Source organism: Geotalea toluenoxydans JCM 15764, from assembly GCF_001311985.1.
In the GTDB taxonomy this organism is placed as follows: domain Bacteria; phylum Desulfobacterota; class Desulfuromonadia; order Geobacterales; family Geobacteraceae; genus Geotalea; species Geotalea toluenoxydans.
The window spans coordinates 1-54,838 of sequence record NZ_BBCJ01000002.1; the positions used below are offsets into that span (position 1 = coordinate 1).

Annotated in this window: 61 protein-coding genes and 12 pseudogenes (1 of these 73 cut by a window edge); 50 read left to right on the top strand and 23 right to left on the bottom strand. The window is 55.4% G+C overall.

Annotated features, from left to right (window positions below):
- Positions 1–94 precede the first annotated feature (94 nt).
- From JCM15764_RS25800 to uppP, 6 genes and pseudogenes are all read right to left on the bottom strand, one after another.
- On the bottom strand, positions 95–427 hold the full coding sequence (locus JCM15764_RS25800) for a DUF898 family protein (RefSeq protein ID WP_439645246.1): 333 nt from the start codon (positions 425–427) through the stop codon (positions 95–97).
- Positions 312–1,143, bottom strand: a pseudogene (locus JCM15764_RS27620) (YjgN family protein). The gene JCM15764_RS25800 and the pseudogene JCM15764_RS27620 overlap by 116 nt, the downstream one beginning before the upstream one ends.
- 53 nt (positions 1,144–1,196) lie before the next feature.
- Positions 1,197–1,388 carry a zinc ribbon domain-containing protein gene (locus JCM15764_RS21085; RefSeq protein ID WP_243688119.1) on the bottom strand — a complete coding sequence of 64 codons (192 nt, stop codon included), beginning with the start codon at positions 1,386–1,388 and terminating at the stop codon, positions 1,197–1,199.
- A 23-nt stretch (positions 1,389–1,411) separates the two neighbouring features.
- The gene (locus tag JCM15764_RS01165; RefSeq protein ID WP_012645672.1) at positions 1,412–1,609 is read right to left on the bottom strand and encodes a hypothetical protein; all 198 of its coding nucleotides are present in this window, start codon (positions 1,607–1,609) and stop codon (positions 1,412–1,414) included.
- A gap of 48 nt (positions 1,610–1,657) precedes the next feature.
- Entirely contained in the window at positions 1,658–2,344 is a 687-nt protein-coding gene (gene radC, locus JCM15764_RS01170) for a RadC family protein (RefSeq protein ID WP_054691744.1), read from the bottom strand.
- An 8-nt stretch (positions 2,345–2,352) separates the two neighbouring features.
- Complete coding sequence (gene uppP / locus JCM15764_RS01175) at positions 2,353–3,165, bottom strand: undecaprenyl-diphosphatase UppP (RefSeq protein WP_054691746.1); 813 nt, start codon at positions 3,163–3,165, stop codon at positions 2,353–2,355.
- A gap of 243 nt (positions 3,166–3,408) precedes the next feature.
- On the opposite strand from uppP, the gene JCM15764_RS01180 reads away from it, so the two are divergent.
- Together JCM15764_RS01180 and JCM15764_RS01185 are read left to right on the top strand one after the other, a co-directional pair.
- Positions 3,409–4,026 carry a DUF47 domain-containing protein gene (locus JCM15764_RS01180; RefSeq protein WP_054691748.1) on the top strand — a complete coding sequence of 206 codons (618 nt, stop codon included), beginning with the start codon at positions 3,409–3,411 and terminating at the stop codon, positions 4,024–4,026.
- Entirely contained in the window at positions 4,019–5,020 is a 1,002-nt protein-coding gene (locus JCM15764_RS01185; RefSeq protein ID WP_054691750.1) for an inorganic phosphate transporter, read from the top strand. The genes JCM15764_RS01180 and JCM15764_RS01185 overlap by 8 nt, the downstream gene beginning before the upstream one ends.
- 61 nt (positions 5,021–5,081) lie before the next feature.
- On the opposite strand, the gene JCM15764_RS01190 is transcribed toward JCM15764_RS01185, so the two are convergent.
- Complete coding sequence (locus JCM15764_RS01190) at positions 5,082–5,561, bottom strand: DUF2062 domain-containing protein (RefSeq protein ID WP_243688120.1); 480 nt, start codon at positions 5,559–5,561, stop codon at positions 5,082–5,084.
- Positions 5,562–5,715: 154 nt separating this feature from the next.
- Here JCM15764_RS01190 and proB point away from each other — a divergent pair, with 154 nt between their 5' ends.
- From proB to JCM15764_RS01245, 12 genes and pseudogenes are all read left to right on the top strand, one after another.
- Entirely contained in the window at positions 5,716–6,837 is a 1,122-nt protein-coding gene (gene proB / locus JCM15764_RS01195; RefSeq protein WP_054691752.1) for a glutamate 5-kinase, read from the top strand.
- A 207-nt stretch (positions 6,838–7,044) separates the two neighbouring features.
- Positions 7,045–8,301 (top strand): glutamate-5-semialdehyde dehydrogenase, encoded by a 1,257-nt coding sequence (locus JCM15764_RS01200; protein ID WP_054692104.1) that lies wholly within the window; start codon positions 7,045–7,047, stop codon positions 8,299–8,301.
- Positions 8,302–8,339: 38 nt separating this feature from the next.
- On the top strand, positions 8,340–8,990 hold the full coding sequence (nadD, locus tag JCM15764_RS01205) for a nicotinate-nucleotide adenylyltransferase (protein ID WP_012645703.1): 651 nt from the start codon (positions 8,340–8,342) through the stop codon (positions 8,988–8,990).
- A complete protein-coding gene (rsfS, locus tag JCM15764_RS01210) occupies positions 8,980–9,366 on the top strand; it encodes a ribosome silencing factor (protein WP_054691754.1) in 387 nt (128 codons plus the stop codon). The genes nadD and rsfS overlap by 11 nt, the downstream gene beginning before the upstream one ends.
- A pseudogene (locus JCM15764_RS01215) lies at positions 9,363–9,823 on the top strand (23S rRNA (pseudouridine(1915)-N(3))-methyltransferase RlmH). Before rsfS ends, JCM15764_RS01215 begins: the two are co-directional and overlap by 4 nt.
- 107 nt (positions 9,824–9,930) lie before the next feature.
- Positions 9,931–11,470: pseudogene (gpmI, locus tag JCM15764_RS01220) on the top strand (2,3-bisphosphoglycerate-independent phosphoglycerate mutase).
- Between the two features lie 158 nt (positions 11,471–11,628).
- Positions 11,629–12,015 carry a flavodoxin family protein gene (locus JCM15764_RS21090; protein ID WP_243688121.1) on the top strand — a complete coding sequence of 129 codons (387 nt, stop codon included), beginning with the start codon at positions 11,629–11,631 and terminating at the stop codon, positions 12,013–12,015.
- A complete protein-coding gene (locus JCM15764_RS21095; protein WP_243688122.1) occupies positions 11,979–12,263 on the top strand; it encodes a hypothetical protein in 285 nt (94 codons plus the stop codon). The genes JCM15764_RS21090 and JCM15764_RS21095 overlap by 37 nt, the downstream gene beginning before the upstream one ends.
- A gap of 54 nt (positions 12,264–12,317) precedes the next feature.
- Positions 12,318–12,970, top strand: a pseudogene (locus tag JCM15764_RS01230) (lactate utilization protein).
- Positions 12,971–13,053: 83 nt separating this feature from the next.
- Positions 13,054–13,695 carry a ComF family protein gene (locus JCM15764_RS01235; RefSeq protein WP_243688123.1) on the top strand — a complete coding sequence of 214 codons (642 nt, stop codon included), beginning with the start codon at positions 13,054–13,056 and terminating at the stop codon, positions 13,693–13,695.
- A gap of 88 nt (positions 13,696–13,783) precedes the next feature.
- Positions 13,784–14,053, top strand: a complete 270-nt coding sequence (locus JCM15764_RS21100) for a cytochrome c3 family protein (protein WP_012645710.1) — start codon at positions 13,784–13,786, stop codon at positions 14,051–14,053.
- 321 nt (positions 14,054–14,374) lie between these two features.
- Entirely contained in the window at positions 14,375–14,674 is a 300-nt protein-coding gene (locus JCM15764_RS01245) for a hypothetical protein (RefSeq protein ID WP_243688124.1), read from the top strand.
- Here JCM15764_RS01245 and JCM15764_RS01250 read toward each other — a convergent pair.
- Positions 14,664–17,171, bottom strand: a complete 2,508-nt coding sequence (locus JCM15764_RS01250) for a helicase C-terminal domain-containing protein (RefSeq protein ID WP_054692111.1) — start codon at positions 17,169–17,171, stop codon at positions 14,664–14,666. The genes JCM15764_RS01245 and JCM15764_RS01250 overlap by 11 nt on opposite strands.
- 104 nt (positions 17,172–17,275) lie before the next feature.
- Positions 17,276–17,548 carry a cytochrome c7 gene (locus JCM15764_RS01255; RefSeq protein WP_054691758.1) on the bottom strand — a complete coding sequence of 91 codons (273 nt, stop codon included), beginning with the start codon at positions 17,546–17,548 and terminating at the stop codon, positions 17,276–17,278.
- Positions 17,549–17,725: 177 nt separating this feature from the next.
- Between JCM15764_RS01255 and JCM15764_RS01260 the strand changes: the two genes are divergently transcribed.
- Both JCM15764_RS01260 and mnmL read left to right on the top strand, forming a co-directional pair.
- Positions 17,726–18,655: a helix-turn-helix transcriptional regulator gene (locus JCM15764_RS01260; protein ID WP_054691760.1), complete on the top strand. Its 930-nt coding sequence runs from the start codon at positions 17,726–17,728 to the stop codon at positions 18,653–18,655.
- Between the two features lie 13 nt (positions 18,656–18,668).
- Positions 18,669–19,585: pseudogene (gene mnmL / locus JCM15764_RS01265) on the top strand (tRNA modification radical SAM protein MnmL/YtqA).
- A gap of 54 nt (positions 19,586–19,639) precedes the next feature.
- On the opposite strand, the gene JCM15764_RS01270 reads toward mnmL, so the two are convergent.
- Entirely contained in the window at positions 19,640–20,884 is a 1,245-nt protein-coding gene (locus tag JCM15764_RS01270; protein ID WP_054692114.1) for a BamA/TamA family outer membrane protein, read from the bottom strand.
- Positions 20,885–21,215: 331 nt separating this feature from the next.
- Between JCM15764_RS01270 and flhA the strand changes: the two genes are divergently transcribed.
- The 20 genes and pseudogenes from flhA (at position 21,216) to JCM15764_RS01355 (ending at position 36,264) form a co-directional block, all read left to right on the top strand.
- Positions 21,216–23,297 carry a flagellar biosynthesis protein FlhA gene (gene flhA / locus JCM15764_RS01275; protein WP_054691762.1) on the top strand — a complete coding sequence of 694 codons (2,082 nt, stop codon included), beginning with the start codon at positions 21,216–21,218 and terminating at the stop codon, positions 23,295–23,297.
- 19 nt (positions 23,298–23,316) lie between these two features.
- Entirely contained in the window at positions 23,317–23,949 is a 633-nt protein-coding gene (locus tag JCM15764_RS27625) for a flagellar biosynthesis protein FlhF (protein WP_369412215.1), read from the top strand.
- On the top strand, positions 23,886–24,653 hold the full coding sequence (locus tag JCM15764_RS27630) for a flagellar biosynthesis protein FlhF (RefSeq protein ID WP_369412216.1): 768 nt from the start codon (positions 23,886–23,888) through the stop codon (positions 24,651–24,653). The genes JCM15764_RS27625 and JCM15764_RS27630 overlap by 64 nt, the downstream gene beginning before the upstream one ends.
- Positions 24,650–25,570, top strand: coding sequence for a MinD/ParA family protein (locus tag JCM15764_RS01285; protein WP_054691764.1), 921 nt, complete (start codon positions 24,650–24,652; stop codon positions 25,568–25,570). Before JCM15764_RS27630 ends, JCM15764_RS01285 begins: the two co-directional genes overlap by 4 nt.
- Positions 25,567–26,321 (top strand): annotated as a pseudogene (locus tag JCM15764_RS01290) (FliA/WhiG family RNA polymerase sigma factor). Before JCM15764_RS01285 ends, JCM15764_RS01290 begins: the two are co-directional and overlap by 4 nt.
- A gap of 53 nt (positions 26,322–26,374) precedes the next feature.
- A complete protein-coding gene (flgF, locus tag JCM15764_RS01295; protein WP_054691766.1) occupies positions 26,375–27,109 on the top strand; it encodes a flagellar basal-body rod protein FlgF in 735 nt (244 codons plus the stop codon).
- 145 nt (positions 27,110–27,254) lie between these two features.
- Positions 27,255–28,041, top strand: a pseudogene (flgG, locus tag JCM15764_RS01300) (flagellar basal-body rod protein FlgG).
- Between the two features lie 69 nt (positions 28,042–28,110).
- On the top strand, positions 28,111–28,818 hold the full coding sequence (gene flgA, locus JCM15764_RS01305; RefSeq protein WP_054691768.1) for a flagellar basal body P-ring formation chaperone FlgA: 708 nt from the start codon (positions 28,111–28,113) through the stop codon (positions 28,816–28,818).
- A gap of 35 nt (positions 28,819–28,853) precedes the next feature.
- Complete coding sequence (locus JCM15764_RS01310) at positions 28,854–29,513, top strand: flagellar basal body L-ring protein FlgH (RefSeq protein ID WP_054692118.1); 660 nt, start codon at positions 28,854–28,856, stop codon at positions 29,511–29,513.
- A 61-nt stretch (positions 29,514–29,574) separates the two neighbouring features.
- Positions 29,575–30,667, top strand: a pseudogene (locus tag JCM15764_RS01315) (flagellar basal body P-ring protein FlgI).
- 38 nt (positions 30,668–30,705) lie between these two features.
- Positions 30,706–31,050, top strand: coding sequence for a rod-binding protein (locus JCM15764_RS01320; RefSeq protein WP_243688125.1), 345 nt, complete (start codon positions 30,706–30,708; stop codon positions 31,048–31,050).
- Positions 31,051–31,086: 36 nt separating this feature from the next.
- A complete protein-coding gene (flgM, locus tag JCM15764_RS01325) occupies positions 31,087–31,368 on the top strand; it encodes a flagellar biosynthesis anti-sigma factor FlgM (RefSeq protein ID WP_054691770.1) in 282 nt (93 codons plus the stop codon).
- 2 nt (positions 31,369–31,370) lie between these two features.
- Positions 31,371–31,868 carry a flagellar protein FlgN gene (locus tag JCM15764_RS01330; protein WP_054691772.1) on the top strand — a complete coding sequence of 166 codons (498 nt, stop codon included), beginning with the start codon at positions 31,371–31,373 and terminating at the stop codon, positions 31,866–31,868.
- Positions 31,869–33,065 (top strand): flagellar hook-associated protein FlgK, encoded by a 1,197-nt coding sequence (gene flgK, locus JCM15764_RS01335; RefSeq protein ID WP_243688126.1) that lies wholly within the window; start codon positions 31,869–31,871, stop codon positions 33,063–33,065.
- A 41-nt stretch (positions 33,066–33,106) separates the two neighbouring features.
- The gene (locus JCM15764_RS21105; protein WP_243688127.1) at positions 33,107–33,307 is read left to right on the top strand and encodes a flagellar basal body rod C-terminal domain-containing protein; all 201 of its coding nucleotides are present in this window, start codon (positions 33,107–33,109) and stop codon (positions 33,305–33,307) included.
- A gap of 25 nt (positions 33,308–33,332) precedes the next feature.
- Positions 33,333–34,064, top strand: coding sequence for a flagellar hook-associated protein FlgL (gene flgL / locus JCM15764_RS01340; protein ID WP_243688128.1), 732 nt, complete (start codon positions 33,333–33,335; stop codon positions 34,062–34,064).
- Positions 34,061–34,252, top strand: a complete 192-nt coding sequence (locus tag JCM15764_RS21110) for a flagellin (protein WP_243688129.1) — start codon at positions 34,061–34,063, stop codon at positions 34,250–34,252. Before flgL ends, JCM15764_RS21110 begins: the two co-directional genes overlap by 4 nt.
- Positions 34,253–34,431: 179 nt before the next feature.
- Positions 34,432–34,689 (top strand): flagellar FlbD family protein, encoded by a 258-nt coding sequence (locus JCM15764_RS01345; protein WP_054691774.1) that lies wholly within the window; start codon positions 34,432–34,434, stop codon positions 34,687–34,689.
- 27 nt (positions 34,690–34,716) lie between these two features.
- Positions 34,717–35,487 (top strand): flagellar motor protein, encoded by a 771-nt coding sequence (locus JCM15764_RS01350; RefSeq protein WP_054691775.1) that lies wholly within the window; start codon positions 34,717–34,719, stop codon positions 35,485–35,487.
- Positions 35,488–36,264, top strand: a complete 777-nt coding sequence (locus tag JCM15764_RS01355) for a flagellar motor protein MotB (RefSeq protein WP_054691777.1) — start codon at positions 35,488–35,490, stop codon at positions 36,262–36,264.
- A gap of 124 nt (positions 36,265–36,388) precedes the next feature.
- Here the strand turns inward: JCM15764_RS01355 and JCM15764_RS01360 are convergent, their stop codons facing one another.
- Positions 36,389–37,195: a PilZ-like domain-containing protein gene (locus JCM15764_RS01360; RefSeq protein WP_054691779.1), complete on the bottom strand. Its 807-nt coding sequence runs from the start codon at positions 37,193–37,195 to the stop codon at positions 36,389–36,391.
- Between the two features lie 236 nt (positions 37,196–37,431).
- Between JCM15764_RS01360 and JCM15764_RS21115 the strand changes: the two genes are divergently transcribed.
- From JCM15764_RS21115 to JCM15764_RS01420, 14 genes and pseudogenes are all read left to right on the top strand, one after another.
- Entirely contained in the window at positions 37,432–38,094 is a 663-nt protein-coding gene (locus JCM15764_RS21115) for a glycosyltransferase family protein (protein WP_243688130.1), read from the top strand.
- A complete protein-coding gene (locus tag JCM15764_RS21120) occupies positions 38,007–39,281 on the top strand; it encodes a tetratricopeptide repeat protein (RefSeq protein ID WP_243688131.1) in 1,275 nt (424 codons plus the stop codon). Before JCM15764_RS21115 ends, JCM15764_RS21120 begins: the two co-directional genes overlap by 88 nt.
- Before the next feature lie 14 nt (positions 39,282–39,295).
- The gene (locus JCM15764_RS01370) at positions 39,296–40,180 is read left to right on the top strand and encodes a glycosyltransferase family 9 protein (RefSeq protein ID WP_243688132.1); all 885 of its coding nucleotides are present in this window, start codon (positions 39,296–39,298) and stop codon (positions 40,178–40,180) included.
- Positions 40,177–40,554: a tetratricopeptide repeat protein gene (locus JCM15764_RS01375; protein ID WP_054691783.1), complete on the top strand. Its 378-nt coding sequence runs from the start codon at positions 40,177–40,179 to the stop codon at positions 40,552–40,554. Before JCM15764_RS01370 ends, JCM15764_RS01375 begins: the two co-directional genes overlap by 4 nt.
- Positions 40,500–40,979, top strand: coding sequence for a tetratricopeptide repeat protein (locus JCM15764_RS01380; RefSeq protein ID WP_054691785.1), 480 nt, complete (start codon positions 40,500–40,502; stop codon positions 40,977–40,979). Before JCM15764_RS01375 ends, JCM15764_RS01380 begins: the two co-directional genes overlap by 55 nt.
- A complete protein-coding gene (locus JCM15764_RS01385) occupies positions 40,951–42,558 on the top strand; it encodes an exostosin domain-containing protein (protein ID WP_054691790.1) in 1,608 nt (535 codons plus the stop codon). Before JCM15764_RS01380 ends, JCM15764_RS01385 begins: the two co-directional genes overlap by 29 nt.
- A 182-nt stretch (positions 42,559–42,740) precedes the next feature.
- A complete protein-coding gene (locus JCM15764_RS01390) occupies positions 42,741–43,556 on the top strand; it encodes a flagellin N-terminal helical domain-containing protein (protein ID WP_054691793.1) in 816 nt (271 codons plus the stop codon).
- A 185-nt stretch (positions 43,557–43,741) separates the two neighbouring features.
- Entirely contained in the window at positions 43,742–43,960 is a 219-nt protein-coding gene (locus JCM15764_RS01395; protein ID WP_054691796.1) for a hypothetical protein, read from the top strand.
- The gene (locus tag JCM15764_RS01400) at positions 43,957–44,295 is read left to right on the top strand and encodes a hypothetical protein (protein WP_054691799.1); all 339 of its coding nucleotides are present in this window, start codon (positions 43,957–43,959) and stop codon (positions 44,293–44,295) included. Before JCM15764_RS01395 ends, JCM15764_RS01400 begins: the two co-directional genes overlap by 4 nt.
- 24 nt (positions 44,296–44,319) lie before the next feature.
- Entirely contained in the window at positions 44,320–44,709 is a 390-nt protein-coding gene (locus JCM15764_RS01405) for a flagellar biosynthesis repressor FlbT (RefSeq protein ID WP_054691802.1), read from the top strand.
- Positions 44,699–44,773 (top strand): annotated as a pseudogene (locus JCM15764_RS25805) (flagellar biosynthesis regulator FlaF); the annotation flags it as partial. The gene JCM15764_RS01405 and the pseudogene JCM15764_RS25805, both read left to right, overlap by 11 nt.
- A 32-nt stretch (positions 44,774–44,805) precedes the next feature.
- Entirely contained in the window at positions 44,806–45,084 is a 279-nt protein-coding gene (flaF, locus tag JCM15764_RS01410; RefSeq protein ID WP_279384195.1) for a flagellar biosynthesis regulator FlaF, read from the top strand.
- A gap of 75 nt (positions 45,085–45,159) precedes the next feature.
- Positions 45,160–45,669 carry a hypothetical protein gene (locus tag JCM15764_RS01415; RefSeq protein WP_054691805.1) on the top strand — a complete coding sequence of 170 codons (510 nt, stop codon included), beginning with the start codon at positions 45,160–45,162 and terminating at the stop codon, positions 45,667–45,669.
- 2 nt (positions 45,670–45,671) lie between these two features.
- Positions 45,672–45,944 (top strand): hypothetical protein, encoded by a 273-nt coding sequence (locus JCM15764_RS01420; protein ID WP_054691808.1) that lies wholly within the window; start codon positions 45,672–45,674, stop codon positions 45,942–45,944.
- Here the strand turns inward: JCM15764_RS01420 and JCM15764_RS01425 are convergent.
- From JCM15764_RS01425 to JCM15764_RS27645, 12 genes and pseudogenes are all read right to left on the bottom strand, one after another.
- Positions 45,935–46,309 carry an O-linked N-acetylglucosamine transferase family protein gene (locus tag JCM15764_RS01425; RefSeq protein ID WP_369412217.1) on the bottom strand — a complete coding sequence of 125 codons (375 nt, stop codon included), beginning with the start codon at positions 46,307–46,309 and terminating at the stop codon, positions 45,935–45,937. The two genes, JCM15764_RS01420 and JCM15764_RS01425, sit on opposite strands and share 10 nt — an antisense overlap.
- Positions 46,273–47,589 carry an O-linked N-acetylglucosamine transferase, SPINDLY family protein gene (locus tag JCM15764_RS01430; RefSeq protein WP_054691813.1) on the bottom strand — a complete coding sequence of 439 codons (1,317 nt, stop codon included), beginning with the start codon at positions 47,587–47,589 and terminating at the stop codon, positions 46,273–46,275. Before JCM15764_RS01430 ends, JCM15764_RS01425 begins: the two co-directional genes overlap by 37 nt.
- Positions 47,528–47,800, bottom strand: a pseudogene (locus JCM15764_RS27635) (tetratricopeptide repeat protein); the annotation flags it as partial. The pseudogene JCM15764_RS27635 and the gene JCM15764_RS01430, both read right to left, overlap by 62 nt.
- The gene (locus tag JCM15764_RS01435) at positions 47,797–49,512 is read right to left on the bottom strand and encodes a class I SAM-dependent methyltransferase (protein WP_054691816.1); all 1,716 of its coding nucleotides are present in this window, start codon (positions 49,510–49,512) and stop codon (positions 47,797–47,799) included. The pseudogene JCM15764_RS27635 and the gene JCM15764_RS01435, both read right to left, overlap by 4 nt.
- Before the next feature lie 35 nt (positions 49,513–49,547).
- Positions 49,548–49,850: a tetratricopeptide repeat protein gene (locus JCM15764_RS01440; RefSeq protein WP_054691819.1), complete on the bottom strand. Its 303-nt coding sequence runs from the start codon at positions 49,848–49,850 to the stop codon at positions 49,548–49,550.
- Positions 49,847–50,470 carry a class I SAM-dependent methyltransferase gene (locus JCM15764_RS01445; protein ID WP_054691825.1) on the bottom strand — a complete coding sequence of 208 codons (624 nt, stop codon included), beginning with the start codon at positions 50,468–50,470 and terminating at the stop codon, positions 49,847–49,849. Before JCM15764_RS01445 ends, JCM15764_RS01440 begins: the two co-directional genes overlap by 4 nt.
- Positions 50,409–51,425: a tetratricopeptide repeat protein gene (locus JCM15764_RS01450; protein ID WP_243688133.1), complete on the bottom strand. Its 1,017-nt coding sequence runs from the start codon at positions 51,423–51,425 to the stop codon at positions 50,409–50,411. Before JCM15764_RS01450 ends, JCM15764_RS01445 begins: the two co-directional genes overlap by 62 nt.
- Positions 51,371–51,643, bottom strand: a complete 273-nt coding sequence (locus JCM15764_RS01455) for a glycosyltransferase (RefSeq protein ID WP_054691833.1) — start codon at positions 51,641–51,643, stop codon at positions 51,371–51,373. Before JCM15764_RS01455 ends, JCM15764_RS01450 begins: the two co-directional genes overlap by 55 nt.
- Positions 51,640–53,796, bottom strand: a complete 2,157-nt coding sequence (locus tag JCM15764_RS01460; protein ID WP_054691835.1) for a glycosyltransferase — start codon at positions 53,794–53,796, stop codon at positions 51,640–51,642. Before JCM15764_RS01460 ends, JCM15764_RS01455 begins: the two co-directional genes overlap by 4 nt.
- A 34-nt stretch (positions 53,797–53,830) precedes the next feature.
- Positions 53,831–54,316, bottom strand: a complete 486-nt coding sequence (locus JCM15764_RS01465) for a hypothetical protein (RefSeq protein WP_054691837.1) — start codon at positions 54,314–54,316, stop codon at positions 53,831–53,833.
- A 42-nt stretch (positions 54,317–54,358) separates the two neighbouring features.
- Positions 54,359–54,583 (bottom strand): annotated as a pseudogene (locus JCM15764_RS27640) (glycosyltransferase family 2 protein); the annotation flags it as partial.
- A gap of 245 nt (positions 54,584–54,828) precedes the next feature.
- Positions 54,829–54,838: pseudogene (locus JCM15764_RS27645) on the bottom strand (tetratricopeptide repeat protein); its annotated part runs 341 nt beyond the window's last position; the annotation flags it as partial.

Below are 54,838 nucleotides of genomic sequence, written 5' to 3' on the forward strand. Positions count from 1 at the left end.
CCCTTGGCAGTCTCAGGTCGGCCTGATCCCCGTGTCAGGGTGACCGAGCGGCGACCCGAGTGCTTGCCGTCGTAATAATATCCCTGAATTACCGTCATAGGCCGATATCGATGCCGAACATGTCGCCGATCTCTTCTCCTGCCGCGCCCACATTGGCATTTCCCCAGCCGAGGAACGATTCCATGTCATCCTTGAGATGGAGGGAAAGGTTTTCGAAGCGATAGCGGGTTATCCTGATGGATGCCCAGGGAATGAGGAGCCCCAGGGAGAGGAAAATGGCGGCGGCGCTGGAAAGGTAGAGCCAGGCCATGTCACGGACCCTGAGGGTACTGGAAAAACGGCTGTTCCTGATGCGAGTTCCCTGCCAGGTAAGGTTGGCGAGGGCCGTCTGCACGTAAATGGTGAAGAAGAGGTAAATAAGGTTGATGCCGATCATGACGGCAAAAAAATGGCAATGAAGCCTTCTGGGTGGTCTTTTTGCCGACGCTGCCATCGAGGAACAGGGGCGACAGGTCCCGGAACACGGTGGATAAGAGGAAGCTGCAGGCGACGAAAACGGAGATGATGAGGGTGGCCAGGCCGGCAGCCTTGATGAAGATCAGGTAAAAATCCTTGACGGTGGCGTCGAAACTGCAGCGGTTTCGACCGTAGCCGCTGTTTTCGACGAAGAATTTTTTCTGGCGATAGACCATGTACGGGATGATCGCCCCTAAGGTGAAGGGGATGAGAAACGGCAGTCCGGCAAAGATCAGGTACGCCTCACGGTAGTTGGGCTGGAAAGTGAAGCGGATATTGCGGTGGGAAGAGTAGCGCATGTTGAAGATGCGGGAGCGGACGATCAGCCACGCATTGCCAGAAAGAAAAACGTGCCGAGGGTGCCGGCAAGTAAGGGATTTACGTTTGTTCCCACCGAATAAAGGACGAATAAGACCGCTGCCAGAAGCCATCCCTTGAAAAGGGCCATGGGGTCGGCCAGGTATTCGAAGACGGTGTCGTTGAGCAGGGTGTTGCCGTAGAAATAGCGGCGTTTACGCACCTTTGCCCAGGCCGTGTAGATGCCAGGGTGACGATCTTGAGCAGCGTGTTGACGATCCAGATGCCGAAATAGTCGCGGGCATTGCCGGTGAAGGAAAAACGGAGCATCCTGGGGCGGGGCTGCGCAGACTTGTCCTGATCGGCAGCTTGAGCCGACGGATTTATGGGGGGTGGCGAAGGCTGGACTTCAGGAGGCGGAGGGGATGTGGATGTTCCCTTGTCGATGGAGTCATGCAGGGGGAAGGGTTGCCGGCACTTGGGCAGGTGGCCCTTGTCACCCCTGCCGGTATGGCCGAGTCTTCCATCTCACGCCTGAACCCGCAATGGGGGCAGGTGATGCTGATACGCGGCATGGTTTTTCCTTTCCCCGTGGGAATTAATCGGGCTGTTCATGGGCTTTGCGCCCATGTACTTTCTCGAAGGCGCGGCAAAAGGGGCAGATTTTTTCCTCCACCCTGGTTACCAGCCAGAATGCCATTCCTTGCTGCTTGCGTTGGGCTGAGCGGCAGGCGGGACAGGTTTCGCACAGCCTGGCCATGGCACGGTCAAGCGCGGTAATTTTCACGTTGCCCATGAATCCTCCAGACAAAAGAGTTCTGCGCCGCCCACTTCAAATAATCTGCTATAAGAACCCTCGATCGACGAAGCTGAGAAAGGCTCCGTCACCGATGATGATATGATCGAGGACCTTGATGCCCAGGAGGTCGCCTGCTTCCTTCAGCCGGCGGGTGATTTCCATGTCTTCGCGACTGGGGGTCGGGTCGCCGGTGGGGTGATTGTGCACGAGGATAACCGCCGCTGCCGATTCCCGCACTGCTTGATTGAAGACTTCCCTTGGATGAACGATGCTTTGGTTGAGGGAGCCTTCGGAGATTTGGACCCTTTTCAGAATGCGATTTTTGCCGTCGAGAAGCAGGGCAAGAAAGTATTCCTTGCGTTGGTTGCGAAATTCCGGATGAAAATGCTCGAAGACCTGGGTGGGGGAGGTGAATCGCTCCAGGGTTTCGAATCGGCGGGCGCCGAAACGATTGCCTAATTCCAGTGCGGCCTTGACGCAGGCAGCCTTGGCAGGACCGACCCCCTTTATGCTGCAGATTTCACTGGCTGTTGCATGGGCCAGATTACGCAGATCGCTGAACTCGACAAGCATCTGCCTCCCCATGTCAAGGGCACTCTGACCACTGGAGGAATCGCCGGTGCCGATGATCAGCGCCAGCAGTTCTGCATCTGACAGAGCTGCAGCTCCACGTTTCAGAAGCTTTTCCCTGGGCCGCTCATCCTCGGGCCACTGCTTGATTCCCCCAGCCATGATACCTCTCAGCCAAAGTTGATGAAAACCAGCGCCAGGCAGCCAATAGCGATCCTGTACCAGACAAAGGGATATAGAGAGCTGCGCTGCACCATTTTCAGGAGAAAAGCGACACTTATGTAGCCGAAAACGGCAGAGGTGGCGATGCCGATGAGAAGTGGCGCCACGTCGGATGGAGGGATGCCGGTCTTGAGCAGACCACTGAGCTCGAACAGGGCTGCACCAGCCACAATAGGCAGCGATAGCAGGAAAGAAAAACGGGCCGCGGTTTCCCTGTTGAAGCCGAGCAGGAGAGCAGCAGTAATGGTAATGCCTGACCTGGAAACACCCGGGATAAGCGCCAGGCACTGGGCCAGGCCGATGATGATCGCCGATTTGAGAGTGATGGCCTCGATCTTCCATTTTTTACTGCCGCTGGTGTCGGCAAAGGCGAGCAACAGGGCAAAAACGATAAGAAATAAGGCGATCAACGACGGACTTTTCCTGAAAAGTTCCTCGATGGGGGTCTCCAACAATTTGCCGACGATGGCTGCCGGAAAGGTGCCGGCGATGATATAGAACGGAAGCCGTCTCGATGTGGGTTGATGCTTCCAGTCGGTCATTCCGGTGAAAAAATCGCTGACAAGTTCAATTAGATCCCGCCAGAAATAGAGGCAGAGGGCGATGAATGTCCCCAGGTGGAGAGCTACGTCGAAGGTAATTCCCGATTCTGGCCATTTAAGAAAGGTGGGAATAAGGATCAGGTGGGCTGAACTGCTGATTGGCAGGACTTCCGTGAGTCCCTGGACGATACCGAGAGTTGTAGCTTGAAACAAATCCATTTGTTGCGTTCTCCTCTTAATTTTTGAAACGATAAGTGATGCGGCGGCCAAAAGCAAGGGAGAAATGGCCCTGTAGGGAGAAGAAAAGCCGAAATCACGGTGGAACGGGAATGAAAAATTCGTATACAGTTCCTGTAACAAATTTGTAACATTTAAGTGGGCACTGCTGGAAATTTATGTTATTTACTACGGGTTTTACAAATATCAGGTTCAGGATGTTCTGGGCCGCCCGGAGGTAACGGAATGTTTGGACTGATTCCTAAAGACGAAAAGTTTTTTAACATGTTCAAAGAAATGACCAGCAATATCATCGAGGGCGCTGAATTGTTGAAGGATATGCTGGACAATTTCAATGATCCTGCCACAAGCCAGCGGCGCATAAAGGACGTGGAGCATAAGGGTGACTCCCTGACCCACGACATCATCAAGAAGCTCAACAAAAGCTTTGTCACCCCATTCGACCGGGAAGACATTTACGCCCTTTCGGCGGCCCTGGACGACATCCTCGACCTTATCGACGCTTCGGCCCAGCGGGTGGTCATGTACAACGTGGAGAAACCTACCCCCGAAGCCAAGGAGCTTGCCTTTCTTATTCTCAAGTCCTGCCAGACTATAGATAAGACCGTGGCCCTCCTTGGCGGTAAGCTGGAGCCGATCAGCGAGTACTGCGTCGAAGTGAATGCGCTTGAAAACGAGGCGGATCGGGTCTGTCGCGAAGCCATCAGCCGCCTTTTCGACGAGGAGAAAGATCCCATCCAGCTCATCAAGTGGAAAGAGATTTATGAGACCTTGGAGAGAGCTACCGATAAATGCGAAGATGCCGCCAATATTCTCGAAAGCGTGGTGGTAAAAAATGCCTGATGCAACGCTGGTAATGCTTTTTCTGGTCATAGCCGTGGCGCTGTTGTTCGATTACATCAACGGCTTTCACGATACCGCTAATGCCATCGCCACCTGCGTCTCCACCCGTGCCCTGTCCGTGCGCAGTGCCATCATCATGGCAGCCGGTCTGAATTTCGCCGGGGCCATGATCTCCACCAAGGTGGCAGCCACGATCGGCAAAGGCATTGTCGATGCCAATAATGTAACCCAGATGGTAGTCGTCGCCGGAGTCACAGGCGCCATTATCTGGGACCTCATCACCTGGTATTACGGCCTGCCTTCCTCCTCTTCCCATGCCATCATCGGCGGAATAATGGGCTCGGTAATCGCCCACGCGGGTGCTGCCGCACTTCACTGGGCGGGTCTTAAAAAAATCATCCTTGCCCTGCTCGTTTCACCGGTTCTCGGTACAATCATCGGTTTTCTTTTCATGGTCATAATGATGTGGGCCTTCAGGAACAAGGCCCCGTACGGGCTGAATCGTTCGTTTCGCAGGCTGCAGATCGTCTCGGCAGCCTTCATGGCCTTTTCCCACGGCACTGCCGATGCGCAGAAATCCATGGGGGTCATTACCATGGCCCTGCTGAGCTATGGAACCATTGCCACCTTTGCTGTTCCCACGTGGGTGAAAGTTGCCTGTGCTGTGGCCATGGCCCTGGGTACGGCGGCTGGCGGCTGGCGGATAATCAAGACGGTCGGGCGGGATTTCGTCAAGTTGCAGCCGGTGCACGGTTTTTGTGTTGAAACCGCTTCGGCCGGGGTTATTCTCGGTGCTTCGGCACTGGGCATGCCCACCAGCACCACCCATGTCATAACTTCATCGATACTTGGCGTGGGGCTCTCAAAGAGGATGTCGGCAGTCAACTGGGGGATTGCTTCAAGAATACTGGTTGCCTGGGTCCTGACAATTCCCGCTTCGGCAGCGGTTGCATTTGTAACCTACATGGTGCTGTCACCGTTTCTGGGGAAATAGAAGGATAGAAGGAGTTTGATAAAGCTGATCGAGGGCTGGGGAGAGTGACCCCGGTCCTTTTTTATTCCATGTCCTCGCCGGTTTCTTCCATCTCTTTGGTTAATTCTGCCAGAGTCTCATCTTTCTGCCTGAAGCGTACGACAAGATAATAGCAGATGAAATAGGCCGCCACGGCGGCAATGAATCCGAGGATCGAGGTGCCGAGCAGGAGAGATGTCCCATGTTTTTCCAGGTGCTGCCACTGCAGCTTCGATTTGAAACTTCTCGGGGGGAAGGCCGCGGAGCATCCTGCCAAGCTTATAGCTGACGCCCAGGATGGGGATGACGGTGATGGGGGTGTTGACCCAGCGCCGGTGATGCAGGTGAGTTTGTTGAGGCGGAAGATGAAGGCTGCGGCAATAGCCATCGGCGTATGTAGGCCGAAAAAGGGAGTGAAGCTGATGAATACACCGACGGCAAAACCTGCCGAGATATGGCCCGGATGGCTGTCCAGTGAAAGGATGGCCTTGATTTTTTTCTTCCATTTTTCCTTGTTCAGCAAACGGTGCTCCTTGTCCGGCAGGCGACCAGTCTAAAATCCCACCGGCGGTTTGTCAACGTGAAACTGGCCCGATTCGCTCATGACTGTTTGCCATAGCCTGGTAAACATGCTATTAAAGATATCTTTAGGTTGCAAAGATTCCGGGTTAATTCAATTGCGAAAAGAGATTCTGAAAAAGGTAAAGCGCGTTGTCATAAAGATCGGCAGTGGTGTCATCACTTCTGTGGACAATGGTCTTGACGGTGACCGCATCAAGGGACTGGCGGCCGAAATGGCCCGTTTTCGGCAGCAGGGGGTTGAGGTCGTTCTTGTTTCATCGGGCGCTGTTGCGGCCGGAAGGCTGGCGCTTGGATTGTCTGGCCGGCCGCGGACCATCCCCCAGAAACAGGCGGCGGCGGCAATCGGCCAGTCGAAACTGATGCGAGCCTACGAAGAGGAGTTTGCCCGCCACGGGATCAAGGTGGCCCAACTGCTTCTGACCCGTGACGACTTGGCCAGCAGACCCCGATTTCTCAATGCCCGGGCGACCATCGATACCCTGCTCGAATGCGGCATCATTCCCATCATCAACGAGAACGATACGGTGGTGGTGGAGGAAATAAAGTTCGGCGACAACGACAACCTGTCAGCCCTGGTGACCAACCTTGTCGAGGCCCAGCTTCTGGTGATCCTCACCGATATAGATGGTTTTTATACCGCAGACCCCCGCACCAACCCAGAGGCCAGACTGATCCACCTGGTCCGGTCCATTACCAGGGAGACGGAACGCGCTGCCGGCGGAAGCGGCTCATCCGTAGGCACCGGCGGCATGGCGACAAAAATAGCCGCTGCCAAGAAGGTGGGGAAATCGGGCGTTCCCACCATTATGGTCAATGGTAAGAAAAGCGGTAATCTTGAACTGGTGCTGGCCGGTACAGAGGTGGGGACGCTGTTTTTGCCGGCAGGTGTTAGCCTTAATCGGCGCAAACATTGGATAGCCTATACCCAGAGGCCGGCGGGCCGGGTCGTTGTCGATAACGGCGCCTTCAGGGTCCTTTCCCGGCATGGCAGGAGCTTGCTGCCGTCGGGAGTGGTCCAGGTCGAGGGGAAATTCGACCGTGGCGCCTGCGTCAGGATCTGCACCCCGGACGGCACAGAATTCGCCCGTGGCATTACCGACTATTCCAGCCGCGAAATGGAGCTGATAGCCGGACATAAGAGCGGCGATATCGAGCAGATACTGGGATATAGGTATGGGGATGATGTAATCCACCGCGACAACTTAGTGGTACTGTGAAATGCGGCTTTTCCGCAATCACGGCGTTGCCTTTCGGTATCCCTTGTGACTCAGCCTTAAGGCTTCGCCCTCCGGGGCAGCAGGGCTGTCAACTTTCGCCTTGCGAAAGTTTGCGGCGGATTTTCAGGTCCTCCGCGCGATCCCTCAGGCGCCTTGTGCTTATCGGAAAATCCGCATTCCTGAAGCAGCAGAGATAGGGGAAGAATGATGACTATTGCCGAAAAAATACGAAAAATAGCTGCTGATGCGCGGGCTGCTTCTTTGGCCATGGCCCGGCTGTCTTCCGCTGCCAAGAACGAGCTTTTGCTCAGGATGGCAGAGGCTTTAGAGAACAACGCACCGCGTATTACGGCGGAAAACGCCAAGGACCTGGAAGCGGGACAGCAAAAAGGTCTTTCAGCCGCCATGCTTGACCGGCTCATGCTGGATGAGTCACGCATCAAGGCCATGGCAGATGGTCTGCGAGAAGTCGCTGCTCTCCCCGACCCGGTGGGAGAGGTGACACACATGTGGAAGCGTCCCAATGAGATCACCGTCGGCAAGATGCGCATTCCTTTGGGTGTCATCGGCATTATCTACGAGTCACGCCCCAATGTGACCTCCGATGCTGCCGCCCTCTGTCTTAAGGCGGGCAATGCCGTCGTTCTCCGCGGCGGATCTGAGGCGATCCATTCAAACCTGGCCATCGCCGGCCTGCTCCAGGACGAGATGCGGAAGCTGGGTATCCCGGTTGCGGCCCTGTCGCTGATTCCTTTCCCGGAGCGGGAAGGGGTGACGGAGATGCTCAAGCAGGAGGAGTTCATCGATGTCATCATTCCCCGGGGAGGGGAGAGCCTGATCAGGTTCGTCGTCGAGCACTCCAAGATCCCGGTCATCAAGCATTATAAGGGGGTCTGCCATATCTTCGTCGATGCCACGGCCGATTTCGGCATGGCGGAGAAGATCATCATCAACTCAAAAACCCAGCGACCGGGAGTGTGCAACGCCCTGGAGACCCTGCTCATCCATAAGGATGTCGCCGAGACCTTCGTGCCCCGCATCCATGAAGCACTCTCCACCTTGAAGGTGGAACTGCGCGGCGACGAAGCGTTCCGCCAGTTTGCCCCCGGAGTGAAAGCAGCCACCGAAGAGGACTGGTATGCCGAGTACCTGGAGCTGATCCTGGCGGCCAGGGTAGTGGATGATCTGGATGAAGCCATCGCCCACATCAATAAGTACGGTTCGCTGCATACGGAAGCTATCATTACCAGCGATTATGCCAATTCCCAGCGGTTTCTGCGAGAGGTTAACTCAAGCGTGGTGCTGGTCAATGCCTCCACCCGCTTTTCCGACGGCAATCAGCTTGGTCTCGGCGCCGAGATCGGCATCTCCACCACCAAACTCCATTCTTTCGGCCCCATGGGGTTGGAAGACCTGACGACGACCAAGTTCATCGTTTACGGCGAAGGACAGATAAGGCAGTGATTGGTGAATGGTGAATGGCTGAGAGGTGCTGGAGGGCTATGAGGATCGGTATTCTTGGGGGTACCTTTAACCCCATACATAATGCACATCTGCGCATTGCTGAAGAGGTGCGGGACAGGCTCGACCTGGAGCGGGTGATGTTTGTGCCGGCCGCCTCTCCACCCCACAAGCTCCTGGCTGGCGAGTTATCCTTCGAGGTACGGTATGAAATGGTGCGGCTGGCCATTGCCGACAACCCTTTTTTTACCATTTCCGATATCGAGGGGAAGAGGGGGGGAACTTCTTACTCCATTCACACTTTGCAGGAATTGCATCTGGCATACCCTGCCGACGAATTCTTCTTCATTATCGGCAGCGACTCCTTTCTCGATATCGGCTCCTGGAAGGAGTACGCGGCTATCTTCAACCTGTGCAACATCGTCGTCGTATCCCGTCCCGGTGCGGTTGCCGATCCGCTTGACAAGGCCCTGCCCGTTGCCATAGCTGATCGGTTCTGCTACCATGCGGCGGAAAAACGCCTGACGCACAGCTCCGGCCATTCGGTCTACTCCATTGCCGGAACTCTGCTGGATATTTCCTCCAGCGAGATCCGCACCCTGACACGGCAGGGGCGGTCAATCAGGTATCTGCTGCCCGCGACCGTGGAGCAATACATAAAGGAACAGAGGATTTATAACGATGGTCGATAAAAACGTGCTCGATTCCAGGGAACGCGCCATCCAGTGCGCTGCCCTGGCTTTGGACAAAAAAGCCCTGGATGTTAGAATTTACGAGATAAGCAGGCACTCCAGCATTGCCGATTACCTGGTCCTGGCAAACGGCCGCTCGGACAAACAGACCCAGGCCATTGCCGATTCGGTCCGGCAGGGGTTGAAGAAATTCGGCAAGGCGCTGGATATTGAAGGGATGCAGGAGGGGCGCTGGGTCATCATCGATTACGGCGATGTGATTGTGCACGTCTTCCAGGAAGAGGTTCGCCGCCATTACAACCTGGATGAGATGTGGAACAACTGCCCGCTGGTGGAGATACCGGAACAATACCTGTGGGAAGATAAGGAAAAATGAGGCTCAAGGTCCTCTGGGTCGGCAAAACCCAGGAGGAATGGGTGAGGCGCGGCATTGACGAATATGCCGGCCGCATTGGCAGATATATGCCATTGATCTCGCCGAAGCCAGGGATGAGAAGGGGGCAGCTGCCGAGGCAATGCGCGAGCGTGAGGGGGAGCGGCTTTTGAAGCTGTTGCCGAAAAATGCCCGGCTGGTGCTCCTTGATGAACGGGGTGAGCAGATGAGCTCCCCGGAATTGGCCCGCTTCCTGGCCACCAACCGGGACGGCGGCACCCAGGAACTGGTCTTCGCCATCGGCGGCGCCTACGGCTTCAGTGAGTCCTTCCGCGCCAGGGCGTTCAAGACCGTCGCCCTGTCCCGCATGACCTTCACCCACCAGATGGTACGTATTTTTCTGCTGGAGCAGCTCTATCGGGGGTTTACAATTATCAACGGCGAGCCCTATCACCATTAAAACCGAATCCGCAGATGACGCCAATTGTGGGGATTTATTGCATCTGCGTACACTGTGTCATCGGTGGATGTCATTTGTTTTTCAATTCTGTTTCCAAGGAGATGCCAATGCCGAAACAGCCGCTCATGCTGATGATTCTGGATGGATGGGGGATCAATCCACAGCGGGAGAATAACGCCATTGCCCAGGCGCGGACCCCCAACATGGACCGGCTCTGCGCCGAGTATCCCTGTACCGAAATGGGAACATCGGGCATGTCGGTTGGCCTTCCCGAGGGGCAGATGGGCAATTCGGAGGTGGGGCATCTCAATATCGGTGCCGGGCGCATCGTTTATCAGGACTTGACCCGCATCTCCAAGTCCATAGAAGATGGAGATTTCTTCACCAATCCGGTGCTTTTGGACTGCATAGCCAAAACCAAGGCTGCCGGCGGCAGGTTGCATCTGGCCGGGCTCCTTTCCGATGGCGGAGTCCATTCCCATAACACCCATCTTTATGCCCTGCTCAGGCTGGCAAAGCAGCAGGGATTGGATGAGGTCTTCATCCATTGTCTGCTGGACGGCCGGGATACACCTCCCCAGAGCGGGGCAGATTACCTGGCTCAGCTGGAGGCGGAAATCGCAAGGATCGGTTGCGGCCGTATCGCCACGGTTATCGGCCGCTTTTATGCCATGGATCGGGATAACCGTTGGGAACGGGTGGAAAAGGCCTACCGGGCCATTGTCTGCGGCGATGGTGAGGTATTCTCCTCGGCTGCAGCAGCCATCGACAAGAGTTATGAAACGGCGTCACCGACGAATTTGTCCTTCCTTCCGTTATTACTGCGGGGGGTGCTGCCATTGGCAAAATCAACGATGGCGATGGGTTTATCTTCTTCAACTACCGTTCGGACCGTGCCCGGGAGATTACCCGCAGCCTGACCGACACCGCCTTCGCCGGTTTCCAGCGCCCCTGCTGGGCAAATCTCGCCTCCTATGTCTGCATGACCACCTATGATGAGACCTTCGGCCTGCCGGTAGCCTTCGGCCCGGAGGAACTGAAAAATATCCTTGGCGAGGTGCTGGGCCGGGCGGGGCTCCGTCAGCTGCGCATTGCCGAGACGGAGAAATATGCCCACGTTACCTTTTTCTTCAACGGCGGCAGCGAGGTTCCCTTTCCCGGCGAAGACCGGGCGCTGATTCCCTCGCCGAAAGAGGTGGCTACTTACGACCAGAAGCCGGAAATGAGTGTCTATCCCGTTACCGAAGAACTCCTGCGGCGGCTTGATCAGGATATATACGATGTCATAATTCTCAATTTCGCCAATGCCGACATGGTGGGGCATACCGGCATCATGAGCGCCGCCATCAAAGCCATCGAAGCGGTTGACGAATGTGTTGGCACGCTGGTTGACAAAGTACAAAGCCTTGGCGGCCGGGTCATCATTACTGCCGATCACGCAATGCCGAAATCATGACCGATGAGGCCGGCGGTCCCCATACGGCCCATACCTGCGATGTGGTCCCTTTTATTCTGGTTGACGATACGCGGAAGTCGGTGAAGCTGCAACCGGCGATCCTGGCCGACATTGCACCGACCATGCTGGAGATCCTGGGGTTGGAGAAACCGAAGGAAATGACCGGCAAAAGCCTTATAATGAACGCGTAAAAGTAACCTTGTTAGCGCTGATCTCCTGCTATAGCTGTAAATAGTTCCCTTTCCTTGAGGGTGAAGGCAAGGATCAGGAAAAACTATAAGTAAGGGCTTAGGTTGAAATAAAAACGCCGAAATCCGTGTAGCCTGTGGATGCGTCTTAAGGAGGTAGTATGAATTTCATTGCCATTAACGGCAGTCCCCACGCTCAGCGCGGCAATACGGGTCTACTCCTGGATAAGGTGGTGGAAGGGGTACAGAACGCCGGCGGCACCGTGGAGATGGTTTATCTTTCGAAAATCAAGGTAAATCCCTGTGTGGGTTGCGATGCGTGCCACAAGACGGGCAGCTGTCCCATCCCCGACGACTTCGAGGAGCTGAAGAAGAAGCTCCTGGCCTGCGATGGTTTCATCCTTGCCAGCCCCAATTACATCATGAGTGTTTCGGCCCAAATGAAGCATTGTTCGACCGCTGTTGCGGCATCATTCATTGCCAGGCCATGGACGGCAAGTATGGCGTGGTGGTGGAGACATCCGGCGGGGGTGGCGATGAGCAGGTGATCGACTATATGCAGCGGGTGGTTGGCATGCTCGGGGCATGGTCTGTCGGCGGCGTCGGGTCATCCATTGCCGGTGAGCGCCTTTTTCCCGATCAGGATCGGTTGTTTGCCAAGGCAACGGCACTGGGGGGGGAACTGTATCGCGCCACACTGGAAAAAAGGGAGTATCCCGATCAGGCAGGGGCCAAGCTTGCCCTCAGTGCTACATGCGGGGCTGGTGGATTTGATGAAGGATTTCTGGCGCTATGAATATGATTACTGGGCCAAACTGGGAAAATAGTGAAAGTTGAAAGGTGGTCGCATATGAGTCAAAGCAAGGAATTGATGGACTGGACATATGAGCAGAAATGCAAAAAGGCCGTGGCCGCCCTGGAAAAGAATGGTTTCACGGCGATCTACTGCCAAAGCGGAAAGGATGTCCATGACTATATCGTGAAAGAAGCGGCCGATGCGGCAAATATCGGCTTCGGCGGCTCCATGTCCGTGGCGGAACTGGAGGTTGCCGATCAACTCAGGGACCAGGGGAAGGAGATATTGAACCATGGCCAGCCCGGTCTGTCCATGGAAGAAAAGGTGGCCACCATGAGACGCAGCTCACCTGCGATCTGTTCCTTACCGGGACCAATGCCCTGACCCTTTCCGGCATTCTCGTCAATATAGATGCTTCGGGCAATCGGGTCGGTTCCATGTTCTTCGGACCGAAAAAAGTGATCGTCGTTGCCGGGCGCAACAAGCTGGTGGATGGCGACATCGATGCCGCCGTCAAGAGAATCAAGGACTGGGCCAGTCCCCCCAATGCCAGGCGCCTCAATTATAATACTCCCTGCTCGAAGACCGGCTTCTGCTCCGATTGCAATTCCCCGGACCGCATCTGCCGCATTACCACGGTCATCGACAGAAAGCCGCGCCTTACCGACGTGAGGGTGCTGGTGGTCAACGAGGACCTGGGTCTTTAGACATTGTCGTTCAGGTCTCTGCTGGACATCATCTTCCACCCCTTTGCCACCTGTGCAGGGTGTACATCCCGGATGCGGGGGATGTGCACCTCTGCACAAGTTGCCTCAAACAGCTGCATCCCATCGCCTCACCGCTTTGCCCCATATGCGGCGTTCCTTTTGCCACCGAAGACGGCATTGACCACCGTTGCGGCGCCTGTTCTGTTCGTCGTCCGGCCTATGTGGCGGCGCGCGCCGCCTTTGTCTTCGACGGACCCATCCAGGAGCTCATCCACCGCTTCAAATATGCACATAAGACACACCTTTCCCGGCCGCTGGCGCTGATGACGGCTCGCCACCTTGCCGACTTTGCAGGCCAGACGGCAGCAGATCTTGTCATACCTGTTCCATTGCACAAAAAGAGGCTGCGCTGGCGCAGCTATAATCAGGCGATACTTCTGGCAGCCGTGCTGGCCAAGGAGTGGCGGATTCCGCTCTCCCGCAATGCCCTGCAACGGACACGCTGGACTGAGCCGCAGATCAATCTTGCCGCAGACGAGCGTCAGCAGAACGTCAAGGGTGCCTTTGCCGTTGCCGAACCTGAACGGGTTGCCGACCGGCGGATCATATTGATTGATGACGTTTTCACTACCGGCAGTACTGTCGAAGAATGTGCGAAAACGCTAAAAAAGGCGGGTGCAGCGGAGATATTTATCATAACCGTTGCCAGGGCATTATCCAATTGACAAATGGGTACAAATTTATTGACATGAATTAATCGGAAGGGTATAAGAGCCTTGTTTGTCTATTTTAATTTCGTTGGAGGATCAAAGTATGAAGAAAGTATTAGCTGTTGTATTGATGGTTGCTTTTTCTGCATCGGCTGCTTTTGCAGCCGACACCGTTGTCATGAAAGCAAAAAATGGTAACGTAACCTTCGATCACAAAAAGCATAGCGCTTCCGGTGATTGCAAATCCTGCCATGGTGAGGGGACTCCAGCCAAGTTGACATTGGGCAAGGATGCTGCTCACAAGCTGTGCAAGGGTTGCCATGAGACCAAGAAAGCTGGTCCGACCAAGTGTGGTGAGTGCCACAAGAAGTAAATCGGGCAGTGCCGTTAAGAAAGGGGCCTCCATTTTGGGGGCCTTTTTTGTTCGCTGGGGCTATAGAAGTTATGGGGAAACTACTTTTACTTGTAAAACACTATTTTATTTGTTATGGTTCTTGCGTGGGCTGCAACTGAAAAGGCTTGATGACTGCGGAGATACTATGGCAAATGGATTTGATTACACAAGATTGAAACGTCTGATCACCATCTACTATGTGGTGCAGGGATTTCTCCTGGCGCTTTTGGCTGGAATCGCTTTCTGGCTGCAGGCACATGTGCCGCAGCAGATATTCATCAACAGTCTTATCAGGCCGTGGTGGCGCAGGTTGTTCTTTTCTACCCGGTCTACAAATTTGCTGCCTATGAAGCTACTCGCGAGGTTTCTTCCTGCAGTACGTCCCTTTCTTCCCAGGAGGTACTGGGGCTGCGGCGGAAAAGAGTGACCGGCGACATCGTCAAGGCAGGGATCTTCATCTTCTTCCTGGTATTCATCCTCAGGGCGCCGCAGCTTCCAGGCGCGCAGTTCTCCATCCTCTTCGTCTTCATCCTCATGACGCTCTGCTATTTCCAGTGCTACAACTATGTCGCCAAGCGGCAGATGAAGGCTAACCCCTGAAAAATTCCGACATTGCGGCAAAGACTTCTTCCCCTTTTCCCTTGACCATTCTTACATCGGGAAGGGAGCGAAGAAAGGACTTGCCGTAATTTTTGGACAGAACACGGCAGTCCAGGATTAGCACTGCGCCACGGTCTTCCCTGCTCCTGATCAGCCTGCCGAAGCCCTGCTTGAACTTGATCACTGCCTGGGGCACCGTGTACTCCATGAACGGGTCTCCACCCAGGGAGGCTATGTGCTCGGCCCGTGCTTCCAGGATCGGTTCTGTCGGCACCCTGAATGGCAGGCGGGTGATTATCACCTGTTCCAGCGCCTTCCCCTTGACATCCACCCCTTCCCAAAATGAGTCGGTGCCAAACAGCACAGGATTGTGCCCCTTTTTGAATTGGGAGAGGAGCAGATGCCGGTTGATCTCACCCTGGCGCATCGGGGTAAGTCCCGCCTTTTTCAGAGGCTCCGCCAGCCGGCTGTAAATACGGCTGAGCAGACTGTAGGAGGTGAAAAGAACAAAGGCTCTCCCCTGGGAAATACCCAGTGCCTGCAGCAGGTACTTGTTCAGTACCGGCTCGAATCCAGATGCCACAGGTTCGGGAATATCGGTGGGTATGCCGACAAAGGTCTGCTTTTGATAATCGAAAGGGGAGGCAAGGAGTAGCTCGCTTACCCTTGGACCGGGTACCATGCTGAGGCCGGTTCGCTTTTTCAGGTAATCGAAGCGTTCCCCCACCGCCAGGGTGGCAGAGGTGACTACAACCGTCTTGAACTTATCGAAAACAACTTTTTTCAGGGATTCCGCCACCTCCAGAGGGGAAGAGCAGAGCTTGACCACCAGCCCCTTGGTCGTCTTTTTAGATTCGAACCAGCGGCAGAATCCTTCTTCCCGCGCCACAAAGAAACGCAGGTTCACCTGGGCCGTTTCTAGCCTCCCTCTTACTCCCTTCAGATCAACCAGGCTGCCCGCCAGTTTTTCCAGCACCTTGTCGGGGAGCTTTTCACATGCCTTGAGAAAGTTCTTCAGGGCAACAGCATACTCGCCAATCTCCCGGCACAGTTCGTTGACCCGTTCTTCCACCTCGATCCACAGGGGCGTTGAGTAAATGGTAGGGGTAAGACGTAACTTGATCTCTTCCTTGCTGCCGACATCCTTGCGCAGGTGCGAGTTCAGGGCTATGCCAATGGCATCCATGGCGCGGTTCATGGTGTCGGTGAGGGTAAGCCGTCGGGGAATAAGCCTTCCTTCCAGGATGGCAGCAACCTCCATATATATGTCATCCATGGCTTCCGGCACTTCACGGGAAAGCTGGGTGGAAAGGAGCGGCAGCAATCCCCTCTGCGTCTTGCGCGGGTGCTGCAGCTTGCCGAGGATCCTCAGGAGGCCGTTGCGCGAGACTTGGGCTGAGAGAAAGCTGGTGGCCACGTCTTCCAGATGGTGCCCCTCATCGAAGATGATGCGCTCGAAGGGTGGAAGGATGGCGGTGGAGCCATAGCCGGTTTCCTGCCGCACGGCAACGTCTGCCATGAGCAGGGCGTGGTTGACCACCAGCAGGTCGGCGCCGGCTGCCTCCCGCCGGGCCTTATAGAAAAAGCAGCGGGCATAATGGGAGCACTTGACCCTGCCGCACTGATCAGCCTCACATGAGATCTCGTCCCACGTCTCATCACGGGGAATGAATGAGAGATCGCTGCGGCAGCCTTCACCTGTCTTGCCGCTCCAATCGATGATGGTCTGGAGCTCATTGGCTGCATCATCCTTGAATAGGGTCGGCTCGGCCTTGACACTCTCCAGCTTGCGCAGGCAGAGGTAATTGTTGCGCCCCTTGACCAGCACGGCCCGGAACTCAATCTCACCGTGCTTCTGGAGAAAAGGAATATCTTTCTTGATCAGCTGTTCCTGGAGATTGATGGTGTTGGTGGAGATGACGACCCTCTCCTTGTTGCGCAGACCCCAGAGGGCGGCGGGGAGGAGGTAGGCGAGGGATTTGCCGATGCCGGTACCGGCCTCGATAACGGCGATGCGCTCCTCGTTGAAGGCTTCGGCTACGGCAAAGGCCATGCGCGTTTGTTCGGCGCGGTGTTCGTAGCCCTTCAGGTTTTCGGCAAGCACTCCGCCCGGTGCATACCACCGTTCCAGTTCCGGATAGGAAAGGCGCTCCAGCACCGTGCGGGCAAAGGGGGAAACAGCCTGATAACAACGCTCCACGGCATTGTCGACGATGTAGAAGCCGACTCCCTGATTACCCATGAGGGAGGCAATCTCGATATCTGCCTGGGAAGGGGTGAGAATGCCTGAGGGGTGGTTGTGGATGACCACGTCCCCGAAGGAGGTGACGATCATGATAGCGGCTACCGCATCGGCATTGCCCCGTGCCAGCGGTTCGGCATCGATCACTACTTTGGCTTCGTCGGTGCGGCCGAGGAAAAAAACCTCGTTGCCGCCTGCGTCTGATATTGCTTCACGCATCTGCAGCAGCGCGTTTTCGGAGAAGTAACGTTTCATCTTCACTGAAGATACATGCTTTAATTGGGTGCTGCAACGAAAAAAGGGGCGGCAATACGCCGACCCCTCTTTTGGTGAAGCCATGTCTAACTAGCTGAAACAAATTACTTTTTGTGACACTCGCCACACTTGGTCGGGCCGGCTTTTTTCTCTTCGTGGCAGCCCTTGCACAGTTTGTGGGCGGCATCCTTGTTGAAATTCTCAATCTTGCCGGTCTTGTCCCCATGGCAGACTTTGCATTCCTTAAGGGTTTCCTGGTGCTTCTTGTGATTGAAGGTGACATTGCCGTTCTTTGCCTCAAGGGTAATGGTGTCCGCTGCCATGGAGGCACCTGCTGCAAACATTACCAATGCTGCTGCTGCGATCATTTTTTTCATTTTTTACTCTCCTCTTTTTGGTTGATGTTTCTGCACTATGGTGTTTAAAAAATACCATACGCATGGTAGTGTAGGTATGGACATCTATAGTAATTCCACCCGATGTCGGGTGCCAAAAGATCAAATTAAAGGGAAAAAGCCGGTTTCAATGAGGGGGAATTGTTAAAATAAATTCATATGGATAATTTATCAGATAAAAATGAAAAAGCAACTTCGGGCAGTGTCGCCATCGAAGGTGCAACCATAAAAACGGTCCGCGAGACGAAAAAGCTTACCCAGCTCTATGTGGCAAGCGTGGTAGGCGTCACCACCGATACCATTTCCCGTTGGGAAAACAACCGCTATCCGACCATCAAGAGGGAAAATGCCGAGAAACTGGCCATGGCGCTGGAAGTGAACCTTGATGAGATACTTCGCCATGAAACTGCCTGTCCGTCGGAAGAGGTCGCCGAAAGCGAACTGCCTCAACCAAAGAAAAGAAACCGGCGCGGTCTTCTGCTGGCGATATTGATCATCGCCCTTATTATAATTGCCGCTTTTTTTATCCTTTCCAATATGTCTTCTCCTGTGGCCGCCGTGAGATGGATGCCTGAATACTCTGCCCCTGGAGAGATGATGCCGGTCCAGATAACGGTGAACAGGATGGACAATACCAGCCGGGGCCTGATCATCAAGGAGAAGCTTCCACCCGGTTGGCGTCTCGTCAATGCAATGCCTCCTGCTGCATCGGGCAAAGCTCCTTCGGAAGAAATAAAGTGGCTTATTCCCGGCGGTAATGGTGCGGTAAGGATTTCCTACGTGGTGCAACTGCCCCAGGATGTGGCAATCGATACTCGCGCCGAGCTGCATGGAACCATTTTCATCCATACCGGCAGTATCAATCGTGCTGAAGCCATAAAAGGCAACGACAGGGTCACCATCGCCCCTCTCCATTGGGCCGACAGCAATGGCGACAGCCGGATAGACGACAGCGAAATCATGCCCGCCTATTATATTACCGAGGAAATGAAAAGTCTGGCGTTGGACTGGAGCGGGATCGAAGCCATCTGGAGTGGAAGTGGATACACCTGGGATCAGACCAGGAAGGGGTTCAAGGTTACCAAATGAGGCTTAGCCCCTGATGCTTGACGGAAAAAAACGCTACAATATCTTTTCCGAGGAACTGAAGAGGGTTTTCGGCTGCCGTGTCCATCGTATTTCCGTGGATGCCGGCTTCAGCTGCCCGAACCGTGACGGCACCGTAGGCAACACCGGTTGCATCTATTGCGGTGGTTCAGGTTCCGGTTCATTCGGCATAATCCGCGGCGCATCCATTGCAGAGCAGCTGGAGCACGGCAAAGAAGTGATGACCAGGAAATACAAGGCAAAGAAGTTTCTCGCCTATTTCCAGCCTTATTCCAATACCTTTGCCGCTCCTGGTCGCCTGCAGGCCCTCTACGACCAAGCATTGGCAGTGGAAGATGTGGTCGGCCTCATCGTCGGCACCCGTCCCGATTGCCTGCCTGCTGCAACACTTGATCTCCTGGCATCTTACGCACGAAAGACTTACTTCTGGCTTGAGTTGGGTCTACAGTCCCACCTGGACCGCACGCTGAGCCTGATTCGCCGGGGCCACGACTTCGCTTCATTCGTCAGGGCAGTGAAGGAATGTAAGGCCAGGCAGATCAAGGTCTGCGCCCACATCATCCTTGGGCTGCCAGGAGAGACACGGGAAGAGATGCTGGCCGGCGCCAGTATCCTCAAAGATTTGGGGGTGGATGGGGTGAAGCTGCATCTGCTCCATGTGATGCGGGATACGGCCTGGCGGATGAATATCTGCGGGGAGGGGTGAGGATTCTCGATCGGGACGAATACGTGGGATTGGTCTGCGATTTCCTGGAACTGCTGGATCCCACCATCAGCGTCCAGCGCCTGACCGGCGACGGCAATCGCGATCATCTCATAGCGCCGCTCTGGTCATTGCAGAAATTTGAAGTTCTCAATACCATCGACAATGAGCTGTTGCGGCGGGGAACTTGCCAAGGTGCGAGGTTCTAAGTTCTATGTTCTATGTTGCAACCTGGAACCTAGAACCCAGAACATAGAACCATTTTAAAATGGGTACCCCAGCCCGACGAAAACTGCCGGTCCTTCCTTGCCGATCCCCAAATCCACCCTGCCGACGATGTTGGGGCGGACCACCGCCCGGAAACCGATGCCGGGGTTGAACTCGAAGCTCCTGGTGCTGACCTTGTCCAGTCTTTCCATGACTGCTCCAAGATCTATGAACGGGGCAATCTCCCAATCCGCATTGACATCGAAAATTTCCCAACGGAACAGCCTGATCCGCTCCTCCAGATTGAGGAGAAAATAACTGCTGTCGATAAAACGGTTGCGGCCGTAACCTCTCAATGTCGTTTCCCCACCTAGAATACTTCTTTCCAGAAAAGGCACGTCATGCCCTAGGGTCTGGTTGTAGGCCAGCCGGCCGACGCTGATGAACTGCGCATTCATCAGGGGATAATAGGCTTTCATCTCCGCCTCGTAATGGCGGTAGTCGGCACTGCTGCCGAGCCTCTTCACGCTGGCTTCCACTGCGACCCTGGCATACCCTCCCCAGGTGGGCAAAGTAGGTGAATCCAGCGTGGAATAGACAATTCCCAACTTTTGGGCATGGGCAGTGAAGCCGTCCATACCCGGCACCTCGGCCGGATCGAACTTCTCACGGATAAAGGGTACCTTCGTGATGGCCCCATGCTTTATATCCACCTTCTTGAAGCGCTCGCCGACAACCAATTGGACATGCCGGAAAATTTGATAGCCGGCGGAAAGATTGAAGCCGGTTTCTTGATCGGCATAATTTGTTTCGTTTGCTTTCTGGCTGGTTTGCTGAAAGCCGAAAAAACGGGCCGAGCCGTCGGTCAGGGAGAAGAGAAAAGCATTCAGCTCCAGCTTCTTGTCGAGCAGGGTACTGTCACGTAGCTTGAATTCGAAATCTTCATTGACCTTGGTTGACTTGGAGAGTGCCACCTCCCAATAGCGGTCTTCCACGGGATAAAAGGTGGCAAAGAGAGTCGCCGTGGCGCCGAAGTTTTTGTTGTAGTTGACCTGGGGGGCGACGAGGGTGCTGACCTCTTCCTTTTTGTTGTGGAGCAGAAAAGCGGTCAGAGCTCCGAAGGTAATTCCTTCATTGGGGCTGGAAGCAATGATCGGCAGAGGAATGGAAACAACCTTTACCGGATCGGCAAATTCCTGGTTGGTCAGGGGAAAGGGAAGATTCTCCTTTGGCGCCATGGTGGTGCAACCGGCGAGGAATAAGGCCGTTATCAGAAGTAAAAGGAGGTTTTTCAGGGGCATTGGGATTTCTTTCAGCGGAGAGATTAAAAAAGAAGAAAATATATAGCCATCTCTGGTTATTTTCAACAAAAATATAGAGTTGCCTTGCCTTGGCGTCTGGAACCGGGGCAATTATCGGGTTATTCCATAAGGTCAAAATCTTGACCTTGAGCTATTCAAAATGCCGTCTTTTGCGAATGTATTTCCCGAAGGTCTACTCAAAAAACTGGCCGTTAATTCTCCCTTCTACCCTTCCCGTGGCCGCCGGCAGGCATTTTCTCCGGATGGCACAACGGTTGCACAAATGACTGCGCAGTTGAAAAGCCCATGATTTTTCAGAGGAATTTCAAATATGGCGCCGGCAGCAGAAGCAATCGACATACAGCCTTACCGGAAAAACTCCGACATTTATATGGCGGTTGCGCTCATCGGCATCCTTTCCCTGATGATCATCCCTCTGCCTGCCTTCGTTCTTGATGTCTTTCTTGCGGCCAATATCACCATTGCCCTGGTAATCCTGCTGGTCAGCCTCTACACCATCCAGGCCCTGGACTTCTCCATCTTCCCCTCCATCCTCCTGATAACCACATTATTCCGCCTGGCCCTGAACATCGCTTCCACCCGCCTGATCCTGCTCCATGGCAGTGAAGGGGCCGAGGCTGCCGGTGCTGTCATCAAGGCTTTCGGCCTTTTTGTTGTCGGCGGCAACTATGTGGTCGGCGCCGTAATCTTCCTTATTCTCGTTGTCATCAATTTTGTCGTCATAACCAAAGGCGCCGGACGGGTGGCGGAGGTCGCCGCCCGCTTCACCCTCGATGCCATGCCGGGCAAGCAGATGGCCATCGATGCCGATCTGTCCAACGGCCTCATCACCGACAAGGAAGCCAAAGCCCGCCGGTCCAAAATTTCCCGTGAGGCGGACTTCTACGGCTCCATGGACGGCGCCAGCAAGTTCGTCAGGGGTGATGCCGTTGCCGGCATCCTCATCATGCTCATCAACATCATCGGTGGCTTCGTCATCGGCGTCTGGCAGCAGGGGATGGAACTGGCCGCAGCCCTGTCCAATTATACACTGCTGACGGTGGGGGAGGGACTGGTTGCTCAAATACCGGCACTGATCATATCCACCGCCGCCGGCATCATCGTTACCCGCTCCGCAGACGAAAAGAACTTCGGCCATGAAATCTCCGGCCAGCTTCTGAACTATCCCAAGGCTTTTTACATTGCCTCCGGCGTCATGTTTGTCTTTGCACTGATCCCCGGCCTGCCGCACTTCCCGTTCCTGCTCATTTCCGGGGCAGCCTTCATGGCCGGGCGGTTGGCGGTTGAGAAAAAAGAGGTGCAACAGGAGGAGATGGCGGCAGCGGGCGCCCTGGAGCCGGAGGACGCCGATCAGATCAGCTCCATTCGTCCGCTGGATATGCTGGAGCTTGAAGTGGGGTACGGACTGGTGCCGATGGTGGATGCGGCCCAGAACGGAGAGCTCCTGGACAGGATTCGCTCCATCCGCAAACAGTATGCCCAGCGGATGGGTTTCATTGTCCCCCCCATCCATATCCACGACAACCTGCAGTTGAAGCCCTACGAATACAACATTATGATCAACGGCGCCAAGGTGAGCGGCGGCGAGCTGAACGGACAATATCTGGCCATGGACGCCGGTAGCGCCTCGGGTAACCTTGAAGGCACACGCACCACTGAACCGGTTTTCGGCCTCCCCGCCATCTGGATCAAGGGTAAAGATCGGGAACAGGCCCAGGTTTATGGTTATACCGTGGTTGACAACACGACCATACTGGCTACCCACGTCAGCGAGATCATCAAGAAACACGCCCATGAGCTGGTGGGCCGACAGGAGCTGCAGCAGCTTCTGGACAGCCTGTCTTCGACGCTGCCCAAGGTGGTGGAAGAGCTGGTTCCCTCGCTGCTGAGTCTGGGTACGGTTTTGCGGGTCGTCAAGAACCTGCTTCGTGAAAACGTCTCCATCCGCGACTTGCGCTCGATTCTGGAAACCCTTGCCGACTACGGCGGGGTAACCAAGGACCCGGAAACCCTGACCGAGTTTGTCCGCCAGAGCCTCGGCCGCTACATTGTCGAACAGTACAAGAGGGAGGATGATACCCTCTGGGTTCTCACCCTCGATCGGGAGGTGGAGGAATCCATCGCCGATGCGGTACAGATATCCGAGCAGGGGAGCTATCTGGCCATCGAACCGGCCACCGCCCAGAAAATTCTGGCCGCGATACGCAAGGCGGCTGAGAAATTCGACCAGACCGGGACGGCGCCGGTGGTGATTGCCTCCCCTAGCGTCAGAAGGCATATGAAGAAACTGACCGACCGTTACATGCCGAATCTTGCGGTGATCTCCCATAATGAAATCCCGCCCAGCATAAAAATCCAATCGATAGGGATGGTGAGTCTCGATGCTAGTTAAAACATTTCAGGCGGTAGATATGTCGGAGGCCTTGAAGATGGTCAAGGCCGAAATGGGGCTGGATGCAATGATCCTCTCTTCGAAACAGGAGCGGCGCAGGGGAATTCTCGGCTTTTTCTCCAAACCTTACTTCGAAGTAACGGCAGCTCTGGAACAGAAAAAAGTCCAACGCCCTGTTCATTACCAGGAAAAACCTGAGCGTGAACTGAGCACCAGGGAAGAGTTCCAGAATTCCATGCTGGCGCCTCTGGCTCGGGAACTGCGGGAGCTGAGGGAGCGGGTTGAAGTGCTGGCAAAGAAGGATGCCGAAAAGAAGGATGCCGAAAAAAAGGAGGCCCTTCCCCCGACGGCAGCGGAAAAGTCTGAAGACGAGATCAAGCCATTTCAACCGCAAAAGGAGGGGAATGCTCCCCGGATTTTTGCCAGGGAGGATATGGAAGAGATAAAGAAACTGCTGCTCAATGCGGTTGCAGCCAAGGAGGAGAAAGGTCGAAGCCGGTATCGTTCCCGGTGGTCAGTACCGAGGATAAGGTGTGTGTCAAAAATTTGGCTGACGACTGCGAACTATCTGATGAAGCGCTGGAGCTTTTGGCCAATGAGCTGCGCTCGGAAGAGGTCGGTACCGACAGTATTCATGCCCTGCTTGAGCTGATCAGGCCTGCAGCCGAACTGGGTGAAGAGTTGGAGGCGCTGAGGGAGCGGCTTGTTGATGCCTTTGCCGGGATCATCAAATGTTCCGGCCCCTTGCGTCTCAGAAAGACCGGCCCGCGCATCATGGCCACTGTAGGCCCCACCGGGGTCGGCAAGACCACCACCATAGCCAAGCTGGCCGCCATGTACGCCCTGAACCGCGGGGCGCGTGTCGCCATGGTCACCACCGACAATTTCAGGGTCGGCGCCGTTGAGCAGCTGAAGACCTATTCCAAAATAATGGATGTGCCGCTGGAAGTGGCCGCCACTGCCAAGGAGCTTGAGGCTGTTTTGGCGAAACATGCGGACAAGGACCTGATCCTCATCGATACGGCCGGCAGAAGTCCCAAAGACCGGGAAAAGCTGGAGGAACTGAAGGTCTACCTGGAATCCTGTCCCGGCATCGAGACCTATCTCTGTATTTCCGCCACCACCCGGGACCGGGAGATGAATGAAATCGTCGCCCAATACAGCCTGCTTCCCATTACCAGACTGCTCTTCACCAAGCTTGATGAGAGCGAAAGTTACGGCTGTATTGTCAACGCCCAGGTGCGTAACAGGTTCCCCCTTTCCTATTTCACCACCGGACAGAAGGTGCCTGAGGACATCGAAGTGGCGACGGCGCGAAAACTAGCCAACCTGGTGCTGAGGGAGACGGAGAAATGAGCAGCGATCAGGCTGACACCCTGCGGCAGCTGGCCGGCACCGTTAATGTTACCCGGCGCGATGTGAACCTTTATGCAGGAAGGATCAGCAGCCGCCAGGATATCCGCGTGATATCGGTAACCAGCGGTAAAGGGGGCGTCGGCAAGAGCAATGTGGTGGTTAATCTGGCGGTGTCTCTGGCAAACCAGGGGAAAAAAGTGCTGGTGATTGATGCCGATCTGGGGGTGGGAAACATCGATATCCTTCTCGGCCTGCGCCCTGTATTCACCATGAATCATGTCCTGTCCGGCGAAAAGAGCCTGAACGAGATCATTATCAGTGCAGCGGGGGGGATAAAAGTGGTGCCTGCCGGACTGGGAGTGCAGGAATATACCAGTCTCGGTACGCCGGAGCGGCTCAAACTCCTTGATGAGCTGGACCGGCTGGAAGAGGATTTCGATGTCTTTATCATCGACACCGAGGCGGGGATTTCGGAAAACGTCACCTATTTCAACGTGGCGGCCCGGGAGATCCTGGTCGTTGTCACTCCTGAACCCACCTCCATAACCGATGTTTATGCACTGATCAAACTGTTGTCGACCCGTTACGGTGAACGGCATTTCAAGGTGCTGGTGAATATGGCCAGGGACCAGAAGGACGCGGTGGGGGTCTACGACAAGCTTTATAATGTAGCGGACCGTTTTCTCGATGTATCCATGGATTTTATGGGTTGCATATTGCGGGATGACCTGGTGGGTGAGGCGGTAAGAAGGCAAAAACCGGTTTGCCAGCTGTACCCTAATGGCAAGGCCTCCCGTTGTTACACTGCACTGGCGAGAAGGATAATGGCAAGCGGCTGCGACAACCGGCTGAAGGGGAATATCCAGTTCTTGTCCCGGAAAAATTTCCCCAGCACCGCAGGATTGGAGTGTATATGAACTGTCTTCTCAAGGCTTACGAACAAGAGGCTCAACGTACTGCTATCCCCGACAGGGACGAACTGGTGGTTTCCCACCTGCCCTGGTGAAATTCCTGGTGGACAGGATTGCTTCCGCTCTTCCCCCGCACCTGGACCGGGATGACTTGAGGAGTGCAGCCGTCATTGGACTTATTTCCGCTGCAGAACGTTTTGATCCGACTCGGGGGGTCATGTTCAAGACCTTTGCCGAGCAGCGCATCAGGGGCACAATCATGGACGAGCTTCGCTCCCAGGATTGGCTGACCCGCTCCCTGCGGGATAAGTTCAAACGCCTGGAGCGTGAGTTTTCCGCCCTGGAGCAGCGTCTGGGGAGAAACCCCTCCAGCGATGAGGTCGCTGCGGCCATGGGACTGGATCTTGAGGACTACTTTCATCTTCTGGAAGAGATCCATTTCCTTTCCTTTGTCAGCCTCGATGATGCCTGGATGGATGAAGACGGCAGCCCGCTGGGACTCCTGGACGTACTGGAGGATAAGGGGATCGAGAGCCCGCAGAACCAGCTAATAGCCAGACAGACGGTGGAAAATCTGGCCGAAGCCATCGATAACCTCCCTGAAAAGGAGCGGATCGTCATTACCCTTTACTATTACGAAGAGATGAACCTGAAGGAGATCGGCGCCGTGCTCCATTTGACAGAGTCGCGGATTTCGCAGCTGCACAGCCAGGCATTGCTCCGTTTGCGGGGCAGGATGAAGCTTCATCGGCCATGACAGGTTTTGAAAAGGATTTGGCGGTCACAAGCCTTCTACAAAAGGAGCATTAAATGAACAGCGGTCTTTATGCGGCACTCTCAGGCAACCTGGCGGCCATGCGCAGGCTGGATGTGATCAGCAACAATCTGGCTAACGCCAATACCGCCGGTTTCAAGGGCGATCGCCTGCAATTCGAGAGTGTTCTCGCTTCATCGAAGAGCCAGTCGCAAGCGGCAGCCGGCCCCAATGACTCGCCGGTATTCAGCAGCGAAATATTTTTTACCGACTACTCGCCCGGACCGCTCAAGCAGACCGGCAACACCCTGGATGTGGCCCTGGACGGGGACGGTTTCTTTGTCGTCAATACGCCCCAGGGGAGGGCCTACACCAGGCAGGGCAACTTCCGGATGGACTCCGCAGGGCGACTGGTGACCAGCGAAGGTTACGAGGTGCAGGGTGGGGGGCCGATCACCATCAACGGCGGCCGCGTGGACATCGATGCCAGGGGCGCAATTCTCGTGGATGGGACACCTGCCGGGACCCTGGACATCGTCGATTTCCAGAAGCCGTATGCTTTGCAGAAATTGGGCGAAGGTCTCTTTATCCCGGCCAATCCCCAGGAAACGCCGGTGAACGTAACGACGACCACCGTGCAGCAGGGGACCCTGGAGGGATCCAATGTCAACGTGGTTGCCGAGATGGTCCGGATGATAGAAACGACTCGCTACTTCGAATCCTGCCAGAAAGTTGTGAGAAGCTACGATGACATTACGGGAAAGGCAGCCAATGACCTGGGAAGGGTTTAAGGCTGTTCTACGTTCTATGTTCGAGGTTCTAGGTTAAAACCCAGAACCCAGAACTAGAACACAGAACATAGAACACAGAACACAGAACACAGAACACAGAACATAGAACATAGAAAACATAGAACAGATTTTAAGGAGGTTATCAATGATCAGGGCATTATGGACGGCAGCATCAGGGATGCAGGCTCAGCAATTGAATATCGACGTGGTTGCCAACAACCTGGCCAACGTCAACACCACCGGCTTCAAGAAGAGCCGTGCCGATTTCCATGACCTCATGTACCAGAGCATGAAAACCAGTGGCGCCCCATCAACAATGCCACCCAGATCCCCACCGGCATCCAGGTTGCCTTGGCTCAAAGCCGGCAGCAGTCACCAAGATATTCACCACCGGCAACGTCACCCAGACCGGCAACGAGCTGGATGTAGCCATCGAGGGAGATGGATTTTTCCAGATACAGATGCCCGATGGCTCCACCGAATATACCAGGGCCGGCGCTTTCAAAAAGGACAGCCAGGGGCGTGTGGTCACTTCCGAGGGATACCCGCTTCTGCCTGAGGTGGTCATCCCCAACAATACCACGAGCATTACCATCGGTAACGATGGTACTGTCTCGGTCATCCAGTCGGGACAGACCTCACCGACCAGCGTCGGCACCATCCAGCTGGCCACCTTTTCCAACCCGGCCGGACTCTCCAGCCAGGGGCATAACCTCTTCAAGGAGACCGAATCATCGGGGGCGGCAACCACCGGCACTTCCGGGCAGAACGGCATCGGCACACTCAGCCAGGGCTACCTGGAAATGAGCAACGTCAGCGTCGCCGAGGAGATGGTCAACATGATCGTCGGCCAGAGGGCGTACGAGATCAACTCCAAGGCGGTTCAGGCGGCGGATGAGATGTTGCAGACAGCTAACAATCTGAAGCGGTAAAGAATCCCTCCCCCCGACCCCCTCCTTTATGCCTTATGGTACATAAAGGGAGGGGGAGGAGTACCGATAATGAAACGTGCCTTACTGACAGCCCTGCTGCTTCTTATCTTCGGCATTATCCCTGCCCTGGCCGCAAGCCAGACGGTGAAGGAGGCGGTGGTCCGCCAGGTGGTTATCGACTACCTGCAGCAGAAGTGCGACAATCTGGGACTGGAGATCAACATCAAAAAGATTGTCTATAGCGGCGATCTGTCCCTTTCTGCCGGCGACCTGAGTTATGAAGTGGTGGCGCCAGACCGCTGGGAAGGGTGGGGCAGCGCCAATCTTGCCCTCATCATCCGGGTTGACGGGCGGGTCGAGCGCAATGTGCCGGTCAAGGTGGAGGTGGAGGCCATGGCCGAGATGGTGGTGGCGGTCCGTCCCCTTGAGCGTGGTGAAGTCATCGGTGCGGCAGATGTTGCGGTGCAGAAACGGGGGCTTTCCCGGCTGCAGGGCCGTTTTGTCCGTGATGTGGACGAAGTTGTTGGGAAAAGGGTACGCACCGCCATTCGCGGCAACAATCCCATCAGACCTGATTTTCTGGAAAGAGTACCGCTGATTAAAAGCGGCCAACTGGTTACCATCGTGGCGGAAAACGAATCGTTACGCATAACGGCCGCCGGCAAGGCTAGGAACTCGGGGGCGGAAGGAGATACGGTAATGGTGAGGAATCTTGCTTCCCAAAAAGAACTTCCGGCACGGGTTATCGATGCTGAAACGGTGAAGGTGGATTTTTGACCATGAATATTCAAAGCACGCCGGCAAAATACCTGATGCTTGTGGGACTGTTACTGCTGCCAGCCTGTTCCTTCCAGAGTTCGGAAATCAGGACTCCCACCTTCGACGAACAGATGCAGCAGGCAAAGCCTACCTATGCCAGCGGGTCGATCTGGCAGGATTCTTCCACCGGCATTACCGAGGATCTCAAGGCGCGCAGGAGAGGGGATACTCTCACCGTGGTCATTACGGAACAGGCGAGCGCCAGTAAACAGGCCACTACCGGAACCAGCCGCGGCAGCACAATTTCCGCAGGTATTCCAAATTTGATGGGGCTGGAGACCAATGTCACCGGCATCAGTAACTGGATGGACCTGAACAATCTCCTGAACGCCAGCTATGACTCCAAATATGACGGCAGCGGCAAAACAACCCGCGAAGAGAACTTGCGCGCCACCATCACCGCCAAGGTCATCGATGTCATCGGCAATGGCAACCTGCTCATTGAGGGGAAGCGTAATGTCAAGGTGAACAATGAGGATCAGATCATCGTTCTCACCGGCACCGTTCGCACCCGTGACATCAGCCCGGACAATGTTGTCAATTCCATTTACATTGCCGATGCCCGTATCAACTACAGCGGCAAAGGGGTCATCAGCGATCGGCAGCGGCCGGGCTGGCTGATGGGGATACTGGACGTCATCTGGCCGTTTTAGCTTTGAAAACTTTGGCCGAGGGCTGCGGCGTTGCTGCAGCAAAAGAGGAATAGAGACGAAAATGACCGGGAGAATCTGTACGATATTGATGTTGCTGCTTTTGTTGCCGCAACTGGCACTGGCAGTACGGATCAAGGACATTGCCGCATTCGACGGGGTGCGTGACAACCAGTTGCTGGGGTACGGCCTCGTGGTCGGACTGAACGGCAGCGGTGACAGCGACCAGACCAAGTTTCCCGTTCAGTCCCTGGTCAATACCCTGGAGCGAATGGGGATCACCATCAACCGAGCCGACATTACCGTGAAGAATGTGGCGGCGGTTATGGTAACCGCTTCTCTGCCCCCCTTCGCCAAGCAGGGCAATACCCTCGATGTCCTCGTCTCATCGGTGGGGGATGCCAAGAGCCTGGCTGGAGGGACTCTGCTCTTGACCCCCCTCAAAGGTGGCGACAGCCAGATCTACGCTGTTGCCCAGGGGGCGGTCCTTACCAACTCCTTTTCCTACGGCGGCCAGGCCGCTTCCGTGCAGAAAAATCACCCGACAGCCGGACGTGTACCGGCTGGCGCCCTGGTGGAAAGGGAACTGCCCAACGTACTGGCCGGGCGCAATGTGCTGCGCCTTAACCTGCACCAGCCTGATTTCACCACAGCCTCCAGAATTGCTGCGGTCGTCAATGGTAAATTCAAGGCACAGGTTGCTTCACTGACCGATCCGGGATCGGTGCAGCTGGCAATGCCCGATGGGTTTATCGGCAGACCGGTGGAATTCGTGGCTGAGCTGGAACGGCTTGAGGTGACCCCGGACGTGATGGCGAAGGTGGTGCTCAATGAGCGTACCGGCACTATCGTTATCGGCGAAAACGTGCGTATTTCCGCGGTGGCAGTTTCCCATGGCAACCTGACCCTCTATGTGAAGGAGACACCGAAAGTGTCTCAGCCCGCACCGCTAGGGGCAGGCGAAACCAAGGTCGTGCCGCGGACCTCGGTTAAGGTAAAGGAAGAACGCGGCAGCCTGGCGATTGTTCCTCAGGGGACAAACATCAGCGATGTGGTGCGAGCCTCAATGCCCTTGGGGTAACCTCCCGTGACCTGATCGGCATCATGCAGGCGATCAAGCAGCCGGGGCACTGAATGCCGAATTGTCCGTCATTTAATGGGGTCGAATAACAGACTATCGACAAAAGGACAGACCATGGAGATCAAAGCAACCGCCTTGCCGGTAGCGCTTGTGGACAGCACCGGGACACAATCCCTAAAGCTCGGGCAGCAGTCTGCCGAAAAGAATAATATGGCCATCAGGAAGGCGGCCAGGGAGTTCGAGAGCCTTTTTGTCGGCATGATGCTTAAATCAATGCGCGAGACGGTCGGCAAGGACAAGCTGACCGGCGGTGGTCACGGTGAAGAGGCATATCAGTCTCTTCTCGACCAGGAATATGCAAAGGCTGCGGCCGAAAACGGGAGCTTGGGCCTTGCCCGCACAATTGAAAAGCAGTTGTTGGCGGAGGGGGCGGGAAAGAAAAAGCCCGACAAGGATTAAGGTCCACAGGTTTTCCTGACGAAAGGCGGTTTTTCAGTGAAAGTAGATCAACAGAGCCAGGTTCACACCATTGATTTCTACCACGGAAGAACCGCAGCGGCAGATGCAGTAACCGGCAGCGGCAGGCAGATTGACATCATCGAAATTTCTCCTGCCATCAGGGAAATAGACGCCCTGAAGAAATCGGTCGCCACCCTGCCGGAGATGAGACTGGACCGGGTGGCATTGATGAAGCAGCAGCTGGGCTTTGGCGCATACAGGATCGATGCCGAGTTTGTTGCGGCAAAGATGATCGAGAACCATGCAACTGGAGGTTAAGGATGACCGCTGGTATTGATGAACTGATAAGAGCCCTGCAGGAAAAGGGGGCGCTACTGGACGAGATGTATCAGCTCCTGGAAGAAGAGCAGAACTGTATAATCGCTCTTGACATGGCCCGGCTGGAGACCAATCAGTCAGAAGTGGACAGTGCCATGGGGAGGCTGGAGCGATTGAACGGGAACTGCAGGAACCTTCTGGCAAAGACCGGTGCAGCGTTGGGGCTTGAGAATAATGGCAGCCTTTCACCGCTCATAGCGCGGACCGCCGGGCAGGAACGCCTTGCCCTGCAAGGTCTGCAGACGGATCTTACCACCTCGACCACGGCCGTCGACAACCTCCTTGCCATTAACCGCAATCTTCTTCAGGATTCCCTGGGACTGGTGGATCGGTCACTCAACTTCTTCAACAGCCTGTTCAACAATCCCACCACCTACGGCCAAGCCGGGACAATGAGAACCAACAATGGCGGAGCCAGGCTGGTGTGCAAGGAGATATGAATGGGAATAAATGACATCTTCAGCATAGCCACCAGGGGGATCGCCGCCCAGCGTCAGGCAATAGAGGTGACCAGCGAGAACATCGCCAATGTCAATACCCCTGGCTACTCGCGGCAACGGGTCATTATGGAAAGCGGGCCGGCAAACCTCGCGTCCGGTTTTCCAATCGGTGGAGGGGTAGAGGTAGTTGCCGTGCAACGCTCTTACGACAACCTGCTGCAGACGCAGCTGGTTAACGGCAACAGCACCTACCAGCAGAACCTGGCCAAACAGACCGCCCTGCAGCAGGTAGAGCCGCTGTTCAACGAAGTCTCCACCGACGGCCTGGGCAAAGCCGTGGAGAGCTTTTTCGGCTCGTGGCAGGATCTTTCCCTTAATCCCCAAGGGGCCCCTGAGCGTCAGGCTCTAATTGCCCGCTCGCAGATTCTGGTGGATACATTTCACCAGATGAACACCAATCTCAACGCCGTCATCACCAGTGCCGACCAGGATTTGGTCAGCATCACCGCCGACATCAGCGACAAGCTCGGCAATATTGCCTTGCTCAATCAGCAGATCATGACCACCCAGGGCATGGGGGGCAACGTCAATGAGATGAAGGATCAGCGGGACCTCCTTGTCCAGGAACTTGCCGGCAAGATGGGGATAACCACCAGCGAACAGTCCAACGGTACCTTGACCGTCTCGCTTTCCCTCGGTGGACAGGTGCTGGTGAGCGGCAACCAGTACAGCACCGTCTATACTAGTCCCGATGGGGGAACTCCGCCCCGGAACGATATCTATGTCACCCCCCTGGGCAACCCGCCGCCTGCCAACACACCAGCCACCGACACCGATGTGACCGCCACCATCGGCGGCCTCAACAATGGCTATGGCGAAATCGGCGGAACATTGCAGGTAAGGGACCAGATAGTGCCGGGGTACCTGGCCAAACTGGATGAAATGGCCGGCAAGATCATTACCTCGGTCAATACCCAGCACACCGCCGGAGCCGACCTTGCCGGCGGCGCCGGTGTTGCCTTTTTTACCGGCACTTCCAGCGCCGATATTGCCGTCAGCGGTACGATAACCTCCGATCCGACCAGGATTGCCGCGGCTGCCATTCCGTTTGTCGGCCCGGGTGACAACCGCAATGCACTGCTCATCGCCGACATCAAAAATTCTTCCTTGCGTTCAGCACCGGTAACAGCACCGTAGCCGACTTCTTCAACGCCTTTGTCAGCAATGTGGGCATCGATGTGCAGAAGGCTAGAAATACGGCGGCGCAGGGGGAGGCTTTCCTGAAGCAGCTGAATACCTTGCGGGAATCAAACGCGGGTGTTTCCCTGGATGAGGAGTTGACCAATCTTCTCAAGTACCAGCGGGCATTTGAGGGAGCGGCACGGTTGGTGACGACGGGAAGCGAGATGATGGATACCATACTGGCGATGGTCAGGTAGGTAACATGGAAGAGGAGAATTGACGATGCGCGTAACTCCGGGAATGACGGCAGACAATGCCTTGTACAATCTGCAGCAGGGGCGGTCCAAGCTGGACCAGCTGCAGGAACAGATCGCCTCAGGTTCCGTTATCAATCGGCCGAGCGATGATCCCATATCCACCCGACAGATCCTTGCCATGCAGAACGGGGTCACCGAGGGGGATCAATACCTGAGCAACATCGAGAAGGGCAACATCTGGCTCGGCATAACCAATACGGCGCTGACCGGAATGTCCTCCATAATGGCCCAGGTAAAAACCATTGCCAGTAACATGATCAGCACCAGTACCGATGCCAACATGATCGCCAATGCCACCACCAACCTCACCCAGTTGAAAAACCAGCTGATCGACCTGGGCAATACCCAGATCGGCAACCAGTATGTCTTCGGCGGCTTCGACAACAGCACGGCGCCTTTTGATGCAAGCGGCGTTTTTTCCGGTACCGATGATCCCATGAAGGTGGATATCGCCAGGAACTCCTCCGTTGCCATGAATATCACGGGGGGGGACCTCTTGCGTGGCGGAACCCCGGCGGTGGGGGCCGGTTCCGGGGCCACCGCCGGCACCAGGCCGGCGGACATTGTCGACAGTATCGACAAGCTGATTGCAGCAATTACCAGCAGCTCAGCCGCTGATATCGTCGACGGGGTAAAGAACATGAAGCTGCGGCCGATCAGATTGCAGCTGCCCAGAGCACGGTGGCGGGAAACATGATGCGGCTGGACAATGCCAAGACTATGATCGTCAACAATCAGAACACCCTGAAAAACATCATCAGCAGCAAGCAGAATGTTGATTATGCAAAGGCGGCGACGGAACTCTCCCAGCAGCAGACGGCTTTTGAGGCAGCGCTGTCGGCAACGGCCAAGATCAGCCGGCTGTCATTGCTTGACTACATCTAGAAGTAGAAGATAAATATGCATATTAATGGTGGAGAGGCCATACGAGCGCTTTTACGGCACGAGTTTGGCCTTTTTTTCGCGCGGACTCAGGGCCTCCAGTTATCTTTGATGGAAATCGGGCTAAAGATTTGGTTCCATATACCGAAACAAATATAAAAGAGCAGTATGGGGGCAGGTGAATGATCAGACTGACGCGAATGGACGGCAGTGAAATATATCTCAATCCGGATCTCATGGAAATTATCGAAGAGACCCCGGATACCCATATTGCCCTGCTGAACGGCAATCGTTACCTGGTCCTGGAGCCGGTGGCCGTGATCATCGACCGGATCGTCACCTTCAAGGCCAGTATCCAGCGCCGCTCCTCCGGGGGCACGAAAAGAAAGTACCTTCTCCGGCAACGGAAGGAAAACTACCGACCGATCTGTCCTCTCTGACAGCGGCTTCCACACGGGACTAGAAGAATGGATATAGCAACTATAATCGGTCTGGTACTAGGTTTCGGCGCCATAATCGGCGGACAGATCCTTGAGGGGGGGCATGTCAGTGCGATTATTCAGCCGACTGCCGCCGTCATCGTCCTTGGCGGTACCATCGGCGCAACCTTTGTCAGCTTTCCCCTGGCCAATATCCTTCATGCCCTCAAAGATGCGCAAAAGGTTCTCTTTCCGCCCAAGGATGACCCGGAAGCGGTGATCAAGAACATCATCAATTATGCGGCCAAGGCCCGGCGCAACGGCTTGATCTCTTTGGAGCAGGAAGCCCAGACGGTCAAGGACTCTTTCACGAAAAAGGGCATCTCCCTGGTGGTGGATGGCATCGACCCACAAAAGCTCAGGGAAACCATGGAGATAGAGCTTAACTCATTCGAAGAACATGCAAAGGCAAGCGCCGACGTATTCGAGGCTGCCGGGGGATTTGCTCCCACCATCGGCATCATTGGCGCTGTTCTCGGTCTGATCCACGTCATGAACAACCTGTCCGATTCGTCAAAGCTGGGCGCCGGCATCGCGGTAGCCTTCGTTGCCACCATTTACGGCCTTATGACGGCCAATATCATCTGCATTCCAATCAGTACCAAACTGAAACTGCGGCTTAAGGAGGCGATCCTGCAGAAGGAGATGGTCATCGAGGGGCTTATCGCCATCCAGAATGGTGAGAATCCCCACTTTATCGAGCAGAAGCTGCGAGCCTACCTGCCCGAAGGCGGAGCCGGCGCCAAGAAGGGCAAATAGATGGCCCGGAAAAAGAAGCATGAAAAAGAGCCTAACCTGGAACGATGGCTTGTATCCTATGCAGACTTCATAACACTGCTTTTTGCCGTCTTCGTCACCCTGTATGCCATGAGCCAGACCGACAAGAAGAAGGCGGAAGAGGTTATTGAATCCTTGCGGGAGTCGTTCGGCTACAGCAAGAGTTCTTCCTCTCCAAAGCCCCGGGTCATTGATTCAGGCAACATCAACATCATTCCCAACATGCGGCCCCAGGTCCAGCAGCAAAAGGCAGGCAAGGGTGGCAAAACCAAGTCCCATGCCGAAGAAAAGGATTTCAAGGCGGTCAAGGCTGCCATCGAGGCCTATTTGCTGAAAACGGGCGCCCAGGATAAGGTCAGCGTTGAGATCAACCGTCGGGGGTTGGTGGTCAGCCTCAAGGAGGCGGGGTTTTTTGACTCGGGGAGCGCCATTGTGCAGCAGAGCGCTTACAGTCTCCTTGCTCATGTGGCCGAGTCCCTGGTCAATTACACGAACCCGGTCAGAGTGGAAGGGCATACGGACAATGTGCCCATCAACTCCAGGACATTTCCCTCCAACTGGGAACTGTCCACGGCAAGAGCCACCAATCTGGTCCAGTATCTGATCAAGTATTATGAGTTTGAGCCGGAAAAAATTTCGGCAACGGGCTTCGGCGAGTACAGGCCGGTGGCGGACAATACCACTGTCGATGGGAGAAGCAAGAACAGGCGGGTGGATATAGTGCTGCTGTCGGCGGAGAGTGAAAGGGGAGAACCTTAAACCGGTGATTGGTGATTGGTGAGGAGTGAGGAGTGAGGAGTGAGGAGTGAGGAGTGAGGAGTGAGGAGTCATTGCGGCTGTTTTCGTCGGTTAGGCTGGTGGCGAAAAGAGCCGATTTTATTTTTTAGCGGATGGGGACGATGCGGTCCTGGCTTAGTTGCAGCAGTCTTCTTTGCTCACTGAATATAAAGGAGATGATGGTCTCCCGCTCCCTTTCGTTGATGTGAATAAAACGCGTGGCGACCCTGTATTGGGTTCCCTTTTCCCAGCGCAAGGTGATTTCGTTGCAGCGCACAACCTCTGCCACGGTGCGGATGATCCGCGAAGGGACAAGTGGAAGAAAAAGATCAATTCCCATCAGTGTCCCCGGAGCCACCGCCTCGGGCAGCTTCAAACGAATACCTCCACCGCTGAGATTCATTTCCATTGGCAGAAGGTCTTCGCCATCCCGCCATTCCACCACCTTAAAGCCATCACCGAACGGTTCCAACTGCAGCTCCGGCAGTGATAAACAGCGTCCTCTCTCAGCATTCCATTCTTCTTCTACAATTGATGGCGGCTGATTTTTCAATACCCGGTATTCCACCGGCATGACCAGATCCAGTCTGAAGTAATCCCGCCGTTGCTGCTCAATTACCGGGCCAACCAGCTTTGCCTGGAGTTTGTTGCCGGAATCGACTTTTTCAAGCCTGCCGTTACAACGGTAATGGGCCCATCCGGTCCAGTAGGTGACATAAAACTCGGTACCGATTTCCACTTCCGAGCTGTCCGGTAATCCATCGCCGATCAGCTCGATGGAGAGAAGGTCAGCGTTGATGGTAGTGACAATGGCATTACTTTCGAGGAGTTTCTTGTCCATGAGGCGGACGGCAGCATTTATCTGCTGGTCCGGTTTGAAATGATCTTCGTATTTGACGGTTGTTGCAGTCATGGGCTGGCGTTCCCCGAGGGTATTCTGTCCATAGGCTTGAAAATGTTAGCACATCTTCCCAAACGCAGCAATTATTTACTACAAGGTATTTAATTATCTCAGCGATTAACGCGGCGCAATCGCCCCCAGTCCAGTCAAATTTATGACAGAATTTGCTGGCCTTGCAGATCCGCACAGTAGCGCCATTTAGCCCGGCTGGTATGGTAGTTGCTTTTTTACCTGGCGAAAAGTCATCATTGAGAGGTTCAGCCGATGAAAGTATCCATGCCTTCCGGTTCCGCCATGGCTGGGGAATAGCCGGGGAATACCTGGCGAGGGAGATAATAAAACTGCCGCCGGTCGATGGTGTTACGCTCCACTGTATCGGAGGGGTCGATCTCAAGCCTCTGGACCCCCAGGCCTGGGACAGGATCAACATCGGGTACACCTTTTTCGAGGACGACATCGAGGTGCTGCGCCATACCAGGCGGGCTGCAGCTGAGTGGGACCACATCGTTGCCGGTTCCAGCTGGTGCGAACAGCATCTGCGCATCGGCGGCATCAGAAATACCAGCACCATTCTTCAGGGGATTGACCCCGCCAATTTCTCCCCTTCTCCACCACGGCTCGATGACGGACGTTTCATCGTCTTCTCCGGCGGCAAGTTCGAGAGCCGTAAATCACAGGATATTGTCATGGCTGCCATGAAGATACTCATGGCTCGCATCCCGATCTGTGGCTCTCCTGCGCCTGGTACAATCACTGGCCCTTTTCCATGGCCACCATGCAGGGCTCACGCTACATCAGCTATCGCCACCTTGAAGAGAACTGCATGGGCCTTTTACGCAGGACCCTGCAGGAAAACGGCCTTCCCATGGACCGAATCATCCTGCATCCCCTGTTGGATAACGCCCGGATGAAAAATGTCTATGTGGACACTGACATGGGTCTGTTCCCCAACCGCTGCGAGGGGGGGAATAACATGGTCATGTCAGAATACATGGCCTGCGGCAGGACCGCAGTCGCATCGGACGCCAGTGGCCAGGGAGACATAATTACCACAGAAAATGCGTTCCCCCTGACCAGCTACGAGCCGCTCCTTATCAGCCGCAGCGGGGTCCCTTCTGCCATCTGGTTTGAACCCTCCCTGGAGGAGGTGGTGGAAAAGCTGGGGTTTGCTTTGCTCAACAGGGGCGAAATACGCGCCAGGAGCATCCGTGCCGGAGAAGATTTGCAGCGCTTGCGCTGGGATAGAGCTGCCGAGCAGTTTCATGGCCTTGCCTGCAAAATTGCCGGAAAGGGCCGAGAGTCATTGGCGGTCAGAGTGCATCAGGCATCGCTGGGAGAGCCTATGACCGCAGACGATTATCTGCGGGAGGGTCGGGCACTTCTCGACAGCGGCAATCCGGCACTGGCCGAGGCGCGTTTGCTGAAGGCACGTGCTCTGAACCCATTCTCCGCAGAAATTTACAATTGCCTGGCAGGCGCCATGGATGCACAGGAACATCATCAGCAAGCCCTGGGCTACTACCAGAAGGCCCTTTCCCTGCTGCCGGACTCGGCAGTGATCAACTTCAACATGGGCAATACCCTGAAAAAGCTGGAGAGGCCTATAGAGGCTGCAGCATATTACCGGGAGGCCCTGAAAGCGGACCCCGATTTTGCCGAAGCCCATTACAATCTGGGGCTGGTTCTGCAGGGTCAGCAGCTTTTCGACCAGGCACTGGATGAATATGAGCGGGCGCTGGCCCTGAGGCCGGATCATGCCGGCACCCTGCATAACATGGGGGATATCTTGCAGGACCGTGGCCAAGTGGAACAGGCGGTTGCCTGCTACGACAAAGTGCTGGCACTGGATCCGCAACTGGCCAATACCCATAACTCCCTGGGCAATGCCCTTCTCTGCCAGGAAAAGTATCCGGAGGCGATTGCCGCCTATGAGCGTGCCCTGGCCATCGATCCTGACAATCCGATGATCCACAACAACCTTGGGGCCGCTTTCAAAGACAAAGGCGACCTGGACCGGGCCATCGCCTGCCATCGCCGGGCCCTGGCACTGGAACCTGGGAATGCCGATGCCCACTGGAACCTGTCCCTGCCTGCCTGATGAAAGGGGCGTTCATGGACGGCTGGCAGGGTTATGAATGGCGCTGGAAAAAGAGCGTACCGGTGCCGCGCCGAGAGCTGCCGCTTCCTCTCTGGGATGGGGAGCCCTTGGGCGGCAAGAAGATCATTCTTGTCTCCGAACAGGGGGCCGGGGATGCCTTTCAATTTGTACGTTATGCCGCCTTGGTCGCAGGCAGGGGAGGTACTGTTCTGGTCGAATGTCAGAGCGCAGCCCTGAAGCCGGCCCTGGAACGGGTGCCGATGGTCAAGGAAGCCTTTGTCGCGGGAGAAACGCTGCCACAGGCTGATTGCTATTTCCCCCTCATGAGCCTGCCGCTGCTGTTCGGCACTACTCTGGAAAACATTCCGACAGACGTTCCTTACTTGATCCCAGAACCGGCCCGCCTGGAGAGCTTCCAGCGAAGGATGGGGGGCGATGGTGGTCTTAAGGTGGGGATCGTCTGGGCCGGTAGACAGAACCTGGTGCGCAACCGCAAGCGGACCTGCGGTTTGGAGGTTTTTGCCCCCCTGGCCGAAATTCCAGGGGTCACCCTCTATAGTCTCCAGATAGGCCCCGATGCAGACCAGGCTGCTCCATGGATAGCCCAGGGCAAGCTGGTCGACTTGACGTCGCACATAAGGGATTTTGCCGACACCGCCGCCCTCATAGCCAATCTGGATCTTGTTGTCACCATCGATACTTCGGTTGCCCATCTGGCCGGGGCACTGGCCCGGCCGGTGTGGACCCTGCTCCACTATGCTCCCGACTGGCGTTGGATGCTTGAGCGCAGCGACAGCCCCTGGTACCCGACCATGCGGCTCTTCCGACAAAAACAGCCGGGAGACTGGCAGGGGGTATTGGTGGAGGTGAAGAAGGCCCTGCAGGAGAAGCTGCCTTGACCAGTGCCGAAGACTTTTACCGTTCGGGCAATGCCAACGCCACACGAGGAGATTACGACGGGGCCATTGCCGCCTATCTGCAGGCGCTGCAACTTGCTCCACGGCAGCCTGCAGTTCTCAACAACCTGGGGCTCGCCTATGTTGAGAGCGGACTCCTTGATGAGGCCAAGGCCATCTTCCAACGATTCATCGCCCTGGACCCGGAAAACGCCGAGCCGTGGAACAACCTGGCCGTTGTCGTGCAGATGGCTGGAGACCTGGAGACGGCGACGGAGCTTTTCCGCAAGGCCCTTGCTCTCAATCCACAGTATGCCGAGGCGTGGTACAATCTGGCTTTGCCCTGGAAGAACAGCGGAACTGGTCGGATGCCATAACCTGCAACCGGAGGGCAATTCTTGTCCGTCCCGATTATGCAGAGGCACACTTCAACCTGGCGCTGCTGCATCTCCTCACCGGGAAATTTCGCGAGGGCTGGCAGGAATACGAGTGGCGCTGGGTGACCAAGGGCTTCAGTACCCCCAGGAGACATTTCAGCCAGCCCCAGTGGGATGGCAGCCCTTTTCCCGGCCGGACGCTGTTGGTCCATATGGAACAGGGCTTTGGCGACATAATTCAATTCATCCGTTACGTACCCATGGTTGCAGGTCGTGGCGGAGGAGTCATTGTGGCTGGTCCTCCCGAGTTGAGGGGATTGCTGGCAAGCGTGGACGGGGTGGACAGGGTGCTGGTCGACGGCGATGCCTGGCCCGAATTTCACCTGCATATACTTGATGTCGCTGCCGCTGGTTCTGGGGACTGAACTGGAGACTATTCCGGGTCAAGTGCCCTACCTGCAGCCTGAACAGCAGAAGGTGAAGGATTGGGCGCGACGGCTTGAGGATGATCTTGGATTCAAGGTGGGACTGGTCTGGTCGGGCCGGCTGAATACGGAGAAAAACCGCCGCCGTGCCTGTCCTCTGGAGTACTTTGCATCCCTGTTCGGCATCGCCGGGATCAGCTGGTATACGCTGCAGATGGGGGAAGGAAGAGAGCAGCTGGAAACGGTGCCCTTCGGCGGGCAGATCAGGGATCTGACTTCCCTGATTAAGGACTTTGGCGATACAGCCGCGTTCATTGCCAATCTGGACCTGATCATCTCCATCGACACCTCGGTATGTCATTTGGCCGGAGCTTTGGGAAAAGAGGTGTGGACACTGCTTTGCCGGTCTGCTGACTGGCGCTGGCTCCTGGATCGCGACGACAGCCCCTGGTATCCGTCCATACGCCTGTTCCGTCAGGAGCAGGAGGGGGACTGGTCATCGGTAATGGCGCGGGTGGAGGCCGCTCTTCAAGAGCGTACCGCTCCCCGGCTGAAACTCTACTTCTACCGTTTGGGGATTGATTATTTGCTGCCCCCTTTGCTCCATGCAATGAAAATCCCCCTGCTCTATGACGATCCCCAGGAGCGGCAGGAGGTTGCGGGCCCCCGCTACGATGTGCTGAGCATCTGGCAGGAAGATGAATTGGGCAAGCCTGTCTCCCCATGCCGGGATAGCTATGATGAGGTCGATTCACCTGCAGATGCAGATTTCATAGTTTTCCCCGAGCGGATCGACGAGCTGCTGGAGAATTTCGGCGGCGAGGGTACGGCTCGCTTTCTTCACCAGCTTCCCCATTTTGCCACCCACGAGGAGAAGCATGTCTTTCTGACCGTTCACGACAACAGTGATCCGTTGGGCATCAAATCGGTCATCTTCAGGACCAGTGCCTCTGCCTTAAACGCCGACCCATGCACCTACGTTTTCCCTTACCGCACCGAGGACTTTAGCAGCTATCTCCACTACGACCTTGCCCGCATGGATTATCATACCTGTTTTATAGGCTTCACCGGCTCCAGTCCAATCCGCAGCCTTCTCATGGACAGCATGATGAGGGAGAAACGCCTGGTCAGCTATCTGGACACAAGCGAGCGCTTCTACGGCCATTCCCCGGAGGACGAGTTACCCCGTCGAAGGGCCCGGTTCCTGGAATATATGGCCCGGTCCCTGACGGTACTCTGCCCCCGCGGGACAGGAGAAAATACGTTCCGTTTTTTCGAAGCCATGTCCATGGGGCGGATCCCGGTTCTTGTGGGTGATGGCTGTATCCTGCCGTTTGCTTCCCATATTGACTATGACGCCTTCATCATGAGAATTCCTGAGCGGGAGATATACCGGGCCGGCCAGCTGCTCTACGAGTGGATATCGCGACAGAGCGAGACTGAGCTCCTTGGCCGCTGTCACCGGGCCAGACAGGTCTGGGAAAAGTACTGCCGCTATTCCAGGATCAGCGCCATGCTGCTGGGCATGTTGCAGCGGCATAAACAACGTCTTGTCCAAGATGAAAGAAAAAAAATGTAACCAGGTGTTTTTTCTCCTAAAGTTACCCGATCCAACACCGAAGAGATTTCTAAATGCAGAATGTGAGACCGGGTCACCGGGGCCACGAAGAATCGTGAGCCTCGACTGCATCAAGACAAGCCGGGTAACCGGCGCAACAATCGGCAAGAATGCCGAAAAAAACCTAGAAAAGGAGAATCACCATGGCTATCAACGACGTATCATTGACCGCAGGCATGAGAAGTAATCTTCTTACCATGCAGAAAACTTCCGATCTTCTCAACCGTACCCAGGACCGTCTCTCTTCAGGCAAAAAAGTTAACTCCGCACTCGACAATCCGACCAACTACTTTGCCGCCCAGAGCTATTCACAGCGCGCCGGCGACCTCGATGCCCGTAAAGACGGTATGAGTGAGGCAGTTCAGCAGGTAAAAGCCGCCAACGCAGGTATTACAGCTATCACAAGCCTGATCGAGTCCGCCAAAGGTCTTGCAACCTCGGCTCTTTCCACTTCCAACACGACAACCCGCGCCAGCTTGGCCGGCCAGTACGATACGCTACGTGGACAGATCGACAAACTGGCCTCCGACTCCTCCTATGGCGGAAAGAACCTGCTGCAAAACCAGAATATCACCGTCAACTTCAATGAAGACGCAACTTCAACGCTGTCAGTTTCCGGGTTCAGCGCCAACTCTACGGGCCTTGCCATGAGCGCAAACTCGAACAGCTGGTCCGCCGATACCGATATCAGCACCGACTCCGGCAAGATGGATTCGGCCATCACGACCCTGCGGTCCAAAACCCAGACCCTGTCGGCTAACCTGAACATCATTACTACCCGCCAGGATTTCACCAGCAGCATGATCAACACCTTGAGCACCGGCGCGGATAACCTGACCCTGGCCGATATGAACCAGGAAGGCGCCAACATGCTGATGCTGCAGACCCGTCAGTCTTTGGGTACCACAGCCCTGAGCCTTTCTTCTCAGGCAGCGCAGTCGATCCTCCGGTTGTTCTAATAACGGCAGAATCGGGTGGAGGGGAGAATTCCCCTCCACCTCTTTTTTTTAGGGGGTGACTCCATGGCCATACAACCCATAAACAATGACCCTGTGCTGTCAAATTTGCCCCGCACAACGGCTACAGGTCAAACAGTTGACGCACAAAACGGAATGCTGAAGAAAAAAATGCTGCGGGGGATTCCGTGGCATTTGTTGCTTCAGGAGAGGCAAAATCGGAGTTCGCCCGGATCAACTCCACCAAGGAAGCTATTGCTGTAGCGGCCAGGGCCATTCATGCCGCTGATGAGGTGATGGATGCCGTTGGGAAGAACCTGTCAAAAATGAAGGAAAGCCTGGAAACAATCGTCAAGAACTATCCCCCTTTCCCCATGGCAGTGATGAGCGGATCAAACTCCTTATGAGCTATAACTCCCTGCGCAAGCAGATCGACGATCTGACAATGCCGCCACCGCCACCCGATGGCACGGAGTATGCTAAAATAGTGGGTGACCCGGCTGTTGCCGGTATCAGTGGCATCAACGTCACCAACGAGAAGGGGGTCCCGGTGAAAATCAATGCACAGGAAGTGCATACCGGTCCCACTGGTTTGGACATCCCGGTACTGCCGGACCATCCCGGAGACGATGCCACAGATGACCAGATCTATGAAGCCTTGGGCCATCTGGATGCAGCAGTAAAGACCCTTGGCGAGAGACAGTCGGGACTTGCAGCGGATGCGCAGAAACTGCTGGCCTAGCCCCCGACACGGATACGGACTGCGATGGCACTGAAAATTTCCCTGAAACCCAATGAACGCATGATCATCGGCGGCGCCGTTATCAGGAATGGCGGCAAGGCCAGTGAGTTCCATGTGGAAAACAAGGTACCGATTCTTCGGGAGAAGGACATCCTGGGAGAGCAGGACGCCACCACCCCTTGCCGAAACCTGTACCTGGTCATCCAGCTCATGTATATCGATGAAGCAAACCTATCCACTTACAACAATACGTACTGGGAACTGGTGAAAGCTCTTGTCGATGCTGCTCCCAGCATGACCCCGACCCTGGACAGCATCAGCGAATGCATTGTCGGCGGGAACTATTATCAGGCACTGAAACTGACACGAGACCTAATTGACTACGAAGAGGAGCTTATCAGACATGCTGGCTAACCAGATCAAGGAATACGCGAACATTCAGAAGGAAGCATTGACCGGCCGTGAACTTGAAGCATCAGTCCTTACCAGGGCAGCGCAGATGCTGAAGTATTGTCAGGACAACTGGAATGCGCCGATCGGGAAAAAAAGCTGCAGGAAGCCCTCAAGTTCAACCAGAAGATCTGGAGCTTCTTCCAGGCAGAACTTTCGGTTCCGGATAACCCTCTGCCGAAAAAGCTGCGGGAAGATATCCTCAGTCTCAGTCTTTTCGTGGACAAACGGATTTTCGAAATAATCGCCTTTCCGGAATCGGAAAAATTGACCATAGTGATCGACATCAACATGAATATCGCCGCCGGCCTGAGAACAGGTCCCGGTGATGACATATGAACGGAAAAAACTGCTTGTAACAGCCCTGCATCCTGAAAGATCGCGGGGCTTTATTATTTGAGGTAACTCTGCCCGATGAAAAAGAACCTGGTGATGGGCGCCGTTTCCGGATATGACTTCAGCCTGATCAGCCCTTTTGTAGTATCCCTTAGAAAAACGGGCTTTACCGGCGACATTTGTTTCTTTGCGTCGGGAATATCGGACCGGACTAAGCATTACCTCCGATTGCTCGATGTGCAGGTGGTGACGCTGCCCCAGGAAGAGCCGTTTACCGGCATGGCTATCAGCATCACACGATTCATGCTCTACCAGGCGTTTCTTGCCCGGCAGGACATGGACTATGAGGGGGTAATGCTGACCGATGTGCGGGATGTGGTATTTCAGGTGGATCCATTTGCGTTCGATTTCTCAGGCAAGATCTGCTGTTTTCTGGAAGCTGAAGAAAAGAGAATCATCGATTGCCCCATGAACTGCGAGTGGGTGCGGAGCAAGTTTGGAGACGCTGTCCTGGCGGAAATCGGCATAATCCAATCTCCTGTGTCGGCACTATCATCGGTGGAAAATCGCAGGTCCAGGGGTACCTGAAGGTGATGCTCGAACATCTGACTCCCCCCTTCACCATCCCCGGTGATGACACCGCCGTGCATAACTATCTGATTCACACACGCCAGATTCCGGACATGGCTATCTTCGCAAACGAGGATGGACCGGTGATGACTGTCGGCTACAAGTCTTCGGACTCGATGTCTTTTGATGGGGCAGGTTTTCTTTCCAATGCCGCAGGAAAGATCGTGAACACCATCCATCAGTACGACCGGCATCCACAGTTATTGGAAAAGCTCTCCTTCCTCTACGCTTGATTCCTGCACCACTTCAGCCACATCCGGCGATATGCATCCTCCAGCAGAGCGACGAACCTGGGTGCATCCATCAGGGGCGAACTCTGCAACTCGTGTCGAAGATTGCTTCGAACCTGCGCCAATCTTACCGGGTCGGCAGCCAGGTCAAACACGATCCCCATATACTCTTCCTCTGACGTGGCAATCCATTCACGATGGCCGGCATTGGCAAGCAGACTTATTGCCTGCCGCTCGGCAAAGGTCACGCCGCTCATTGCCACCACAGGTACTCCCATCCACAATGCCTCACAGGTGGTCGTCCCGCCGGGAAAAGGGAACGTGTCCAGGGCTATGTCCACAAGACCATACTCGCGCAGAGTTTCCATATGGGAAGAGTGGCCCCGCAGCGTAATTCTTCCCGGATCGATGCCTGCGTGGGCAAATCGGTCTTGAAAGGTTCTGGCGCATCCGGGATCGTCGAACAGGCGGTTTTTGAGGAGCAGCTGCTGTCTCGCAGTGTGTGAAGGATTTTGGCCCAAAGGGTGATAACCCGCTGATTTATTTTGGCGACATTGTTGAAGCAGCCCAAGGTGATGGAGCCGTTTTGTTGCATGGGGAGGATGCTGACCTCCGGCGTGGCGATCACGGGACTGAAACAATAGCGGGTTTCGGGCAGCCTTAACGGCTCCTCTGAGAATAGTTGCGGCAGCTTTTCCGGCGAAGTTATCTCATCTGTGATCAAATAATCGATCGTATCAAGCCCGCTCGTATTGGGATAGCCGATAAACTCCACCTGGATTGGAGCAGGTTTGCGGGCAAAGACCAGCAGGCGATGGCCGGAGGTGTGTCCTGCCAGGTCCACGAGAATATCGATGCCGTCCTCGCGGATTAACTCTGCCACCATGGCGTCGGACATGCCGTAAATATTTCGCCACTGATCGGCCATGGACATGGTGTGGTCCGTGATCCGGTCCGGCGTCTCCACATTGGCATAGCAGTGAATTTCAAAATTTTCGCGTCCGTGAGCTGCGAGCACCGGTTCAATGAAGTAGGCAACGGCGTGGAGCCTGAAATCTGCTGAAACATACCCGATTTTCAATCGCCTGTTCGGGTCCGCCCGGTTGCCATGGGGTTTTATTTCAGTTTTCAGTGGGATAGCGAATTTTGTTGTGAATCTAAGGTGTTCGTCATAAAGCAGGCCTGCATCGACAGTGGGGGAAAAGGCCATGGCAATGAGCAGATTGTCAAAGGCGCCCATGTTGTCAGGTTCACAGGAGAGGGCTTTTCTATAGGCCGTTACTGCTGCTTCAGCATTCCCCATGGACAGCAAAGTATTGCCAAGGTTGAAATATGCGGCGGCACATTCGGGATGCGCCTCGATAATTTCTTCAAACAGAGCTGCAGCATCGCTGAAGCTGAGCAGAAGTCTGAGGACGATGCCCAGATTCACCTTTGCCGTCAGGTAGTCCGGATCCAGTGCCAATGCCTGTCTGAAATACCCTGCCGCTTCTTCGAGTCTTCCCTGGTTTCTGCACAGAACCCAGGTTGTTGAGTGCTTGAGAGAAACCTGGCTCCAGGGTAAGCGCCTGCCGGTAAAACGTTTCGGCGTCGGCAGTTTTTCCCTGGTTGCAGAGTAAATTGGCCAGGTGGAAGAACCCCTGGGCATGGGGGGTATGGGCAACGATCTGGCGGAAGCATGTTTCAGCCCTGTGGGTATCACCTCTGTGGGCGAGGATGGCACCCAGGCTGAACAGGGCATCCAGGTGCTCCGGCGATTCGGCCAGGACCTGTTCCAGTAGCTCCTCTGCTTCAGCAAGCATCCCCTTGTTTATGAGGATCCGGATATACTTGTAAGTCGTCTCCCGGGCAGTAGTCATTCGCTTGACCTTTGAACCCAGAACTGGTACATGCCGGCGAAGGTGTCCGGGTTCTCCTGTTCGAAAAGATGCCACAGGTGCAGTGAGTTATGGGTGCTGTCATCGGGAAATCGGTTGCTGTAGCGTAACAGCACCTGGGCGTCCAGTTGAAAACCAAGGAAAGCCAGGTCAAAACCCTTGATAATTGCAGCAATCTGCAGCAGGTCAAAGGTATGTTCCTGGACATGGAAAATCAGATCACGGCAAGCGCTGGTGCTGTAAAAATCTCTGCTCCCCATTACCTTGCGGATCAGCTGGTCATCGGTAAACGCCGCTATCTCCCTGCGGCAGCGGCGGATATGGTCTGGAGCAGGGTGGTAATTCCGCCCGGCTATGAAATTCCGTGCTGCAGCAATATGCCTGCGAGCGATGGTGCTGTAAAGGGCCACACCCATCAATCCCCCCGGCTTCAATCGGCGCAGCAGCTTTCGCCACCCTTCTTCAGGGGAGGCCATATGGTGGAGAACACCGCTGCATTCAATAATGTCAAAATCCTGCTCCGTGTGGTCAAGGTTCAGGATGTCCCCTTGGACGAAGGTGATGTTGGCACACCCGAATTCCTCCGCCTTGCGCTTGGCATAGGCAAGACTGGCCTTGCTCAGATCCATGGCCGTTACCCTGGCCCCTTCAAATCGGGCAGCAGTCGTAATGGCGTGACGCCCAGTACCACAACCGGCGATGAGAATCGCCGGTTGTTGATTATTCAGGATTTGGGGAAATACCAGATGGGGGAAAAGTTTCGAGAACACCTTGTCCATGGGAAGGGGCACAGGCAGCGCCATACTGAACCAGCGTGGATAAGGATTTTCTTCATACTGGTCCTGTACCTGCTGTGAAAGAGCATCTATGGGCGAGATAGCAGGGATCATGCGCTTCATTCGCTGCTCTGCCAGCGGCTCGTCCACTTGGTGCAAGAACACTTTTTGCAGCATCTCATGATGACCTCCTGCGTCCACAAGGCTGGTCAGCAACTGGCATTCAGGCAGCCGGTGCAATGGCTGATAGCAGGCCAGAATCACCAGACGTAACAGGGGGATCTTGCTCCCGGAGCCAATGCAGTCACCAATAAAGACCTGTAACTGCCGCACAGCCGTCTGCTCCTCCTCGGTGACATAAAAGACGTATTCGTTGCTGAAGCAGAGCTGTGCCAGGCTGCAAAGGAAGGGGATGTACCCGGCTAAGTCTGCTGGATCATGATTTGGATTGGGTAAAAGCAGGTTTTTTCGCAGCACGGTGAGGAGCTGTTCCAGCTCCCAGTTGCAGAGAAGGGAAGATTCCATCACCCGCAGGAAGAGGCCGTCGTCGAGCAGCGGCCAGAGCTTTCCCTCAAACATGAGCGTCAAGAGCTGCCGGTTATCGGCTGCCGCCGATAGCAGCGTTGAAACCTCTGGTCTGGCAAGGATAAGATGGGTGGCAATGTCTGCCAGGGACTCATTGGGTGACTGCTCATATGCTGTGAGCAGGTCTTTTTCCAGGGCGGCCAGCTGCTTGCCGGAAAGGGAACTCTGGCAGTGGGCCAAAAGGCTCTGCCAGAGTCGGACATTTTCCGGACCATAGTGCACTGCGGTGTAAAAGGCTTCAATGGCCTTCTGCTGCTCCCCCCCGGCCAGATATATTTCTCCCAGCGTCTGGTACAAATCGACAAGATCGGGCGCCAGTTCCAAGGCTTGCATCACTGCGTTTTCAGCCCCGTCCAGGTCTTTAACCGTCAGGAGATGCCTTGCCTGTTCCGCCAGGCAGATACCAGATTGTTCCGAAATTCAGGACGACCGGGGGAGAGCTTGGCGGCGCATTCATAATGTGCTATGGCTTCTTCCCTGCGTCCAAGGCACTGCAGGATCAAGCCGAGCTTGTCATGTGCCGCTGCAAATCCGGGGGCGATATCCAGCGCTTCTGCCAGGCTTTTCGCAGCTTCGTCAAGCAGGGCTTTCTCCATCAACATGGTGGCAAGATTGAACCGGACCAAGGCCGTAGCCGGCAGATTACCGGTTTCTTCAGGGGCAGTATTCAAGCCTGTTTCTTGCAAATGAATCCCCAGTATTCATCCGGTCCAAGACCGGTGGTAAAATTGAAATTCACCTGTTCCAGGAGCTGCAGCCCATTGCGGCCGAGCAGAGAAACCCACATGCCGCGGTTGAGGATGCTGTAGTGATTCTGGTTGTTCTCGTGGTGGCAGGCCGTTTCAGGCGCAGGCACCTCAAGGTAAAGGAGGCCGCCGGCTTTCAGCACCCGGGCAAATTCGGCCAGGGTGAAATGGGGGAAAATGCTGTGCTCGATCACATGCCGGGCCCAGATGAGGTCGAAGGTTTCCGGGAGATAGTCCAAAAACGACTGCTCCATTTTGGTTACCTGATGGCCCTTTTTCCTGCACGCCTCGATATCTTCATCATTAAGGGTGATGCCCAAGGGAGCGAAGCCTTTTTCGCGGAAAATGTCCAGTGCCGGTCCCTGGCCGCATCCCACATCCAGGATGGCCGCCCCCTGCTGAAGCGGGTATTTCGCCAACAGATTGTTCAGCTGCTGGTTGGTTATTTCGGTATGGAGCTGCGTCGGCAGTTCCGGGTAGGTGTCATTTTCCAGTTTTTTCAGAAAATCGTGCAGTCGGACAAAGCCCGCGAATGACAGTTCCATTTATGCCGCCCTCTGTGTGCATTCTGTTAATAAATGGGTGATTTCTGCTGTGACCGCGCCATTGTCGATGGCTGCCTCCAGCAGCCGGCGACTCCAGTCGAATCTCCCTGGGTATAAAGCACCTTGCGTGCTGAAAGAGGAAATCGCCACAGTCGTAGTTCATCTCCCTGACCTGCTGCAATCGCTGCCTTCCTTTGTCCTGTTCTCCCAAACAGAAATGGATGGAGGCGAGGAGTGCGATAGCCGGAGGATAATCCGGGTGGTTGACCAGCAGGTTTTCCAGGAGAGCGGCGACGGAAGCGATCTCGCCTGCATAGAGCTCGCAACAGCCGTAGTTGAACACCGCTTCTTTCCCGTGAGGATCGAGCGCTGCCGCCCTTTTCGATGAGCAGAGCGCCTCGCCATACCTGCCTTGGCAAAGGTAGGCATGGCCCATGTTGAAGTGGGCATTGGCGGAGTCAGGTTCCTGTTCCACCACCTGCCCCCAGAGTTCCAGGGCTTCGTCATGTTTGCCAAGTTCTGCAGCCTGAATGGCAAGTTCCGTCAGTGCCTGCACATCTTTGGGATGCTCGGCAAGTTTCTTCTTGCCCAGTTGATAATAAAACTCCCATTTGCTCCGCAGTTTCTCCTTGTCCAGCTTGCCGTAATGATGAATTGACAGATCTGCTTCTTTAACAGGCAGGCCGGCCCTTTCCAATGACGGTTCCACCAGCTCATGGACGGTGTTTTCGAACCTGATGCGACTGTCGTTCGGGAAGATGCGGACAATGAAATTGGGTTGGAAACCGATACCCGCTTCTTCTTCGGGATATCTTCCGTCGTGGGAAAGAAATCCTTTGCTGCCGGCCAGACAAGTATAGTTCTTCTGGCACACCGTATATCCCGCCGGCATGCCAGAGGTCAGCTGTCGTAGCAACCCATGGTCCTGGCAGGAAATGACCTCGTCGGCGTCCATAACCAGAATCCATGTGCCTGACGCTTGGCAAGGGACTCGTTTCTGGCCAGGGCAAAGCTTCCCGGCCAGGGAAGATCGAAGACAGAGGCGCCGAAGGCCCGGGCAATGTCTTTGGTCCGGTCGGTGGAGCCGGTGTCGACAACGATCATTTCTGAAACGACAGGTTTGACGCTGGCCAGTGCCCGGGCCAGGTGCGGCGCTTCGTCTTTGGCGATCATGCACAGGGAAATACTGCCCGGCTCGCCTGCCCGAGGCCGTTCCTTCTGCCATCCAGCGTTTTCCTCACGTGCAGTGCTGCGTCGATAATGCCGTCGTCGGCGCCGAAGCCGACCATGGCCTGTTCGATCTCGGCCATGGCCTCTTCAAATTTCTGCTGGTTCAAGAGCAGGTCGATCAGTTTGAAGGTGATCAACCTGCTGTGGGGGAAGATTACCCGTGCTTCACGGAAGGCTGCTTCCCCGCGGCCGAACTGCTCGCTGGCGGAGATGGCGGAGTGGTACCGGTCCATGGCATCGCTTACCGTCGGGTTGAGCATGAAGCCCTTTTCCAGCAGCTCCAGCGCTTCGCCGTGTGCCTGGGCCGACCAGCGCATCACACCAAGGTTGGTGCAGGCCTCGCCGAAACCGGGATCGGCTGCCATGGCACTGGTGAACAGCTCCTCAGCCCTTGACCGGTCTCCGGCACGGAAGGCGAGCACCCCCTTCAGGTTGAGGGCCGGGGCAAAGGAACTCTCCAAGGCCAGGGCATTATCGACGCAGCCCTCGGCTTCAGCAAGTTGCTCCAGCCCTTCTCGACAGACTCCTTCCATGACCAGGCTTTCCGCATCCCGGCCATGGCCGGGCATCTCCCTGATGATAGCCAGGGCGTCGGCGAACCGTTTCGCCTCAATGAGGAAAGAGGTCAGCAGCCGGTAGGGACGGCGGTCAGCAGGGGCGAATTTTATTCCTTCCTCGATGAGTACTTTTACCGCCTGGTCCAGGTCACCCTTGTGAAAGCTCTCTTCACCCTTGATCAGCGCGTTATGACTGGCGAGGCGGAAGGCTTCGCCCTTGTCCATTTTAGTCATGTCCCATTTGCGGTCGAAGATCTTGCGGTTTGCGGCCATGGCCGCCCCAAAGTCGATCTTGTTCCCCTCGAAGGTCTTATTGCCATGGTGGTGGATAAAGACATCGCCGGCAATGACCGACTGCAGCCCGCCCAGTGAGGCCCGCAGGCACAGGTCGTCGTCTTCGAAATTGCCAATGGCGAAAGTTTCATCCAGGGTGCCGATGGTATCCATCAAGGCACGGCGGAACAGCATGCAGAAGCCCACCACCAGCTTGACCGGGAGGCGCCGGTGGCCATGTCCGGCCCGGAAATGGGCAGCAAAGGCCTGCATCTCCTCCATGTTCCCATAAGGCACCGTTGCGAGCTGCTGTGGACCGGCAATGTTATTGGTCATGGGACCAACGATGCCGTAATCGGCAGAGGCGTTGATGCATGCCAGCATCCCTGCCAGCCAGCCTCCCGTCACCACCACGTCGTTGTTGAGCAGGAGCAGGTATTCTCCCTTTGCCGCAGCCATTCCCTGGTTGCAACCCTTGGCGAAACCCAGGTTCTTTTTGTTCTCGATCAGCCGGTAGTTGTTGTGGGCCTTCGCCTGCTGTCGCAGCCATTTTACCGTTCCGTCATGGGAACCGTTATCGACGAAGACGATCTCGTGGGGCTCAGGGGTGTGACGCTGAATGCTCTCCACGCATTCCTGAGTGAACTGCAGCTGATTGAATGTGAGAATGATAATGGAGGTAAGGGGTTCGGTCACCGCTGTCCTTACTGGTACGACTGGTTTCTTCTCCGGCGGGAGGGCATTCTGCACCGGTTTTGCCTGCTGTGCCTGCATGGGGACGGCCCGCAGCAGGTATTGGTAATGCCTGCTCTCCTCTGCCAGTGTCGAAACATCCAGTCCTGCATCGGCGAGGGCTTTCGGGATCCCGCAGGGAATCTGCACATCATTCAACATGGTGGCGCTCATGGTGGTCGACTTATATCCCGCCTGTTCAAAGAGCTCCATTACTCCTTTTCTGGTAAAGAAGCGCAAATGGGTGCGGTCGAGAATGCCTTCGTTCCGGTAATCCCATTTCCCTTCAAGGAGCTCCTTCACCACTGACCAGTGACGCACATTGGGGATGCTGGCGACGATCTCCCCACCTGCCGCCAGTTTTGCCCGGGCGGCGATGAGGGTGGCGGCCGGTTCCCGAAGATGTTCCAGCACGTCGGCAAAGATGATGGTGTCGAAGTAGCCGTCAGGTACTTCCGCCAGCTTTTCCTCAACCGTTCCCGTCAATACCTTGTCCAGTTTCTTCGCAGCCAGCTCGGCGCTTCCGGCAGGCACTCGATTCCCCAGACCTCCGCCTGGAGCCTGGCTTTCAGCTCGCTTCCCATGGCACCGGCGGCGCAGCAACATCGAGAATCCGCTTTGCCGTTGTGTTGACCAACTCCTGCACCTCCGGCCGGGAAAATCCATAGTAGGCGGCCGGCTTTTCCCCCATCCGCGCCAGGATCTCTTCGCTGTCGGTGTACATGCTGTACAGGTCCGAGCCGAACTTATCCTTGAACAGGTGATATTTTTCCACCAGGTGATCAGGGTGATCCCGCTCCTCGTCATACCCCAGGTGATAGGCGATGAACTCACGGGCATAGCCCACCTTGCCGCCGTTTTTCCGCACCTGCTCGCACGCTTCCCAGTCGGTGGTGTACTTGCCGTCGAAGTATTTCCTTTTGATGACCTGCATCCAGGTGCCCACGTTGGCCAGGGTGATCTTGTCATTGTAGACGATCTTCTCGCCGAGGATGACATCGGGCAGACTGGCCGGTTTGTTGGAGGGATCGAGGGTCAGGCCGATGAGCCCCATTTCCGGGTACTCCCGGTGAAGATCCAGCATCCGTTCCAGCCAGCATTTCCCCTCCAGGTCCGGGACCAGGATGTCCGGGTCGCTGACCACGTAGGGATCCGACTTGGCCAGCTCAATGCCGCGCTGAAAAGCCATGGTGAAGTAGTTATCGTCATTGAGCACCACATGGTCATAGAGAATGGCCGTATCCTGCAGGTACTGGCGGAAATCTTCCCGGCTGTGGTTGTCGACGACGATGATCCGGTAAGGATAGCGGGTACGTTCGATAAGGGCTTGATGGTTTTTTCGAAGTAGTCCCGGCGGTTGTAGGTGAGGAAGATGATGTCGATGGGCTGAATTTGCGCATTCTCAAGAACCTGCTGCTTCTTCCCATACAGGGCAAGGATCTCGGGGGCCAGGCCTGCCGCTGGGCATTCCTTGCCGGTACTGCCGCTTTCTGCCGTTACTGCTGACGGTGCAGGTTGACTAGGGGAAAATGCTTCCAGTGCTTGCAAACTCTGCCTGATCTCGGCGTTCCATGGC

Excerpts from the sequence above, each read along its gene's own strand:
- JCM15764_RS21085 (WP_243688119.1), bottom strand. The coding sequence starts at position 1,388 with ATGCCGCGTATCAGCATCACCTGCCCCCATTGCGGGTTCAGGCGTGAG.
- JCM15764_RS01165 (WP_012645672.1), bottom strand. The coding sequence starts at position 1,609 with ATGGGCAACGTGAAAATTACCGCGCTTGACCGTGCCATGGCCAGGCTG.
- radC (WP_054691744.1), bottom strand. The coding sequence starts at position 2,344 with ATGGCTGGGGGAATCAAGCAGTGGCCCGAGGATGAGCGGCCCAGGGAA.
- uppP (WP_054691746.1), bottom strand. The coding sequence starts at position 3,165 with ATGGATTTGTTTCAAGCTACAACTCTCGGTATCGTCCAGGGACTCACG.
- JCM15764_RS01180 (WP_054691748.1), top strand. The coding sequence starts at position 3,409 with ATGTTTGGACTGATTCCTAAAGACGAAAAGTTTTTTAACATGTTCAAA.
- JCM15764_RS01185 (WP_054691750.1), top strand. The coding sequence starts at position 4,019 with ATGCCTGATGCAACGCTGGTAATGCTTTTTCTGGTCATAGCCGTGGCG.
- JCM15764_RS01200 (WP_054692104.1), top strand. The coding sequence starts at position 7,045 with ATGACTATTGCCGAAAAAATACGAAAAATAGCTGCTGATGCGCGGGCT.
- nadD (WP_012645703.1), top strand. The coding sequence starts at position 8,340 with ATGAGGATCGGTATTCTTGGGGGTACCTTTAACCCCATACATAATGCA.
- rsfS (WP_054691754.1), top strand. The coding sequence starts at position 8,980 with ATGGTCGATAAAAACGTGCTCGATTCCAGGGAACGCGCCATCCAGTGC.
- JCM15764_RS21090 (WP_243688121.1), top strand. The coding sequence starts at position 11,629 with ATGAATTTCATTGCCATTAACGGCAGTCCCCACGCTCAGCGCGGCAAT.
- JCM15764_RS21100 (WP_012645710.1), top strand. The coding sequence starts at position 13,784 with ATGAAGAAAGTATTAGCTGTTGTATTGATGGTTGCTTTTTCTGCATCG.
- JCM15764_RS01250 (WP_054692111.1), bottom strand. The coding sequence starts at position 17,171 with ATGAAACGTTACTTCTCCGAAAACGCGCTGCTGCAGATGCGTGAAGCA.
- JCM15764_RS01255 (WP_054691758.1), bottom strand. The coding sequence starts at position 17,548 with ATGAAAAAAATGATCGCAGCAGCAGCATTGGTAATGTTTGCAGCAGGT.
- JCM15764_RS01260 (WP_054691760.1), top strand. The coding sequence starts at position 17,726 with ATGGATAATTTATCAGATAAAAATGAAAAAGCAACTTCGGGCAGTGTC.
- JCM15764_RS01270 (WP_054692114.1), bottom strand. The coding sequence starts at position 20,884 with ATGCCCCTGAAAAACCTCCTTTTACTTCTGATAACGGCCTTATTCCTC.
- flhA (WP_054691762.1), top strand. The coding sequence starts at position 21,216 with ATGGCGCCGGCAGCAGAAGCAATCGACATACAGCCTTACCGGAAAAAC.
- JCM15764_RS27625 (WP_369412215.1), top strand. The coding sequence starts at position 23,317 with ATGTCGGAGGCCTTGAAGATGGTCAAGGCCGAAATGGGGCTGGATGCA.
- JCM15764_RS01285 (WP_054691764.1), top strand. The coding sequence starts at position 24,650 with ATGAGCAGCGATCAGGCTGACACCCTGCGGCAGCTGGCCGGCACCGTT.
- flgF (WP_054691766.1), top strand. The coding sequence starts at position 26,375 with ATGAACAGCGGTCTTTATGCGGCACTCTCAGGCAACCTGGCGGCCATG.
- flgA (WP_054691768.1), top strand. The coding sequence starts at position 28,111 with ATGAAACGTGCCTTACTGACAGCCCTGCTGCTTCTTATCTTCGGCATT.
- JCM15764_RS01310 (WP_054692118.1), top strand. The coding sequence starts at position 28,854 with ATGCTTGTGGGACTGTTACTGCTGCCAGCCTGTTCCTTCCAGAGTTCG.
- JCM15764_RS01320 (WP_243688125.1), top strand. The coding sequence starts at position 30,706 with ATGGAGATCAAAGCAACCGCCTTGCCGGTAGCGCTTGTGGACAGCACC.
- JCM15764_RS01330 (WP_054691772.1), top strand. The coding sequence starts at position 31,371 with ATGACCGCTGGTATTGATGAACTGATAAGAGCCCTGCAGGAAAAGGGG.
- flgK (WP_243688126.1), top strand. The coding sequence starts at position 31,869 with ATGGGAATAAATGACATCTTCAGCATAGCCACCAGGGGGATCGCCGCC.
- flgL (WP_243688128.1), top strand. The coding sequence starts at position 33,333 with ATGCGCGTAACTCCGGGAATGACGGCAGACAATGCCTTGTACAATCTG.
- JCM15764_RS21110 (WP_243688129.1), top strand. The coding sequence starts at position 34,061 with ATGATGCGGCTGGACAATGCCAAGACTATGATCGTCAACAATCAGAAC.
- JCM15764_RS01345 (WP_054691774.1), top strand. The coding sequence starts at position 34,432 with ATGATCAGACTGACGCGAATGGACGGCAGTGAAATATATCTCAATCCG.
- JCM15764_RS01350 (WP_054691775.1), top strand. The coding sequence starts at position 34,717 with ATGGATATAGCAACTATAATCGGTCTGGTACTAGGTTTCGGCGCCATA.
- JCM15764_RS01355 (WP_054691777.1), top strand. The coding sequence starts at position 35,488 with ATGGCCCGGAAAAAGAAGCATGAAAAAGAGCCTAACCTGGAACGATGG.
- JCM15764_RS01360 (WP_054691779.1), bottom strand. The coding sequence starts at position 37,195 with ATGACTGCAACAACCGTCAAATACGAAGATCATTTCAAACCGGACCAG.
- JCM15764_RS21120 (WP_243688131.1), top strand. The coding sequence starts at position 38,007 with ATGGGCCTTTTACGCAGGACCCTGCAGGAAAACGGCCTTCCCATGGAC.
- JCM15764_RS01370 (WP_243688132.1), top strand. The coding sequence starts at position 39,296 with ATGGACGGCTGGCAGGGTTATGAATGGCGCTGGAAAAAGAGCGTACCG.
- JCM15764_RS01385 (WP_054691790.1), top strand. The coding sequence starts at position 40,951 with ATGTCGCTGCCGCTGGTTCTGGGGACTGAACTGGAGACTATTCCGGGT.
- JCM15764_RS01390 (WP_054691793.1), top strand. The coding sequence starts at position 42,741 with ATGGCTATCAACGACGTATCATTGACCGCAGGCATGAGAAGTAATCTT.
- JCM15764_RS01400 (WP_054691799.1), top strand. The coding sequence starts at position 43,957 with ATGAGCTATAACTCCCTGCGCAAGCAGATCGACGATCTGACAATGCCG.
- JCM15764_RS01405 (WP_054691802.1), top strand. The coding sequence starts at position 44,320 with ATGGCACTGAAAATTTCCCTGAAACCCAATGAACGCATGATCATCGGC.
- JCM15764_RS01415 (WP_054691805.1), top strand. The coding sequence starts at position 45,160 with ATGAAAAAGAACCTGGTGATGGGCGCCGTTTCCGGATATGACTTCAGC.
- JCM15764_RS01425 (WP_369412217.1), bottom strand. The coding sequence starts at position 46,309 with ATGGAAACTCTGCGCGAGTATGGTCTTGTGGACATAGCCCTGGACACG.
- JCM15764_RS01430 (WP_054691813.1), bottom strand. The coding sequence starts at position 47,589 with ATGCCCAGGGGTTCTTCCACCTGGCCAATTTACTCTGCAACCAGGGAA.
- JCM15764_RS01435 (WP_054691816.1), bottom strand. The coding sequence starts at position 49,512 with ATGCAAGCCTTGGAACTGGCGCCCGATCTTGTCGATTTGTACCAGACG.
- JCM15764_RS01445 (WP_054691825.1), bottom strand. The coding sequence starts at position 50,470 with ATGGAACTGTCATTCGCGGGCTTTGTCCGACTGCACGATTTTCTGAAA.
- JCM15764_RS01450 (WP_243688133.1), bottom strand. The coding sequence starts at position 51,425 with ATGGACGCCGACGAGGTCATTTCCTGCCAGGACCATGGGTTGCTACGA.
- JCM15764_RS01455 (WP_054691833.1), bottom strand. The coding sequence starts at position 51,643 with ATGATCGCCAAAGACGAAGCGCCGCACCTGGCCCGGGCACTGGCCAGC.
- JCM15764_RS01465 (WP_054691837.1), bottom strand. The coding sequence starts at position 54,316 with ATGGGGCTCATCGGCCTGACCCTCGATCCCTCCAACAAACCGGCCAGT.